We start from the raw sequence: 57,671 nt of genomic DNA on the forward strand, positions 1-57,671 counted from the left end.
TTACCATTGCGTGGGCTGTTGGAGATTCTTCGATTCCGCCCTTAAAGGGCCTGCTTTTGGCTTCGCTGCACTCAGAATGACAGCGCCTTGTCGAACTGACCACCAGTTCTCTGCTGATTTAAACTTGTTGAGCTTTGAGCAAGGCTTTGATTTCATCCAGTTCTTGTTGGATTTCATCCAGTTGCGTCATTTTTTCTTCACTTTGTTCCAATAACATTTGCCTGTCATGGGCCGCGTTTTCTTTTTCCAATACACTGACCACAATGCCAATCACCATGTTCAAGAAAGCAAAAGCAGTGAAGAAAATAAAGGAAAGATAAAATGACCAACTCAAGGGGTATGTTTCCATGGTTTCATACATCACATCAGTCCAGTCTTCAAAAGTCATGACCCTGAATAAAGTCAACATACTGGTGGCAATATCACCCCATAATACAGGGTTGATGTCAGTGAAAAAGAAACTGCCGACAGCACCATATATGTAAAAGATGATGAACATCAACAACATCACATAAGACAGCTGAGGCATGGCTTTGAGTAGGGAGTTTATCAAAATACGTAACTCAGGCACGATTGAAATCATGCGCATGACCCGAAAGACCCTGACCAAACGACCCACCAACGCCATTTCTGAATCTTCAATGGGTATCAAACTGACCACTACGATTAAGGTATCAAAAATGTTCCAACCACTTTTGAAAAAATTCTTTTTGTCATCAGATGCAATGAATCGGATTGAGATTTCCAGTAGAAAAAATACAGTCACTGCAATGTCCATATATGTCAGGATGGAAATTACGGTTGCAGGTAAGTGATAAGTTTTGGCGCCAATCAACAAGGCTGATAGAATAATGACAGTGACCACTGACCATTCAAATATTTTGTTGTCGTGGATTTTTTTCAAGGTCAGTTTCATGGTCAAAAGCTAAGATTTAAAGGCTACATTTATTGGGGCTTTGGTCTCCATTACAAGCCAAAAATGGTCTTTAAAATCAAAAAAGCCAGTCACTTTGGACTGGCTTTTAAATCTGTGGATGGATTTTATTCAATGGGCATGATTGTGTTGTCCCTGGTGGCTGTGGGCTTGTGACAAATCATTGAATAATTGGGTGGTCATGCGTTCAGTGGTGATAAAGCCCCAGTTCCAGTCATCGTGGTATTTCGCCAATGGATTGGCTTCAAGCACAGCTTCTAAGGTCATGCCTTCTTTGATGTGCTTGTTGATGATCGCTTTGGCATCAATCAACATATCAACGGCCGCTTGTAACTCTTGTTTATTAGACAACGGACCGTGACCAGGGATGATGGTGGTTTCATCATTGGACAGGCTGATCATTTTCAATTGAGCATGAATAAAACCATCGACAGACCCTCCAGAGTCAATATCTATATATGGAAACAAGCCATTAAAAAAAGTATCACCGGCATGAATCACATTGGCTTGGCTGAAATGAATGATGGCATCACCATCGGTGTGAGCATTGGGTACATGAATTGCAGTGGCTGGTTGGTCGTTGAAATGAAAACTCATTTCATTTGAAAATGTCAACACAGGCAAAGCGGCTTTAGGAGCCGGAGCCATTCCATCTGACGTTTGTACACCCTTGTTGATCAAATGTTTTCTTAAGTTGTCATGAGCCACTATGTGCGTTCCAGCTTGGCCAAAGGGTTCGTTGTTGCCAGTGTGGTCGCCGTGAACGTGGGTATTGATAAGAAAATCGATGGGTTGGTCTGTCAGGCCTTTGATGGCTTGATTCAATATATCCAGAAAGGGCGGCATCGAATCGTCAATCAACACCACACCCTCAACACCAATCAACAAACCGATGTTGCCACCAGTAAATCCACCTTCACCAGCAAGCATATAAATACCCTTAGCGACTTCTGTGCTTTTATAGCTGACTTTGGGTTCATCTTTGGCGTGGCTGATGCCACTGACTAAAATGGCAGCCGTTAACAAGGTGCTTTTGATCTGCTTTATTTTCATCGATGTGTCCTCTTGTAATAAAATTAATACTATAATCATCATATGTCGTTACCAGATGAAGTTCAATCATGAATGTCAGAAAAGCCCAGTCAAAAGACCTGTCACAGTTGAGTGAATTGTTTGACGGATACCGTCAATTTTATCATCAGCCTGGGGACCTTGTCGCTGCCCGAAAATTTATATCTGACCGCTTGGCGAAAAATGAGTCGGTGATATTTGTGGTTGAAGCCAAAGCTCAGCTATTGGGTTTTACTCAATTGTTTCCGAGTTTTTCTTCGGTCAGCATGCAACGGCTTTGGGTGTTGAATGATTTGTTTGTGGCCGGCCATGCAAGAAAGCAGGGCGTTGCCGGCATGTTGATGGCGGCGGCCAAAAAATTTGCGGTGGAAACCAACAGCAAAGGCTTGATTCTTGAAACTGACCTTGATAATCTTGCCGCACAAAATTTGTATAACAAATTAGGTTACCAGTTACAAACCAGTACCCAACATTATTTTTTGCCCAATACCCATTGAATAAAAGGATCAGAAACCATGAAAAACCAATTGAAACGACTCAAAGATGGCAACCAACGGTTTGTCTCTGGGACCACCATACATGATATTGACTCAATCAGTTCACAACGCATTTCAGTGGTAAAAGCACAGGAACCTTTTGCAGTCATTTTGGGTTGTTCAGATTCTAGGGTGCCGGCAGAATTGGTGTTTGATCAAGGTTTGGGTGATTTGTTTGTTATCCGGGTGGCCGGTAATGTGGTGGCACCTTCTCAAATAGGCAGTGTGGAATTTGCGGTTTCAATGTTTGGCTCGCCATTGGTGGTTGTTTTGGGGCATTCCAATTGCGGCGCCATAGAAGCCACGATTGATGCGATGAAAAATCCAGACGAATCAACATCAATCAACATCCAATCAATCGTAAAAAGAATCAAACCTGCGATTGAACCATTGTTGTTAAACCATACATTGGACCAGGTGCGAACTGAAGATGCCGTCAAAGCCAATGTCCTCAAATCTGTGGCGCAATTAACCAGCTCTTCTGAAATTATTGAATCCAAAGTGGCTGATGGTCAACTGAACGTCATCGGTGCCTGTTATGACCTAAAAACGGGTGTGGTTGATTTTTACGACTGATTGAAAAATTGGTGCAAATGTTCGAAAGGGCCGGTGATTTCATAAGTGATTCCTTTTTTTCCATAATGGCCGGGTCCACGTTGTGAGTTGAAATACATGCGATTACCATCATCGGTGAAACTGACACCAGTGATTTCAGATTTGTCTTGGTTTTCAATTTGTAGCAATGGCACGGCCTGACCGTTTTCACTCAGCATCACGATTTGCATGTTGCCACCATCTTCACAAACATAAATGATGCCATTGTTATCAACCGTGATGTTATCAACACCTGATAGCACGGGGAATTGACTGGTCTTGAAATCATAAATGACTTTTATGATTTGTTGGTCTAAATCCAATGACCAGATGCGGTTATCGCCCTTGGTGGAAAAATAAACAAAACCTGCATAATACCAAATGCCTTCACCGCCATTAAAAATGGTGGATTGTTTGACTTGATAACGGGTTTCTAATTCTGGTTTTTTGGGGTTGGGCTGCGGCACGTCGTGCCAAACCAGTTTGGCTGTACCAGAAAAAACGTCACCTTTAACCTCGGCCACTTGTAATTGTCCTTTTTCATAGCTGGGGTATTTCGGCAAAACTGTGCGATAAAAACGCCCATTTTTTTCATCTTCAGTCAGATAAATGGCGCGGTTGACCGGGTCAACGGCACAAGCTTCATGTTCAAATGAGCCAAGGCAATGAATCGCTTGTGCCAAGTTGTTACCATAAGGGTCACATTCCCACATCAGGCCATAAGGAATTTCTTCACCAGAAATCCAAGTGTTCCAAGGGGTTTTACCTCCGGCACAGTTGTATAAAGTATTGTCCAATATGCGATAAGCATCAATCACCTCACCCTCGGCGTTGAACTTCAAGGCTCCCACACCGCCGGTTTTACTTTCTTCATTACAAGCATAAATCCAACCACCCAGGTTGTCTCGGCTGAAATCTTGGTAAACAGCTCCACCGTCGGGCTTTTCATGCCATCGGTATTTACTTTTGTCTGTCGGTGCGACCCCAGCGACTGCCACCACTCTGGATTTAAAGCCATAGGGTAATCTGATGCCTTGTTGATCGGCTGGCATCAAGTGCATGATTGAGGCTGCTTTGGATTGTGTTTGTCCATACGCTTTGGCCAGGCCAGGCAAAGTGGCTGACAAGGCTGAAATTTTAAGCAACTTGGTAACAAATTTTCTGCGGTCTGACATGGCTTTCTGCGGGTTGTGATGTTGGCAGTATTTTAATGTAAATGTGGGGTTGTTACATCGCTCATTGGTCACAATTAAATAAAATTTTGTAATATTTCATCACTCATTAAAAACCCTTGGTCTGTCAGGATCAATGCATCATCAGACATTTGATACCATTCAGCAGGGACCTGATCAATGAATTTTTGTTTCAGTGCATCGATCGACATGCCAGTTGTGGCTTGATAACGTTGCCAAGTGAGCGGTTGTTTGATGCGCAAGTGATTGAGTAAGAATTCAAACGGAATGGTTTGTTCATCCAGTACCCTGGTTTCCAGCAATCGTTTTTCTGAGGCGGCCGTGTTGAGGTAAATTTGTGGGTGCTTTTGTTTGACCTGTCTTTGGATTTGTCCATTGTGACCCATGGTGATTTTGCTGTGTGCGCCTGCACCAATACCCAAATAATCGCCGAACTGCCAATAGTTGAGGTTGTGCTCGCTTTGTTTGCCTGCTTTGGCATAAGCAGAGACTTCATATTGGGTATAACCATGTTGTTGTAAAATCTCTTGACCTTGCAAGTACATGTCATGCTGTAACTCCATGTCAGGTAAATTTTTCGGTGTTTTGACCGCGAACAAGGTATTGGCTTCAATGGTCAGTTGGTAGTATGAAAGGTGAGTGGGTTCCAGTTCAATCAAGCGCAACAAGTCTTCTTTGGCCGCTTGTAGGCTTTGATTGGGTAGACCAAACATCATGTCTAGATTGAAGTTGTTGTATCCTGATTTTTTTGCCAGTTGTACCGCTTTTATGGCTTGTTGACTGTTGTGGATGCGCTTGAGGCTGTTCAGTTGATGGTCATCCAATGATTGAATGCCAAATGAAAGGCGGTTGATCCCAGCCGCTAAATAACCAGAGAAATGATCAAATTCCTGACTGCCTGGATTCACTTCCATGGTGACTTCAGCATCGGGTCTGAGTGGTAACAAGGCGCGAACTTGTTGCATCAGATCCTGCATGGCTTTGGCGGAAAATAAACTGGGGGTGCCGCCGCCCATAAAAATGGTGTTGACAGTTCGGCCCCAAACTTGTGGTAAGTCTTGCTCCAAATCTGCTCGCAGGGCCGCTATGTATTGCTGTTCATTGAGCGGGTTCTTTAATTCATGTGAATTGAAATCACAGTAGGGGCATTTACTGACACACCAGGGAAAATGAATGTATAAACTGAGTTTGGGAGGAATGATCATGCTTGTCGATCAATGTTGTATTCATCAGCCAATAAGGGGCGCATGGATTCAATCGCTTTGCCACGGTGAGAGATGGCTTTTTTGACATCTTGTGACAGCTCAGCGGCTGTGCAATGATGTGTCGGCACATAGAAAATGGGGTCGTACCCAAAACCATTTTTACCCGAAGATTCGCTGGCAATGTGACCTTGCCACAAGCCTTTGGCAATGATTGGGTCAGGGTCTTGGTGGTGTCGCATAAACACCAAACAACAATAGAAATGAGCTGATTTGTCATCGGTCTCAAGCATGTTTTTGAGCAATAAATTCAAATTGTCCAGTGAGTCCGCTTGTTCACCCGCATATCGAGCTGAGCGAACCCCAGGTTGTCCATTCAAGGCAGGAACAATCAAACCGGAGTCATCAGCCAAAGCAGGCATGCCACTCAAGTAACTGGCATGACGGGCTTTGATGATGGCATTTTCCACAAAAGTGGTGCCTGTTTCAGCCACTGCGTACTCAGCAGTGTTGGGTTGTGGGATTAACTCAATGTTCAATGTGCTAAAAGCCGCATTGAATTCATGCAGTTTCCCTGCATTACCGCTGGCCAAGATGATCTTTTTGCTGCTCATGTTGTGTTATTCAGCCAGGGCATTGTTCTGAGCTTCAATCAATTCATTGATCCCTTTTTGCGCCAGATCCAATAAACTGTTCAACTCATCTCTACGGAATGCATGGCCTTCAGCAGTGCCTTGGACTTCAATAAAATGACCGCCGTCATTCATCACCACATTCATGTCGGTTTCGGCATTGGAATCTTCAGGATAATCCAAATCAAGCACAGGTTCATTTTTATAGATGCCTACTGAGACAGCAGCCACGGTGCCATGAATCGGGTTGTTTTTGATTTTACCGGCTTTCAACAGTGTGTTGACTGCATCACACATCGCCACATAGGCACCAGTGATGGAAGCCGTTCGGGTGCCGCCATCGGCTTGAATCACATCACAATCAACTGTGATGATGCGCTCTCCCAATGCTTTTAAGTCGACCACTGCGCGCAAAGAGCGAGCGATTAAACGCTGGATTTCAAGCGTGCGACCACCTTGCTTGCCTCTGGAAGCTTCGCGTCCCATGCGGGAATTGGTTGAACGGGGCAGCATGCCATACTCAGCCGTGACCCAGCCTTGGCCTTTGCCTCGCAACCACGCAGGGACTTTTTCCTCAATACTGGCATTACACAAAACCTTGGTGTTACCACAACTGATCAGCACCGAGCCCTCTGCGTGCATGGTGTAATTCCTTTCTATACTGACTGTTCTTAATTGGTCGTTGTTTCTTTTCGATGGTCTCATGAGGTGATTGGTTGTTTAAAAAAGCGTATTTTACCATTTGTGCTCAGCGGCCAGTTTAACAAAGTATTTTATTTATCAGATTAGAGGGCATTGTGCGCTTTGCTGTAACCAAGGCCGAGTCGTTGTCTGTTAAAAATGCCATGGGTTCATTTGGCGGATATCAATTCCCAAACCAAGTCTGAACAAATGCCTTGGTATTTTTGCGAACCCTTACATAATTTGATTCTATTGTGATTTGTTTCGATGCAATTGCCTGCGGCATTTGTTAAGATAATTACTTTATCAATATAAGAGGGTTCGTCATGTCTTGGATATTTTTAATTACGCTGATTACTTTGGGCTTGATTGCCGCTGCACAAAAAATGGGCGAATTGATTCCAGCCAGTAAACAATTAACTGATTTTCTTAAACAATCGGAAGGTTGGGTCGGTTTGGTTTCTATCTTTTTGGGTCTGTACTGGTTGGTCAGAATGTTGTGGTACATCAAGTTAATTAAATACGCCTTTTTGACTTGGTTTATTGCTGTGTTGGGTGCCTTGGTTATGTTGGCATTGGGCTTGGTTTTTGCCAATGCACAACTGCAAGAATGGACTAAATCCAATGAAGCTGTCAGTGGTCACTTGAATAAAATCCACGCCATGTTAGAGCCGAAAAAAGAGATTTTGGGCATAACTGCTTTGATCTTGGCCTTGATTTATTTGGGAAAAATGATCTGATTAACCACTGAATATGTTCAATTTTCAACCCGCCAGAGGTTTCAACTTCTGGCGGGTTTTTTTGTGTGTGAAAGTTAATTACAGGGTATGGAACCCAAGGGCTGGTTGGCATGGAGCCAAACACAAATTTCAAATATTTGTTGATTATAACATCCAATATCAGGCGCTAAAATAATGTGGTAAGCTGAAAGGCCTATGAAATTGAACCAGCAAAATGAGTCAAATTGTCACCATTGAACGGCACATCACAGCAGCAGAACTCAGCAAGGCATTGCAACAAGTTGAGGGTCTGTCTTTGGGTGAAGAGTATAGTTGGGGCATCACCATCGATTGTTCATTTGATTCAAATAGTTTGCTGACGTTCTCGAATGGTCATTTGACAGTCACCTCACCCAGCGATGAACTGTTTTTAAAGTGTGAAGTTTTGGCAAAATTATTAGGCGCTGAAGTGATTTTGGAAGATGAAGTCCCTTCGGTTCAGTTGGCTGATGCTTCACAGCAAGGTGTTGAAATTGTCTTGTTATGGCCGGTCTTGTTTGTGGTGCTGGTGTTGCTGTTGATTTGGAAATGGTGATTTGACCACGCAAAAAATTGGGCCTTTTGTCATCAGTTTAATTCAGTTGTCTCGCACCTAAATGAGCGCTTAGGTGCGAGCTAATAATCAATGGTCATTCACTGCCAATTTTCAATCACCGCCTTAAAGTGGCTTAAAAAATCATTGGTTTGGTAAGCGTCTAATGCCCTGTGGTCTATGGTTAGGCTGACATAACACATCGGTTTAATCACCATCATGTCTTGGCCATTGTGTTCTTCAACCACCACCCGTTTTTCCATTTTACCCAATCCCAAGATGGCTGATTGTGGTTGATTGATGATGATGGGCGTGGCCACCAAGGAACCTGAAACACCATGATTAGAAAGGGTGAAAGTACCGCCTTGGACTTCTTTTTGTGTCAGTTGATTGTTGCGGGCTTTGTCGGTTAATCGTGTGAGCTCTTGGGCAATTTGTATCAAGTTGAGGTTTTGGCATTGTTGAATCACCGGTACAATCAGGCCTTCATCACCCAATGCAGTACCAAATCCCAGGTTGACGTGCTTAAACACTTCTAAACCATGTTCATGGAATTGGCTGTTGATTTTTGGTTGGTGCTTGATGGCTTGAATTGCAGCGGCCATAAAATAGGCAGTGAAGGTCAGTTTGGCACCTTGCTGGGCAAATGCTTGCTTGTTGGATTTGCGGTGTTTGATGATGGCGCTCAAGTCTAAATCAAAGATTGAGGTTACATGCGGCGCAGTTTGTACACTGTGCTGCATGTGATCGGCAATGATTTTACGCATTTGGCTGTGAGGAATGATTTCGCTGCCAGCGGCTGTCGGGCTGATGGCTGCAGCATCGTATGTGGCATTTTGTGCCGCAGATTGATCCATGCTGCCAGATAAATAAGCATTCACGTCACGCGTAGTGATGCGATTGTTTTTGCCGGTACCGGTGATTTGACTGAGGTCGAATTGGTGTTGTTGGCGTAAACGCCGAACTGCTGGGCTTATGAAGGTAGAAGGAGGATCGGGTTGCCCAGCAGCCGGGTTTTTACGAGGTAAATCATTTGAAACATTTTTTGGAGTTTCTTCTGCCCTTATTTCTCGATCATTTTTTTGTTCGTTCGAGGGGTTGGACATTGCGGTTTCTAAAATAGTTCCCAAAATAATATTTTCTTCTGCAGGTTCACCTTCGCGGACAAAAATATCCTCTAAAACACCACTGACCGGCGCAATCACTTCCATCATCACCTTATCGGTTTCTAACTCAATGATGGGTTCGTTGATGGTCACATGTTCTCCTTTTCTTTTTAACCATTGTGCCACTGTGGCTTTGGTGCCTTCGGTTTGGTCTGCGGAGAGTTTGATTTCTACAATTGAGCTCATATTTGATCCAGCTCCATCAATCGTTGGGCGATGCTGTCAGGGTTGGGTAGCGCATGTTCCATTAATTTAGGATCATGCGGGTTACCAATATCGGCAGTGGCCAAGCGTTCAATCGGGGCATCTAAATAAAAGAAAGCCTCTTTGGCCAGTATCGCCGCAATCTCTGCGCCGAAGCCAGCTGACATGTTGTCTTCGTGGACAATCAGGCAGCGACCTGTTTTCTTCACTGACTGTAAAACCATGGCCTTGTCCCAAGGTCTTAAGGTTCGCAAATCGATCAAATCGGCTTGAATGCCCGTTTGTTCTATGGCTGTTTGGCACATATGTACCATGCCGCCCCAGCTGACCACAGTGACTCGATCACCGGAGAGTATTTTATTGCCTTGGCCGAAAGGAATGATGTATTGATCACCAGGATAGGGGCGCCTGGACCAGGCATGGTCGAGCATTTTGCGGTGTTCGAAAAATATAGTGGGGTTGTTGTTTCTTAAGGCATAACGCAACAAACCGACGGCGTCTTCGGCATTCGATGGCATCGCCACCTGCCAACCAATGGCATGGACCCATTTAACTTCAGCACATTGTGAATGCCATGGGTCACCACAACCAAAATAACCACCGGCCATGCGCACCACCATCGGTGCAGCAAATCGGTTGTTGGTGCGCCAACGCATCGAACCCGTTTCATTCAGTTGTTCTTCTGCCGGATCAGCATACTTGCGAAACTGTATTTCAGGAACCGGTAATAAACCTGCCAAAGCCAAGCCAATCGATCGACCAATGATGCCTTCTTCGGACAAACTGGTATCGAATACTTGGGCTTCACCATGTTTTTCTTGTAAGCCCAATGTGACGGCATGTACGCCTCCCTTGGCACCAACGTCTTCACCAAATACCAACATTTTGTTGTTGTGGCTTAATTCATAATCTAAGGTTTTACGAATGGCGGTGACCATATTGATGCGACCGGGTTCTGCAATCACTTCTTGTGAAGCCGGTGGAAAAGTGGGGTGAGCTAAATGAATACCACCTTGTTGCTGTAGAATCGGTGAACCCGTTTCATCAAATTCTTCAAAGGCATGGGTTTCCACTTGTGCGGGATCAGCGAATGGTTGTTGGTCTACCTTTAAATATGCCTGGTAGGCGTCATCCTTGGTTTGGGCTTCCAATTCATCCCATTGACTGGCTTTGATCAAGCCTTGACTCAGCATGAATTTTTTTAATTTGGGTAAAGGGTCGTGTTGTTTTTCAAATTGAATGCGTTCTTCACTTTTATAACTCTGTGTGTCTTGCGCAGAATGACCATTCAGGCGAGGCACAGTCAGGCGCAACAACACGGGGCTTCTTTCGTTGCGCACATGTTCATTGGCTTGACTGATCAACTCAGCCGATTCTTCTGGGTTGGTACCATCACCTGAGAGCAGTTTAATGCCTTTGAATGAAGCCAGGTTTTTAACAATGTTACCACCGGGTGTTTGGAAATGAGAGGGCACAGAAATACCGTAACCATTGTCTTCAATGTAGAACAACATCGGCAGTTGTAAGGTGGTTGCCATGGTCAATGAAGACCAAAAACCATTGGTGGCCACAGAGCCATCGCCACCCAAAACCAAGCCCATGGATTCATCCCAGGCAGAATCTTTTAAATGGGTGCGGTGGTATTCAATCGCTTGGGCCCATCCTGCAACTGGTGTGTATTGTGCACCCACCCCACCTGACATGGGTAACACACAGGCGCCGTCATGATTCGGTTGGTTGAACACCACGCCAATGTCTCTGCCATCTGAAAAGCCACCCTGTTTCATCATGGTGGCTTGTAAAAATTGTTCCAACTCAATCCCCATTGACAACAACAAAGGCCGTGAACGGTAATAGCCAGAAACCGCATCTTTTTGTTTGTTCAATATTTGTCCCAACATGATTTGTGCCATGTCATGTCCTCGTGCCGAGAACTGATACAACACTTTTTTCTGTTTGACCAAGTCAAACTCTTCTAAATCATCCAATGCACGAGAGGTCAAAATGGTTTTGGCAATGTGTTGCCAATCGAACGTGTGGCGCTGTTTTTCTGGATTCTTTATTAATTGCATGACAAAGCTCATTAATTGGGGTCAATTATTATCGACTATTCTGCATGAAAGGTGTTTTCGATATTTGCGGTTATTAGCCTCTTAGAGAATGTATATTTCTTGAAAAGTTATAATAAGTGGTATATGTTGCTGTATATGGATATATTTGATAAGAAGATTCTTAAAGCGTTGCAATCAGATGGACGCATCACCAACAAAGATTTGGCCGAACGGGTGTCCTTGTCTCAAGCACCTTGTTGGCGGCGGGTCGATGCTTTGGAAAAACAGGGTTTAATCAAGGGTTATACAGCCATTGTTGATCAGGAAATGTTGGGTTTAAGTTTGACTGCATTTGCCCAAATCACTCTAGACAACCACCACCAGAGTACGGTAGAAAAATTTGATCATGGTATCCAGCAATGGCCTGAAATTCTAGAATGTCACGCCACCAGTGGTGAATATGATTACTTGCTGAAAATTGTGACTCAGGACATGAACTCATACAACCAGTTGATCTATGAAAAAATATTGCGACTGCCTTCCATTCGATCGGTGAATACCAGTTTTTCCATGCAACAAAAGAAAAGAACTTCGCAATTACCCATCGGTGATTGATTGATATGCTGGTTGAACCAGTCATTTATTTGCCAAATCTGTAAGGTCAGTGGTTTTGCTTGGTCACTTTGAATCATTGGGTCTTATGCAGGCAAATACTGAATGCGTTTAGTTATTGTCATGCGACATTTAGGAGCAAGAGGCAACGATATCAAATGGGTCCCATCGCAGGAGTTTTGATTTCACCTGATTTATGTTTTAACTTAAAGGGTACGGATTTAAGCTTCAAACCATCGTTGACCTGAACCACAAAATGCAAGTGTGGGCCACTGGTGAATCCGGTGTTGCCAGATTGGGCAATTTTTTGCATTGCTTCAACGGCTTGTCCCCTTGCCACAACCACAGATTCGAGTTTTAGGTGGGCATAGACTGCCATGGAACCATCGTCATGCAGGATTCGAATGTAATTGCCTCTTTGTAATTTATTGGCATCGACACCGCCGTCATAAAAATCTTCAGCAATGTCCATCACCACACCACCTCTGGCTGCCAAAACATCACTGCCTACTGGCATCACAATATCAATGGCATGTTGGTTTTGTTCGCCATGGTGGCTGAATTCGCCATTAAAAGCTTGGCTGATGTAATAGTTTTTACTGCCAACAAAAGGCAACTTATAACTGTGACCATCATCATGGATGGCCATTGGATCTCCCAAAGTAGATGACAGGCTGTATTGGAATGACCAGGCCTGGTATTTGTCCAGGGGGGTGATGGTGCTGAGGTAGAGATCGCTGTTGGCGGGTACCACATACCTGGCAGGCCAGGGCGGGGTGGCAACTATGTTTGATTGTTGGGTGAACTTGATGACAAGTTCGACTGGGCCATGGTATGGGTTCACTGCATAATAGATGGGCGCTTGTTTGGTGCCCCGATTGATGACCTTGACTTCGTATTCTGTGTCTTCTGGTCTGACTTGCCAGGTGTCAAACGACACATCATCTTTGGGTGGCTTGTCTGAATAGTGGGTGATGCCATTTTCATCGACATGCTTGTAGTACTTTTTAGCAATGACTGGATCACTGCTGATGAGCAGGATGGTTAAAATCAAACCGGTTAAAAATGTTAACTTCATCACAGGAATTTAGCAAAAACCACAATAATTAGCAAGGCAGCTTAAAAATACTTGGCGGTTTTATAAATTTGTAATAATATGTATTTAATGTGTGCGTAGTGATAACAGTGACAGTAGGTATTTGACTACTGCTTGATATTAGACTTTTTTGATGAGGCACTAAGTACCATGTTTGAACATTCTATCGCTAAGCAATCCATAGACAGCATCCGCAACGATAAACTGAAACTACACCCCAATACAGAATTGACCGAAAGAATCAAGTTGTTGCAACGAGAAATGGTCAAACTGTCCTTTCAAAATGGTCGCAAAGACGACATCAATTTGATTGTTGATGAAATCAGCCGATTAAGGGGTATATTAAAAAAAGTGAAATAAGCCAAACTGAGACAACTGGATGCGCTTGTATTGAAAGCATCAGAAATATGGTGCCCAGGAGAGGACTTTTGAATATTGGTAAGATACTGATATGTAAGGGTAATGGTGAAGATTTTAGGATATGTGCCATCAAATATTCCAACATTGTCATTTCTAGATTTAAAAAAAATTGTGTTAAATTAAAAAAATACTAATACTAATACTATAACTAGTGAAATGATGAATGAAACAAATCAGATTGATTTAACAGAAAATTTTATGAAAAGTGATTCATGGGATGATTTTTTTGGTGAAATTAAAGATCAATATATTGGCTATAATGAAATATTAATTAAAGGTGTTAAGTTAGGTGATCCCCTGAGAATAAATGGAAAGTTGCTAACTGGGAAACAGATCAATGTTAGGTTTAGTGACTGTCACTTTAAATCAACAGTGAATTCAACAGAGAATAAAACATTAAATCTTATATTTGATAATGGTTGCACTTTTAAAGATGAGGTCGCAATTCTTACTAGAAATCAAGCTGGCATAAGTATCCAAGATTGTGAATTTTTTAAAAAGTTAAGCATTCATTCGCTTTCATCCACAGGTGATAGAAATCTTAATGATATTTTGCTCAAAGATTCAAAATTTCATGCAGGTATAATATTTGGTGACGGTGAGTATGATGGATTCATTATTTTAGAAAATTCAAAATTTTACCAAAAGTTGCCGGATTTTAGGTACTCTAGATTTTCAAGGAACTTGAATTTAAACAGCTTCTATTGTGATGAAAAGACAATAATAAATAAATTTTTGGAATCGCCTGATTACGATACGCCAGAGTTGGCTAGAGATTTGAAACTAAGGTGTGCTCAATCCAATGATCATGATAGAGAGCTCGATTTTTTTGCAATAGAGTCACGAACAAGAGCGGTTTTAAAAAAAGGCTATTACAAATTTGTTTCTGATTTATACAGTTTATTTTCAGATTATGGAAGGAGTATTTCAAAACCTTTGATTGGTATTTTAATTATATTTGGACTACTTCTTGTGATTAATTGTGGAACAGCACTATCAACTAAACAGCCAAAAGGTAAATACGTTGGCCATGCTTTTTTTGTTTCTGTAAATGACAGTTTACCATTTCCACTTGCGTTTAATAAAGATTCTATAAAGGCTTCGAATCAGGTTATATTTGAAAATGAGTATCCGCCTATGTCTTACCAATACGTTCGCCTATTTTTAGTTTCGATAAATTTGGTGCTATGGTTTTGTTTTTTGTTATCAATTCGAAATTTTTTAAAACTAAAGTAATTAAATATTAAGATGGCAAACATAATTATAGTATTAGACTGTTTGAAGGTGAAAATGTGATAAATCTATATGAAGATGTTGAGTTTAAACGAACAACAATTATTAAAGAGACATTAAAGTTACTAGATGATAGTGATAAAAGAAAGTTTATTGTATTAGCGTCGATTCATATTGAGTTGATTAACAAACATGTTGAATTTTTGAACAACAAACCTAGACATAATGACAGTTCACCTCAGAATGAATACAAAAGATATTTCTTTCAAAGAAGTTTTTTAGATTTGCTTAGCATAATTCATGAAGCAATAATATTTTTTGATAAATCTAAACTGAAGGTAAAAGGAAAAACTAACAAAGTTGATAAAGTTTACCAAAATATTAGGAATTGTATTGGATATCACTATCCATACGAGGAGAAAAATGACAAGTTGTTTGCTATTGCTTTTAATGTATATGCTTTGAATAAATCAAATCCATTTACAAATTATCATGCTTCAAACTCAAGTTTGTCAATCTTCACAGACTTTTCAGAAATAAAATGGAGAATTATATATTTGCTAATGAAAAACCCAAATTGGAATAATGAAATACTGAAAAATGGTAGTGTTGAGAATTTTGAAACACAGTTGAAAATGATTGAAGAAAAGCCTGATAGTTTCAACAATTGGTTTTCTCAAGTTTTAGATGATGTAGATAAATCTGCATTAGAGATATTGAAGATTTGTACTGAATCTATTGCTGATTTGCCAGTTAAGTACAAGTTAGAAGCTAGGTGAAAATTAGTTGTGGATTAGCTTAAAGGGGCCAGCCTTCATTGAGATTAATATTCAAATTCCTAGTTTCTTTCTGAGATTTAATTTATAAAACTATATATTTTTGAGTTAAACCCAATACAATATATTATGTAAATAAACTATCACTTTTTTCATCTAATGGAGTATCTTTTCTCATACATATCAAATTGCCCTCATTATCTTTAAAGTATTTCCTGTCCAATTTTGCGAAATTATCACAAATAATACTCACTGGATCTGGTGAACCAAAAAAACCGACTAACCTATACTTATGATTCCATTCTAATGCCCAAGACCATAAATTTTTAGTTTTATATTCCTTGATAGAAGCTTTAAAAAAACCATCTGCTGTAACAGTTAATAGCCTTGGAAGCCATTTGGAAGTTTCATTCATAAAATCTATGAACACGGGATTGCCCCAATCAGTTTTGATTCCTTCAATCAATGGCATAAAAGCTCCTGCACACTGCATACCCTTTTTATCTTTTTTAGTAAAAGTTAATAAATAATAAAAAGCTTTGATATGATACCTAGCAAGTTTATATAGCCTGTCAGTTTCAATCTGAGGAGATGAGGTTAGTTTGAAGTTCATTGTCATGCCAGAGAAGGGGGTGCAATTTATATCCAAAGATTCTTGGCTATATTTTACAAGTTTGTTTGTAAGTTGACTCTTGCAGTTCTCTGCTTTCCTCAGAGACTCTGCCACAAGTATTTCATCATTAACTGCAAACTGCCCTGATACAGTTGGTTGCATTGTAATTGCTGAAATATCGTTCTCGAGTATTGATTTTTCGTTGTTGCAACTTGAGCAAGCGTTAGCTATCAAGTTCCAGCAATTTTCTAATTTTCCTTTTGGTAGAAATTTTCGGCCAATTACATGTTCTTTTGAGGAGCTTTTTCTACTTAAATATAAGCCACAGTAAACACAAGTTTTATTTTTTAAAATATGGGGTCGATTAGGGTCACAGTCTTCCATTTTTACTATTTATTTAACAATCAAAATTCAATTCTTTGTGCAAGTTATACAGCTTAATACATTTTCATCGGTACTTCTCATATTTGTTTGATTTAGACATTATTGCAGGCACATTAATTTTTTGTCGTGAAGCAAAAGACAGCCATGAAAAGGCACAATAGGAATTAAATTGGCTGATCAAAATACCCGGCGGCACTTCGACGGGCTCAGTGAACTTAGTTGTAAATGTGGTGCCCAGGAGAGGACTTGAACCTCCACGACCTTGCGATCACCAGCACCTGAAGCTGGCGTGTCTACCAATTTCACCACCTGGGCATGTTGCAATGATATTGCAATCAGTTTGCGTATTCTACTTGATAGCTGGTGTGAAAAAAACAGTTTTTTGCTTTGCTTAAAATCAGCGATTTTTATTGGTTTGTTGAAGATTAAAGTCCCATAATTTCATCAAGTTAGCAATCAAGGCTTTGCTGGGTGGAAGCCAGCTCTCACGGATGTCAGTAGGGTAAAACTGAGACAAATCCTGTTGGTGTTCTTGTTCCATGATCAACCAGTCCAATAAGGCGTGGCCTTGCCCTGCAAATTCCCAGTCAATGATCACAGCTTGGTCATTGCCCAGAAGATTGTTTGGGTTTAAATCCGAATGATAGAGTGATTGACATGCAGACCAGAAACCTAATTGTTCCAACTGATCGATTTGATGCATGGTTTCAGCGGCCAAGTCATCAGGTATGTGATTTATTTGTTTGAGGTAGTGGGTGATTCGCTGGTCCAGCCGGCTGGCTGAGTGATGGCAGGGAATTTGATGCAGGGCGTTGAGGCTGTCTGCCAGTTTTGTAAAAGCCCCTACATCGGTGGTATTACTTTGTCGCCATGTGGCGAGGTCACAATAAGCGGTGATCAAGTAGCCAGCAGCCGGGTTGGCATCTATCACTTCGGGCGATAGTTTCAATGGGGCAATCAAGTTCAGAATGTCTTGTTCCAATTTGCGATTGACGCCCAATTGGGCCTGATTCAATCGCACCACCCAAATGCCTTGATGGGTGGTGACTTTGAAATTCAAATTACTGATGCCACCGGTGATTCTTTCACAACCCAACAACCCAGCTTGTTGAATGGTGGGTATTTGAGTGATTTGTCTAAGCCAATTGGGCTGCATAATGCCTGCGCCAGTTAAAATAACCGACCACGGTTAACACCACGTAAAGGGCAAACATGGCAGCGGTTAAAAATAAGGATTTGCTGGCAAAAAGATAAACTGAAATGATGTTAATAACCAACCAGTAATGCCAATTTTCCAACACTTTGTGGGCAACCATGACAGTAGCCAGCACCGCAAAACAGGTGGTGAATGCATCTAAATAGGGCATGGATGCGCCGTACTGGCTGGCGGCATAACCCAACAAGGGAACTGCCAAGGCGGTGGGAATGATCAGGCTGATGTGTTTTTTTACAGACCAGCTGGTGATCTGGCGATTTTGTTGGTCTTTACCGTGTCGCCACTGGTACCAACCGTAAACGGCCATCAATAAATAATAAACGTTTAACAGCGATTCAGAAAGCAAGGATACGCTGTGGAATAAGTAGATGTATAGACTGGTACTGATGAAGGCAAACAACCAACACCAAATATTTTCCTTGATGGCTAAGATCAAATACATGATCGCTGCCAACACAGCCACCACTTCAAGTGTTGACTGTGCTTGCCAGGCTGTAACGATTTGTTGCCAGATGTCAAACATCATGCCATATTGGGTGACAAGTCGCCATTAAGTACCTTCATCACAAATGCCGCTTTTGGCGTGTGATGGTGCGTGCGTTGCATTTCGCTGTTCAAAATTTCTAATACCTTGGCATATTCACCATACACCTGAGTACTCATGGTGTTTTCAACCACTTTAAGTTCGGTGTAAGTATTCAGGCGATCAATGAATTCTTGAATCGGCGGTATGTAGTTTTGATCCAGTGGATACAAACTGATTTCTACAGATACTTGCATGTTGACTCCTAAAATTGAAACTGTGCTGTGAGGCCAAAATGTTTGGGATCGCCCAAATGCTTATACAGTGTATCAGCATAATCAGGCGGTTCAACACCAAAATAGAAACCCCTTACTGCATAAGTCTCATCCAGTACATTGCGTCCCCAAGCATAAACAGACCAGCTGTCGGATTGGTAGCCCACTTTTAAATGCAAAATTTCTCGGGCTTCGGCTCGTTGTTGATGTGAATCTGAAAAATAGAACCCATCTGACCCATTCAAATCAGCACGTGCAAACCATCCACTGTCAGCTGAATAATTCATCCCCAGATTGAAGGTATAATCGGGCGCATGGGCTTGTTTTCTGCCATTGAAATTATCATCCACTGTCACATAATCATCGAAGGTGGCGTTCAATAAGCCCAAGGAGCCATGGAAACTTAAGTTGCGGTTGATTTGATACAGCCAATCCGCTTCTAAGCCGTAGTTTTTGCCGGTGGCCGCATTGCCGGTAAAGAAGGTGTAAGTCAGTGGATCGGTCGGGTCATCTTGGGTTGAGGTACTGACTTGCATGTCTTGGCGTTTGGCATAGAAAGCACTGAGGTTTAAACTCAAACGGTAATCCAGCAGCAAGGCCTTGATACCGACTTCCAAGTTCAATAAAAACTCAGGATCATAGGCACGACGGTCTTCAGTCAAAGTAGCGCTTAAGTTAAAGCCACCGGCTTTATAGCCACGAGACAAGGTGGCATAAATATTTTTCCCTGGTTGCCATTCATGGTTGATGGAAATTTGACCGCCGAACATGTCATCATCAGGAGATAAATCCAAGCCACTGTTGTCATTGTAGTCAGCAGTTCTGCGTTCAAACCGCAGTCCTGTGGTCAACACAGTTGTTTCATTTATGTGGGTATCAAATTGACCAAATAAGGCGATGTTCATGGCCGAAAATCGACTGTCAAAAGCACGGCTGACATCACCATTGTAGAAGTCATTGATGACATTGTCTTCATCGAGTTGTGCCAAATACAAACCAGTCAACCAATCAGTAGACGAATTGAAGACTCGGGCATCTGGTTTGGAAACCAGTCGAAACTCCTGCGTGAAGTTTTTTCGTTCTCGGTCATTGTTTGAGGTGAAATCATAGGGTGCAAATTCACCCCAATATTCATCATTGCCCCAGTCACCATCGAAGAAATATTGTATGTCAGAGTCGGTGTAACTGGTGATGCTGATGAAATCAAAGTTGTTGGCAGCAGCAAGGGTGTTTCGGACACTGAAACCCATCGAGCGCTGGTCATCTATGCCCAAGTCATCGGAGTGGGTGGTCAAGGTGTTTTCTGGATTCCATTTATCAAAGCCATTGTTGATATCAACCAACAACAAGGTTAAATCAGCCTGCCAGTCAGGGTTGACGGTCCAATTGACTTTGCCACGCAGCATCATTTCATCCAAGGAATCGGTGTCGTCAGCATGGAAAAAGTCATTGCGACGAAATCCATCGCTGTTGAATTGGTGGGCAGCCAAGCGGTAGGCCGCACGATCAGAAGTTCCTAGGCTACCAGTGGCGCTAAACCCTGCCGCATACCGACCATAATCACCCACGGTTGTTTCAAGGGTAAAGCCCTCATCAAAGCTGGGGTCTTGGCTTTGTACATAGATCAGGCCTGCCAAGGCATTGGCACCATAACGTGTTCCTTGTGGACCACGCAAAACATCAACCTGTTGTAAATCAAACAAAGTGGCTGCGCCACCGATACCCGTGAAATCGATGTCATCAATGATGAAACCGACCGAGGGATTGGGAGCGCCTTCATATTGTGAGCGTTCGCCAATGCCACGAATTTGAAAGTATCGTGGTCGGCTGGTAGAGCCTGACCAGTTTAAATTAGGCACCAAGCCCATAACATCTTGAAAATGTTGGGTGCCTGCTTGTGACAAGGTGTCCTGGTCTAAAACCGAGACGCTGGTGGCAACCTCTCGCGTGGTGGTGTCTTCTCGCAGATCAGCCGAAACAGTCAAGTCTGAAAGTTGTTCAGGCTTGTTGCTGTCATCTGATTTTTGCGCAATTGTTGTGTATGGCAAGGCAGCCAATAACAGCGCCAACATCTTCATCAACGATGTGGCAGAACGGTGTTTAGTAAATTTCATTGGATCTCTCATTAAATAATTAATAAATTGAGACCCGGTTTTGGCGTGTTGAAGTCAAATACCCATTCCTACGCCGGTATTAACCGGATCAGGTTCAAAGGGTTTGTCATGATGGTGACATCTCAGGTTTAAAATACAACCACCCCTCGGATGCCGCGCATTCTATCACATTGCATGAATGGGTCAAATACCAGGATGAAAAATGGATGCTTAGATTATTCTCATTGAATCAACAGCTTTGGTTTCGATTTTCCAGATTTTGTGAATCAGTTCACTTAAACTGAATGGTGTTACAAAAAATAAAAAAATATAAGGCAGCAAATGGCAGTGCAAAGTATTATATAGAGGGAAAGGGCATCTTGCCTTTATTCAATCCTGGAGTGATTGAATGGTGAGATTGTTAGATTTAACGTCTGTTTTTGGCAGTTGGTTGTCAGTGAAAATGACCTGTGTTTTAAGCGGACTCAGAAGAGGTGAATGGGGATTAAAATGAAATACAAACAAATTTGGCTGTTGCTGTTAATTTTTAGCACTGGCTATGCTCAACAAAGAACCAACGACACGCTAGAATTAGAAACTTGGAAGGATCTACTGGCAGAAAACAGAATAACGCAATTGGAATACAACCAGCAAGAAGCCAGGGTTAAATACCAGCAACGACAAAAAGAAATGCTGGTTCAAAATCAAAACAATACTGCTGTCATCAATGGAGGCGGTACCGCTTCAATAAGTGGTACAGTGAATGCAGTTGATCCAGAAAACATATTAATCAGCCTTTGTACGGGAAATGTGTACAACTGTGTGGGTACAACCACCGACCAATTTGGTGCTTACACTTTTACCAATCTGGCGGTGAACAGCTATTTGGTGGTAGCGAACGATAATTACGATGATTACCTCAATGCCATTTGGGCCATAACAGGAACGGAGCCTTGTTTTAACAATTGTCCAACCGATGCAGACAATCAAATTGTTTTGGCGGATGGTGAAGCCAGGGTAGGGGTAGATTTAGACTTAACCGTGGGTGCATCTATTTCAGGAACAGTGCTTTCAGGTGCCACACCAGTTGAAGGCAATTATGTTTCCTTAAGAAACACGCCGGGCCAACAATATTTAGGAAACGCCTACACCGATGCATCAGGTAACTACAGCTTCAAAGGAATACCTGATGATGATTACTATTTGCTGCTTCAAAGTCCAGATGATATTTACATTGATGCCATGTGGTCCAGTACCGGCACCGTTCAATGTTATGACTGTAATCCAGATGTCGACAGCACCATCAGTTTGGCGCCGGCTGAGATCAGGTCAGGTGTGGATTTTAATTTGACCATTGGTGCCACCCTTACAGGTCAATTAACCGATCAAGACACTTTGGCTGGGGTGGAGACGCTGTCAGTTCAGTTATATGACACCGCAGAGCTTCCTTCTTATTGGTATTTTTATACTCAGTTTGATGGTTCGGGTAATTATACCGTCAGCGGCATTCCAACCGGCAGCTACAAAGCATATTTAGAACCTCAGTATGATTCGGGTAATGTGTACATTCCTGAAGTTTATAACAACATCCAATGTAATGCTTGTACCACCTTAGTCTACAACGGCGCAGGAGATACATTGAATTTAGTCAATGGTGCAACTATGCCGAACATTGATTTTGCCCTTGAAGTGGGTGCCAGTATTTCTGGTTTTATAGTTGATAACAACAATATATTTCTGCCATTGACACAATATGGCAGAATCATGTTATTCAATGATTCCAATCGATTTTTAGCCAGTGAAATTGTCTACGGTACAGATTTTGATCCGGCTGCCACTGGAGAATATAAAGTAGGTGGATTGATTCCAGGGATGTATTTTGTGCAAGGCGGCGATGTTGGTAGACAATTCTATCAACGAGAACTGTTCGAAAACATTGCATGTCCATGGAGCGGTTGTGACCGTGGCGGCGGCGGTGACCCAGTGGTATTGGGCGATGGTGAACAAAGACTCGGCGTTAATTTCTTATTGAATTATGGTGGAAAAATCACTGGAACGGTAACAGATGCTTTGACCGGATTACCGGCTGATGACACCTATTCTGAATATGTTCAATTTTATGACAGCAATGGAGCGGTCGCTGGCGGCGGCGTCATTGAAGAAGATGGTAGTTACATTTCTGCCCGTGCCTTGCCTCCTGGCGATTATTCAGTGAGAACCGGCAGCATGTTCAATGGGGTGTTTATTTCACCTTATGTGATGGAAAAATACGATCCAGCCGGCAACATTGATTGTCCCGGTGTGAGCTGTGATTTAACAGCAGGAAACGTTACTGTGACAGCTTACGATCCCTTGGATCCAACTCCTGAAGATTCAGCCACGGTGACGGGCATTGATTTTGCTTTGTCGACTGGATTCAGTTTCTCCGGAACCATCACTGAACTGGGTTCAGCCGATCCGATTGCTGATGTGCATGTGTTGGTGTACAACGACATGGGTCAATTTGCCAATTGGGCAACCACCGATGCCGCTGGGGCATTCACTGTTCATGGATTACCTGCTGGCACTTATTATGCCTTGACGAACAACGGATCAAATTTGCCTTTCATGGGCTTGAACCAAACGGCTGCTGGTGGATGGATTGATATTTTATTCAATGGCATTCCTTGTCCAGGTTCGGCTTGTGATGTCACCACCGGCGATGCCATCGTATTGGGGGCAGCCAACAGAGGAACAACGGTGCCTGTATTTGATTTTACCATGGTGGCAGGTGGTACCATCGCCGGTCAAGTGCGTAATTTTGACAGTCAGTTACCAGCCAGTGGTGTTGAAGTGAATGTGTATAATTCCAGTGGTGATTCTTATGGCAGTTATGTGTCTGATTCCAATGGTTACTTTTTAACAGTGGGATTCCCAGAAGGGACTTACTACCTAACCACTGCGAACAATGGTGCCTTGTTAGATGGCATGTATGGTGGTGGCTATTGTATTAATCAAAATTGTAACCCACTGGATGCCAGTCCCATTGTGATAGTTGGCGATCAATCGGTAGTTGGTGCTGATTTTGAGTTGCGTCCTGATTACATTTTCCGGGCCGGCTTGGAATGATCGATTAACCCTTAGAATCAAAAAAGGCCGCTGTTCAGCGGCCTTTTTTATGGACAGTCAATTTTTAAAACTAGGATGGCTGATTGTTGTCACGAAATTGAATCAGTTGAGCCGCTATGCTGATGGCAATTTCAGCCGGGATGTCTTGTCCCAATGGCAAGCCAATGGGGCAGTGGATTTTGGCGGTCATTTGACTGGACACACCTGCGGCAAGTAACTCTTTTTTCAATAGAACTGATTTGGAATCACTGCCAATGATACCGATATATGGCGGTGTTCGGTCAGCCAAAATATGCTGGATGATTTTGACATCTTCACAATGCCCTTGGGTCACAGAAATGATGTAACTGTTTTTGGGTAATCGTTTGACGACCTGTGTCATGTCATTGTGAGTAATGGTGGTCAATGCCGGGTGCTTGGGAAGTTTGTTGGTCCATGCTTCGCGGTTGTCTATACATTGGACTTGACAGCTTAAGGTCAGCAACAAGGGAATCAGTGCTTGGGCCACATGCCCAGCGCCGAACACGGCAATGTTCCACTGGTCGTGGCGGTACACTTCGAAAAACAGTTGAACCACTCCACCGCAGGTCATGCCGATATCAGATTGTAAATTTAAATCAAGGGTTTGTGTGTTGCTGGCATGGTTTTCAGCCAACAATTTTTTGGCATGTGTGATGGCAAACAACTCGAGTCTCCCACCACCAATGGTTCCTTCATAGGGGCTGTCTGTACTGTCAGCAATGACCAACATTTTGGCCCCTGGTTCTTGCGGTGCACTGCCTTGCATTTGGGTGATGACCACCGAAACAAAATTAACATGTTGAGATATCAATTGTTGGATGCTTTGGTGGTGCAGTAAATACCGGCTCATAAGACCTGTTCAGGCATTTGGCCGGATAGATTCATTAGAATGGTTTCACTGGTGGCAGGAATACACAAACCTGCCGTGTCACTCAAACCGGCATTGCGTAAAGCATCTTTGATGGCACACCAAACGCTTAAGCCCAGCAGTAAAGGTGGTTCACCGACTGCTTTGCTGCCACGAATGTTCATCACATTGCTGTGGTTTTCAATAAAATCGATGTTAAAAATACGTGGTGTGTCATGAATGCTGGGAATTTTATAGGTGGTGGGAGAGTGTGACAGTAACTTCCCTTGGTCACTGTAATATAAATTTTCAGTGGTCACCCAGCCAGCACCTTGGACGAACCCGCCTGCCACTTGGCCATGATCAATGCCATCATTAATCATTCGGCCCAAATCCATTAATAGGTCTGTGCGCAAAATTTTGACTTCCCCGGTGTAACTGTCGATGCTGACTTCTGAGGCAGCCACCCCGTTGGTGAAATACAAAAAGGGGCGCCCTTTGCCTTTGGCTTTGTCGTAATAGATTTCGGGCGTTTTGTAGTGGCCATAATCACTGAGACTGATGCGATTCAAATAAGCGATACCGACCAATTCATTGAATTTAAAGGTTTGTGAGGGTTGTTTTAGGTTGATGACTTGGCCGCCTTTGAATTCAATGTGATCGGTTGCTCTGCCATCAAGTAAACACAGTTCATGTTCATCGCTGGGCACAAAACCAGCCCACAACTGTGAGGCTATATTGGCCAACCTGGCGGTGATTTTATGACAGGCATTGGCCGCCGCCGCACAATTGATGTCGGAACCACTGGAAGCGGCTGTGGCTGAGGTGTTGGCATTTTTTTCAGTCGAGGTAGGCATCAAGCGCACATCGGTTTCAGCCACCCCCAAAGCCTCACTGACCACTTTGCGAATTTTGCTGTTAACCCCTTGACCCATTTCGGTGGCGCCGGTAGAAACTTGCACGGTTCCATCGACATGCACGTTGACCAGGGCATTGCCCTGATTCAAAAAGCGAGTGGTGAACGAAATGCCAAATTTAACAGCACTTAGGGCCAGGCCTTTTATCAGACCAGTTGATTGTTGGTTGAATTGCTTGATGGACTTCCTACGAGCGCGGTAATCGGCTGTGCGTTCAATTTGTTCAAACAATTCGGGCAGTACATTGTGATCGACGGTTTGTCCATAATGTGTTTGTTGTTCATTCCCTTGGTAACAATTAATTTTTCGGACATCCAAAGCATCGATATCAAGGTGTAGCGCAATCTCTTCCATGATGTGTTCAATCACCGCTGCGCCTTGCGGCCCACCAAATCCCCTGAAGGCAGTGTGCGGGTGGGTGTGGGTTTGACAAATGGTGCCGGTGATCCTAGCGTGCGGTAAATAATAGGCATTGTCGACATGGAACATGGCCCGCTGCAAGATGGCTGGGGTTAAATCAATGTAGGCGCCACCATCGGTGTAAAAATCAACATTCAAGGCTTGGAGCTTACCTTGGTGATCAAAAGCCACTTGGTAGTCATTACAGAAAGGGTGGCGCTTGCCGGTCACGATCATGTCATCGTCTTTGCTGAGTACCAAACGCGCTGGCTTTTTGGTTTTGTGAGCCACCAAGGCTGCCAAGGCTGCATAGTGTGCTGATTGAGATTCTTTACCTCCAAAACCACCACCCATGCGTTTGACTGTGGCGACCACTTGGTGTTGTTTCAAGCCCAAGGCACTGGCCACCACATGTTGTACTTCGGTGGGGTGTTGCGCTGAAACATGTACATGTAAACAATTGTTCTCTTCTGGATAGACAATCGAGGCCTGGGATTCCAAGTAAAATTGTTCTTGTCCTCCATTGATGAATTGTCCAGTGAGAAGGTGCTCGGCTTGGGCAAATTCAGCGGCAGAGTCACCGGTTTCAATGCAATATGTTTCGCCCATGAATCGCCTTTGAGCGCGGGCTTGTTTTAAATTCAACACCGGCTGCTTGGCTGTGATGTCAATTTTTACCACGGCTTTGGCCGCCAAGGCCGTTGGTTTGTCAACAGCCGCAATCACCAATATCGGCTCGCCGATATAATGAACTGTTTTTTCGGCCAGTAAAGGTTGGTCTTTGACGATAGAGCCCCAACGGTTGCTGGCCAAGTCTAGATATGAATAAATGCTCTTCACACCCTCAATGGCAATCGCTGCTTTGGTATCAATATGGGTTATGTCACCGTGAGCGACAGTTGAATAAACCACTTCAACCCAGAGCTCTCCAGCTTGTTTAGGGCGGTCATCAATGAATTCAGATGTACCGCTGACATGGCTGACCGCTGAATCATGAGGCAAGTCCTTGAACTTCATGCTTTGACCTCGTGTGAGGCTTGTAGCTCAGCCATGAATTTTTTATACAGATTGGCGACCAATAATTTGCGATAGGCTTCGCTGCCCCGCACATCTGACATCGGTGTCACTTGATTGGCAATCATCTCAGCCGTGGCTTTAATGTGTTCGGGTTGTAGTAAATCTCCCATATGTTGACCAAGCAGACTTTGTTCTGCGGTTTTAAGGCGAACGGCTGTGGCCGCAACACCACCCAATGCAATGGCGACAGCTTGCAATTGATTGTGTTGATCAAACCGCATCATCAAAGCCGAAGAGACACAGCTGATATCAAGGTCTCTGCGTTGCGAGACTTTATACAGTTTTAAAAAACAGTCATCGGCCTTGTTTGGAATTTCTACATGGGTAATCAATTCATCTGCAGCCAAGTCCATTTGTCGATATGCTTGGTAAAAATCATTGAGGTTAACCGTTCGGCCAGTGGTGGGACCTTGGATGTTGAGACGGGCATCCATTGCCAACAAAAATGGCAGGTTATCACCGATCGGTGAGCCATTGGCGATGTTGCCAATCAAGGTGCCATTGTTCTTAATTTGCGGCGAGGCAAAAATGTGCATGAATGCTACCCATTCAGGATGCACATCACACAGTGCTTTTTCCAACTGAGACAAGGTGACTCTGGCACCTATGCGGGCGCAATCATCTTTGAGTTCACAATGATGTAATTCTTCAATCAAATTCAAACTGACCACGCGTTGTTTTTGCCAATGACCTTTGTTGAATTGCACACCTAAATCAGTCGACGCAGCGAAAATTTTATGTTCAGTTGACGTCAAAGCTTGAGCGGCTGAAATGCTGTCCAGAGGAGCGTCAAAACTGTTGTTCTGATGTTGTATCCGCACGGCGGTTTGGCTGTGAGTCAGTAAATCTTGGTGCAACTGTGGGTTGTGGTAACAGTCTTTGATGCTTGAATGGTTTTCATGCTTGATGTCAAGCATGGCATTGATGATCGACTGATAGCCAGTACATCGGCATAAATTACCGGTTAAAAAATTTCGGGCGTGTTGTTTTTTGATTTTGTTTTTGACTTCCATCATGCCGGCCGCTGCCATCACAAAGCCAGGGGTACAAAAACCACATTGGGTGGCTTGGGCTTGCACCATGGCTTGTTGAACAGGATGCAATTGATTGCCTTGTTTATCAGGGGATTGTTCAGGCAGGCCTTCTATGGTGATGACATGACAACAATCCAAACCATGCATGAATTGTATACAGGCATTGATGGATTGGTATTGAATTTCGGTGGTTGTTGATCCCGGTTTGACAGCAGCCATCAAAACAGTACATGCCCCACAATCACCCTCGGCACACACCACTTTGGTTCCAGTCAGTTGTTTTTCATGTCGCAAGTAGTCAGACAACGTCATGAAGGCTTGTTCGCCACGAATTTCATGGCGCTCGCCATTGATATAAATGACCAAGTAATCACGAAGTTGATCACTGTTGTTATACCATTTTGGATTCAGGTCGCTGGTCATGCTTGTTGTTCGGTTCTGTTTTTAACGATTTTCACAAATGATTTACAGCGCACTTCGGCCAATGATAAGCCGGTTATTTCAATTTCATCTTCAGTGATGGCCCCACAATTCAGGGCGCGAAGGAAGTAATTCAACAAGCCTTGACCGGTGGCGGCATCATCAAAAACATCACCAACCAAAGTGGCTTGTGCGGCTTTATCAATGAAGTTTTTTAAGCGGATGGAGGCCTGCTCTAAACTGGCCAAGAAAAATGCATAATTGGCTGCATAGCGGATGGGGATTTGTGCCGGATGTAAATCCCAACCTTGGTAGTACCCCATTTCCAATGAATGGGTGATGTGGTCGAAACTGAGTTTCCAGGCTGCATGAACGGTTGCTTCATCACCAACAGGCATGATGCTGGTGGCACCATTGGACAACCAGACACCCGTTCCCGCAAATGCCAATTTCATCATTTGTAAGGCAAAATCACAGCTGGGATGGTCCATGGTTTGTAACGCTGCCGTGATGTCAAAGCTGGCGGTGTAATCATAAGTACCAAAATGGGCACCGCGACAACGTCCGGCAGTTGCTTGGTAAATCAACGGTAAATGACAAACACCATCTTGTGACAGCAAAGCCTGGGTGTTTTCGACCATGATTTCAATCTGAATGGAACCATTGTTTAAACCCAACTGAATTTCTAAATGATCCAATACACGAATAAAAGCAGTGACTTGTTGTGGAATCAGTACTTTGGGTAAAGTAACAATGAAGTTTTCAGGTAGCTTACCGCCATTGGCATTGACCAAGGTGCTGATAAAAATATCCAGTGTGCGCGCACTGCGATGCTTCAACTCTTCATTAAAGGGTTTTATTCTGATGCCCATAAAGGGTGCAGCCATGCCTTGTTGGATGGCTTTGGCCAATTCTTTGGCTGCAAATTCGGCAGTGGCATCTTCTTCAGCATCCGGTCGGTTGCCATAACCGTCTTCAAAATCAATTCTGAAATCTTCCACTGCGCAACGGGCCAATCGTTGATTCACGCGGTCATAAATTTGTTGCCATAATTTTTTATCACCTGGTAATCCCAAAGCCTGAGCAAATGCGCTGGCATCCGGTGCGTATTGCGCCAAAGATTGACGCGATAGCTCACCAATTTTTTGTGTGGTGGTCGATTTATACAGTTGTGCACCACCATACAATGTATGTGTGGGTTGCAAAGCTTCACGATCACCTGGATAGTGTTCTGCATACCGGTGATTGGCGGCCGCCAAAGGTTCAAATATTTTTTCTAAAATGATGGGGTCAATTGAAGCTGACATCAGCTACCTCGATAAGTTGAATAACTGAAAGGACTTAACAACAAAGGAACGTGATAATGTTGCTCGGTGTTGTTAACACGAAAGGGGATACAAACCTGCGGAAAAAAGCCGTTGCCTTGATGGTATGAATCGGTGTCAAAGGTCATTTGGTAGGTGCCTGTAGAAAAGTTGCTTTCTAATGAATCAGCGGCCCATTGCATGATTCGACCGTCTTCATCGGTGGTGCCTTCGGCCATAATTAACCAGCCTGTGGCTGTTGATTTCTCTAGTTTAACCTTGATTCCTGCGGCTGGTTGACCTTTGGCGGTGTCAAGTACATGTGTGGTTATTGGGCTCATTTAATGCTTTCTCTGTCGCTACTGATTAATAATTATATCTGATTCAACCCAGCGGTTCAGTCACTTAATAGTTTATCTAAACGCAAGTGGGTGATTTTGTTTTGTTCTGCTGCGGCTATTTTCAATTCTGTTGCTGCATCATTGGGCATCCTCTGGTTCAACAAGGCAAGCATTTCATCCGCACTTTTCCCCGTGGCGCAAACAATGAAAATAAAGCCAAATTTTTTCAAGTAAGCTTCATTGCCCTGTTTAAGCGCCAATAAAGTGGCTTCATTGGCTTGTTGGCTGCCTTGCTGTTCATTGCCAGCCCAATGTGCGGTGCTGGCAAACTTGGCTTTTAAGGCCGCCATGTCACCAATCATGGGGTGATGGGTAAAGGCTTCTAAATAATCTGTATCCGCCAATGCTTCCCACACAAGATCGCTTATTTGATGCAACCATTCGACGGAAGGGAAAGGTTGAAATTGTGCCAAAGTGTGATACCAAGCTTCAGCGCCACAACATTTGGCCAAAGCAGTTTCTAGGTCTTTCCGAGGCAGTTGATTCAGTTCTTGCAAAGTCATCGTGATGGTCAGCTTATTTGGTTTTTTTGGCTTTGATCGTGCCATTTAAGCGCAACCTGGATACACCACCATCAGGGAAAATGTTAAAGCGCACATGGCTGACTCGATCATGATGCCTCAATTGTTGATCAAAATGGTGTTGTTGGTGTGCTGTGAGTTTGGTTTCTGGTATCAGCAATTGCCATTTCAAATGTTCCAAATCATCGTCTTTGGCATCCGGTGCAAAAACCGATTCCAGAGAAAAACGATCGGGGAAGTTGCCTTTGAAATGATGGGTGTCGACTTCAACTTGTTCGATAAACCCAGCATGGCCCAACTTCAAGATTGACCAATCATGGCCCGGTCCACGACGTCGTTTGGTTTCCCAGCCATCACCCATATTGATGCCTCGTCCAGGCATTATGAGGTTGTCCTTTGAGCTGAAAAACATGTCATTACAGCAGATGACGCGACCACCGTTTTCAACAGCCACCAAATCGATGATTTGGTTGTCTGCCACCAAGGTCCAATCGGGTTTGACTTCTCCGTAAACTTTCAACCGTGCCACACCGCCATCTGGATAAATGTGTAAACGCAAGTGGGTCCATTCCTGGTCTGATTCAATGGGGTATAAATTTTGTGACCCAGGTGCCAATGGGGATTTGGGCAATATTTCGTGCCAGTCTGTTTCTAGCGGAGAGTGTTGAACGCAAGCCGCTTCCAGCGAAGCGTGAGGAGGGTGGTTGCCTAAGAAATGGTTGGTGTCAATATCTACGCCATGAATCACACCCCTAAGCCCCAGTTTCAGAGTGCACCAATCATGGCCAGCGGTTCTTTTGCGGCGACTTTCCCAGCCGTCCATCCACTTACCACGGTCGGTGTACTTGTCTTCAATGAAAATGCCGCGACCTGGTTTGATCAAGTTTTCTTTTTCGGCAAAAAAATCATCGCTGGTATCAAGCACAAAACCGCCGACACGTTCAGCGGCCAAATCAATTAACTGGGTAAAGTCTTTCATAACAAGGTTTGTCCCTGTGGTTGGTTATCAATAAGTGCATCAAAATGTTGCTGGTCATTGATGTCGTAGATGGTTTGGCCACGCAAGATGGTTTGTTGTACGGTGCCGAATACTTCAACCTCTTCATAGGCAGACGCTTTGTGTTTGTGGAAGGTTTGTTTGGCATCAATGATTTGTGATTGCTCAGGATTCCAAATCACCAAGTCGGCATCATAACCGGTTTCGATGCGACCCTTTTGATTCGCCAATTGCACCAATTCCGCGGGTTTTTCACACATCCATTTAACCAAATCAGCCACAGTATATCCCCGCTTTTTTATCGCAGTCCAAATCAAACCCAAGCCAAACTGCAAGGATGAGATGCCGCCCCATGCCTCCCATAAATTATGTTCTTCCAATAATTTCAGATGAGGGGTGCAGGGTGAATGGTCAGATACAATGAAATCAATGGTACCCACTTCCAGCCCCTTCCACAGTTGTTCTTGGTTGTGTTGGGGTCTGATCGGTGGACAACATTTAAATCGAGCATCGCCATCTGGAATGGTTTCAGCCGCCAAGGTGAGGTAATGGGGGCAGGTTTCAGCGGTGATTGGGATGCCCTGGTGTTTGGCGTCGGCGATCATATCCAATGCTTGGCAGGAACTCAAATGAACCACATGGACTTTACAGTTGTGTTTGGATGAGAGCTTGATGATGGCAGCGATGGCATCGGTTTCCCAGCTGTCAGGTCTGGAAGCCAAAAAGCTTTGGTAACTGCTCAAGTTGTCTGGGGTTTCAGTGTCAGGAGACAAAGCATGGGGATCCATTTCTGCATGGACCAATAAGGTGGCGCCACCAGCTGCCAAAATTGGCATGGCTTGGTCCAAAGTGGCGATGTCACTGGCTGGAAATTCATCGACACCGGAATCAATCATAAACGCTTTGAAGCTTTTGATACCGGCTTGCATCATGGCAGACAGTTCATTCGAGTTGCCAGGAATCACTCCACCATGAAAACCCACGTCAACCCACAGTTGGTCTTTTAAACTGTCCAGTTTAGCCTGCAATGCAGCCATGTCGGTGGTCACTGGAATACAATTCAATGGCATGTCTATGACGGTGGTTATACCGCCTGCGGCGGCGGCTTGGGTGGCGGTGTTGAAACCTTCCCAGTCAGTTCTACCGGGTTCGTTGATGTGGACATGGCTGTCTACCAGACCTGGCATAATGATGTGATCACCACAGTCTTGGTGTTCACAGTCACTGGGCACATTCAAGTGACCAACCACTGCGGAGATCAGCCCTTGATCAATCAATACAGTGGCCGCTTGTAATGTGCCTTGGTAAAACACTTGGGTGGATGAAAAGGCTTTCATTTATTGTTCACCCTTGAACATGGGTTCACTGTTGGCATTAAGCCATTGGCCCAGTTGTATTCGTTCTTCAGGCGTCATTTGACTGCTGTTGCCCAAAGGCATGATTTGACTTTGTACGGCCTGCGCTTTGATGATGTCGGCATGCTTAATCACCGATGGCAAGTCTTCCAGCATCAAATCTTTCGGTGCAGTAGCAAACAGTTCACTGCTGGGTTGTTGCGCATGACAGCTTTGACAATGGATCTCCATCATCTTCATCACGGCAGCATCGCTGATGACCCCAGCATTGTCATCCAGGCTTACAGGTTTGGTCAGGTATACCAATGCCACCATTCCCATCAATGACAGTGGCAATAACCAATGGTTTTTGATGCCTTTGCCCTTTAAATTAAACCAATGCCTGACTGCCACACCGATCAAGATTAATGCTGCCAATACCAGCCAGCTGTTGGCATGACCAAAAGTGCTTGGAAAATGATTGCTGATCATGATGAACAGCACAGGCAAGGTCAGGTAATTGTTGTGGATGGATCGCATCAGGGCCTTTTCGCCCAAACTGGGGTCGCTGGTTTCGCCATTGATGGCGGCATTGACCATGGTTTTTTGCGAAGGAATGATGACAAAAAACACATTGGCCACCATCAAAGTTCCAATCACCGCACCCACATGAATGTAGGCAGCCCGGGCACTGATCAATTGGGTCAGTCCATAAGCCATGGCCACAATCAAAACAAACCCCAGCAAGGCAAATAATTTCTTTTTGTTGACCAAAGCCGATTTGCACAACAAGTCATAAACCAGCCATGAAACCAACAAAGTACCGATACCCAAACCGATAGATTGTCCTGCACTGATGCTGGAGACACTGGGATTGAGCATGTAAATTTTGGCGTTGTAATAATACACAATGGCCAACAAAGTAAAGCCAGACAACCAGGTAAAATAGGCTTCCCATTTGAACCAATGTAAATGGGCTGGAATGGTTTTTGGTGCGTGTTTGTATTTTTCTAAATAATAAAATCCACCACCATGGATGGCCCATAAGTTGCCAGCCAATTCATCGCGTAAATTTTCAGTTCGATTGAGGTTGTTCTCAAGAAAGACAAAATAAAAGGACGCGCCTATCCATGCGATGCCAGTGATGATGTGAATCCAGCGCACTGATAAATTAAGCCATTCGATGATATGAGCTTCCAATTCAAACTGTCCTTTTTTGTAAGTAAGGGATTAATTATAAAGAGTGTAAAGATTTTTGTATACAGGCAGACCAGCAACTATCGATACATCACGTAACCCAATCAAGCACTGCAGTAAAGTAAAAATAAGGACTGTTTTGTTTGAATTTTACCCCAGAGTCGTTGATTATGGGTTAAACGCCAGTGGTATGCATCCAAAACAACAGCAAAGTGACTCTATAAAGGGAAAGGCAAGATTCGGAAGATCTGTTGTTAAGCTGACTGTAACAACAGCAGTAGGCAGCCAATATGGAATGTAAGTTAATTTTCATGTTTGTGTCAACCTGATACTCAGGTGAAGCGTTGGTAGATTAAACAAGTGGAGATTTGTATGAAAACAGTCCTCTTAATGTGCAACTTGATTTGGCTGCAATCTGCTGCCGCGGTAGAGTTGCACCCTGGTTTGAATGGTCCTTGGCATCAAGCTGAAAACCCTGGCCAAGGATTGGTCTTGCACCTCATACCGGAAAACAATCAAATCTTCATTGCTTGGTTCACCTACTCAGCCAACGGGGGTGAACAAATGTGGTTGACAGCCCATGGTAGTTTGGATAACAACCCGATTCAATTAACCATTTATCAATCAATCAATGGTCGTTTAAACAGCAATCAACAGTTACCGGAACAAATACTGTGGGGTACAGGAAGTATTGATTTTAGCAGTTGTTCGGCTGCTGAATTTAATTACCAAGGTGAGGTTCAAGGGAGCATGGCTTTGAGCAGAATCACGGCGCCAATCAGTTGCAGTGAGGCATCACCATGAAATATGTGAGTTTTATGTTTTATTTACTGTTGTCGCATGTAACCTTGGCTGCCAACCATCAAGTGATCGTCCATGAAAATCGATTTTCACCGGAGGTTGTGAATGTGCAATCAGGTGATACGGTTCAATGGGTGGTGACTGCTGGCAACCACCAAATCAGTGCCAATGCAAATAATCAAGCGGTGGCTTTTACATCACCCATGTTAACGCCGAATTCTCAATTTTCTTTCATTGTGGAAGGCAGTGGCGGTGAAATTTACTACCAAAGTACTGCCGATCCAAACATGCAAGGTGCCATTGTGGTAGCTGCTGAGGCGAATGATTTTGTAATAGACGAACGGATTAACGCCAATTACTTCAATCCTGACACGCCTGGGCAAGGCATGCTGTTTGAGTATGTGCCCAGCAGCCAACTGCTCATTGCATATTGGTTCACTTACAACCAAGCTGGAGATTCACAACAGTGGTTTATCGCCACTGGAAATCCAATGGGCAACCGAGCCACACTGACAGTTGCAGAACCGATGGGCGGTAAGCTCAATGACCCTCAAACCATCCATGTGGCAACTTGGGGCGAGTTGACCCTGGTGTTTGACAATTGTTATCAAGCCACTGCCTATTACAACGCATCAGCTGAGAAACATGCCGGTGAATTTTCGCTGGAAAGGTTGTATCTGGCCCAATCTTGTGAACCGGAGCATTTACCATGATACAAGCCAATCAATACCACCAACAACTGAAGAACATTTCTCAGGTGTTGCTGAACAGTGGCATGGGCAAGCTGCCAGCCATGACAAAAACCAACGGGCAACCCGTTAAGTTAGATGAACAGCCAGACCTTATGGTTCATTTTTTACGCCGCTGCAGTTATGGGTTTTCAACAGCTGAATTGACATTTGCTCAAAGCATTGGCTTAGATGCTTATTTAGAATATCAATTGGCACCTGAAGAGATGAACACCGATGCACTTGAAAATTTATTGAACCAAGTCTTTTCTTCATTGCAAATGTCTTATGCAGAAATCATTGCACGTTCAAGAACTGACAATGATTTCAACCCGGCCTTTGAGTTGATTGCTGCCACTTTAATTCGCGCCGCGTATAACCCTTCGCAATTGTTTGAAATCATGGTTGAATTTTGGTCGAATCATTTCAATGTCAACATATTCGATGGACCGATTCAGGTGTTTAAAGGAGTAGATGACAGAGACAATGTCAGGCCCAATGCATTAGGCAATTTTAGGGATTTGTTGCATGCCAATGCCAAAAGCCCGGCCATGTTGTATTACTTGGATGGATTTTCAAACACTGCCGATGGTCCCAATGAAAATTATGCCCGCGAGTTAATGGAATTACATACATTGGGTGTCAATGGAGGCTATTCAGAAGATGACGTTAAAGAGGTGGCTCGTTGCTTTACAGGATGGACCCTCTCTGAACAAGCCGATGAGTTGTTTGTTTTTTATGCACCAAACCATGACACTGGCAGTAAAACGGTGTTGGGACAATTCATCCCAGCTGGTGGTGGCATCGAAGATGGTGAAGCGGTGTTAGACATCTTGGCCAGTCATCCTTCGACAGCGGCTTTCATTGCTAAGAAATTGTGTCAAAGATTTATCAGTGATACGCCACCTCAAGCGGTTATTGATGCGGTGGCTGCCACTTTTGTACAAACCGATGGAGACATCAAAGCCATTTTGAGGACCTTGTTTACCCATGCAGAGTTTGCTACATCAGCAGGACAAAAATTTAAACGCCCGATTGAGTATGTGTTGTCGATATTTAGATCATTGAGTCCCTTAAGTACAGGGCGTTCATTTGAATTTATCTATCGACAAGTGCGCAATCTTGGGCAAACTCCTTTTTCTTATCCAGCGCCTACTGGTTACAGTGATGAGTCCAGTAGCTGGCTCAATACCAATGCCTTATTGGATCGCTGGAATTTAGGTTTTGCGATTGGCTTTGGCGATTTGGGTTTGGGGCGCAATGTCGATGACGACAATACCGCAGGTTCAGGTCCTCTGGCCGCAGATTTTTTATCCATTCCAGTGCTTACCATGCTGGGTTCGGCTCGCACGGCAGCAGCCATCACTGATCGCATGGTTGAACAAGTATTGCACCATTCGATCAACCAAAATGATCGCGATGCTTTGATCAAATTAGCCGCTGATGGTGAACCAGTGACGGTACCATTGTCATTAGATCAGGCCATGGCCAGTGCTCGTGCTGTGTTGGCTGTTTTATTGGCCTCACGCTATTTCCAACAAAGATAATGGGGAATTGAAAATGAAAAGAAGAGAATTCTTAAAGATATCTGGTTTGGCTGCTGTGCCTTTAATCAGTCCCCGGTTGGTGTTTGCTCAGCAGCAAGGCTCATCTGCCAGTGATGTTTTGGTATGTGTTTACCAACGCGGTGCGGCTGATGGTTTGAATTTAGTGGTCCCCCATGGTGATGCTGATTATTATTTGAAGCGGCCCAATATTGGTATAGCCAAGCCTAATCAGAGCAATGGGGCCATTGATTTGGATGGTTATTTTGGCTTGAATCCGAATATGGCTTCACTGAAACCAATTTATGATGCAGGAGATTTGGCGGTGGTACATGCCGTGGGTTCCCCAGATCCTTCGCGCTCCCATTTTGAAGCGCAGGATTATATGGAATTTGGTACACCTGGGATTAACACCACTGCAGATGGTTGGTTGAATCGGTACTTGTCAACTTTGGCCTCACCTGCCTCAACTTTTCAAGGTGTGGGTTTTGGTCATGTGCAACTGGCTTTGCAAGGTCAGCAGCCGGTGGTTGGAATGAACTCAATTGATGGTTATGACTTGAATACCCATGCCGATGATGAGGATCCATTGCGCACAGCCATCACTGAATTGTTCAACCAATCGGCAGAGATTGATGATGCTTCTCACAACATTCTGGCCTCAGTGGATGAGCTCAAAATGGCTGACCCTGGTTCGATTGAAGTTGAAAATAATGCAGTTTACCCGCCCTCACCATTTGGAAATGACATGAAGCAAGTGGCACAGTTAATCAAGTCAGGGATTGGTTTGCAAGTGGCTTGTGTTGATGTTGGAGGCTGGGATCATCATGATCAGTTGGTTGCGGCGATGAGTCCTTTGGCGGCCGATTTTGCCGATACCCTGGCGGCTTTTTATACTGACTTGGGTGCGAATATGTCCGGGGTTACAGTGGTCACCATGACAGAGTTCGGTCGACGGGTGGCCGAAAATGCATCCTTAGGTACTGACCATGGCCATGGTTCAGTGATGTTTGCCATGGGAGCAGGCACCCATGGTGGCCAAGTGATTACTGATTGGCCCGGCTTGGCAGAGCAAAATTTGTTTCAGGGTGATTTGGCCATCACCACCGACTATCGAACGGTATTGGCTGATGCTTTGATCAACCGACTATCAGCCCAAGACATCAGTACAGTTTTCCCAGGTTTTCAAGGTCCATTAAGTGCCGGCGTGTTTTCTGCCTTATAAGTAAATACAGTCAACGGCCATGAATGCTTGGTTTGTGCTGATTGACTGTATTGATTGGGTGAATAACACATCAAATTAAACATTCTTTAAGAGCCTAAGTACATGCCTTGTTATAAAAATTTGAGAAATAGGGGTCATGGTATTAGATTTTAAATGCAAGTATTTGATGAATCCTGTAGGATGTTGTCGTTGACACAGGGTATTGATTTGCAACATTATCATGTGGCCAATGCATTCCAATCAAACCAAAAAAAGAGGACGTATGAAGAAGACCCCATTAATAATCATTTGTTTATTTTTTGCCGCAACATGCTTTGCTGCTGAAACGAACGACACCGTTGAGAAAGTGGCACAAATAACACCTTTTCATATTTTGTACCAAGGCCAACTTGATGTTGCCAATGATGTCAAAGTCAGACAAGACATCACAGTGACCTATTACCAGCCGAAAACCCAAAAAAAATTATTCACTGAAATACATAAAAACACCAGTATTGATCAAGGTGTATTTAACATCACTTTGGGTCAAGGCCAAGCCAAAAATGGTTGGTTTGCTCCCTATAAATCGATGCATGAAGTGTTTTTAAAAAATGACGTGATTGACCTGTCTTTTAAAGTAGGCGACGTGGTGCAATACCCAATGGTGAGCCTGAAGCCTGCAGGTCATTCGATGGCATCTTCAATGGCCCTCTCTGGGGTGCAAAATAACAACAAATTGCATTCCAAAGGCTATAAGAAAGCCGGTAAAACCAGTGCATACCAAGCAACGGTATTGAGTGCGTCGATGGAAAAAACGGTGCCGGTAGATACCTTTGCCCGTAAAACCAATCCTTTCACAGTTGCTATGAATGGTCCTGTATTAAGCCAGCCTTTGAGAAGTTTGCCGGTCATAGAAAGCACGCCTTTTGTTGATAAAGAAGTGAATTCCATCAGGCATGAAACCCTGTTTGATAAAGACGGCAATCGTTACGGCACCGTTGAAAGCAAACAGTTTGATCCACTGGTGAATGATGCGGCCACCACAGGGCCATCATTACCTACTCCTGATCCCATCATGAATTTTGCTGGCATGGATAACATCAATGGGGTTTTACCTCCAGACATTGAAGGTGCAGTTGGAGAAACGTATTATGTTCAACAAGTAAACCTGTCTACCGCCGTTTACAGCAAAGACACGGGCGCTCTGGTGGCTGGGCCTTTCAATACCAATCAATTGTGGTCTGGCTTTGGCGGTTCTTGTCAATCAGACAACAGCGGTGATGCGATTGCCTTGTATGATGAGCCTGCCAAAAGATGGGTGTTGACGCAATTTGCAGTGACAACGGCCACCTCGGTATGTTTTGCGGTTTCTGTGACCAGCGATCCTACTGGCAATTATTATTTGTATGAATTACCAGCACAACGCTTCCCTGATTATTATAAATTGGGTGTTTGGCCGGCCGCTGATAACAACGCTTATTTCATGACTACCAACTCTGGCCAAGCGGGTGCCTATGATGTTTATGCCATTGATCGTGAGTCATTGTTGAATGGCACCACACCACGTACCGCACAGTTTTTTCAGAGTTATTACAATTTATTGATGCCAGCTGATGTGGACGGCACTTTGCCTGATGATACCACTCCTGGTTATTTGTATACTTTTCGTGCCGGTGGTGAGAGTTATTTCACCGACCCAACAAATGTTGATTCATTGGATATATTTGAGTTTGATGTAGACTGGAATAACCCTGCAAACTCCACTTTAACGCGTGTTCAAGAGATTACCACCAATGATGGTTTGGCTGATTTTAACTGGACGGTCTGTGGCTTTTTTAACAGCGATTGTTTGCCACAACCCGGTGGAGTCAACCTTGACAGTGGCTCATGGTGGCCATTGCAAAGGTTGCAATACCGAAGATTTGCTACCCATGAGACCTTGGTTGGTACCTGGGTGGTTGATGTAGAAGCTGCCGGTGATCGCGCCGCGCCGCGTTGGTTTGAGTTAAACAAACCAGCAAACTCTTGGGTCATCGCACAACAAGGCACCTTCTCACCGGATACTGAACATCGGTTCTTGCCGAGTATCTCAATGGATGCTTCAGGCGGTATAGGCATGGTGTTTTCGAAAGTGTCTTCAAGCACATTTGCTTCCATGTATTACACCTCAAGAGGTAAAAATGACCCACCAGGTGTGATGCGTGATGAAAAATTATTGATCGCTGGAGCCGGTACTCAAACCAGTAGCAGCAATCGATGGGGTGATTACGCATCCATGGATGTGGACCCGGTTGATGGATGTACTTTTTGGATGACCTCCGAACACATTCCCAGCACAGGTGGTGCACCTTGGGCCACACAAATTGGCTCGTTCAGTTTGCCCGAATGTGCTTCTGTATTTACCAGCACACCGTCTGCTGAAGTATGTACCTTGAACAACACCACAACTTCATTTGACCTGACTTTGTCTGAAGGTTTTACAGGAACAACCAATTTATCAGTCAGCGGTTGTCCAACCGGTGCCACCTGTGGATTCAGTTCAAACCCGATTGTCAATCCAAACAACACCAGTACCTTGGATTTGAGTGGCTTGAACAATGCAGGGTCTGGGGATTCAACCTTGGTGGTAACTGCAGCGGACAGTGTTGATTCATCAATCAGCAACGATGTGTTTTTCAATTTAAACTTATTCGACGCGACACCTGGAGCACCTGGTTTGGTTTCGCCAACGACCAATCAAATGACATTGACTTCGGTGCTCTTGGAGTGGGCCAATGCAGGTCAAGCGCAAGAGTATTATGTTGAGTTGGATGATGACCCGGCGTTTGGTTCTATCGATGTGTCAGGTACTGTGTCAGGCAACAGTTTTACTGCCACTGGCTTGAACAATGCGACCTGCTATTTTTGGCGAGTGGCATCATCAAACCTTTGTGGCATTGGTGACAGTTCAACGGTTCGTCAATTTTACACTGGTAACATGGTAACCTTTGCTCCCGAATTGAGTACAGATGTGCCGAAAACCATCACCACAGTCCCTAATGTGGTCACATCTGACTTAGAAATTACGGGCGTCGGTGACATATCTGATGTTAACGTGGTTGATTTAATCGGTACCCATACTTACATGGGAGATTTGACCTTCAGCTTAACTTCGCCAGAAGGAACAACAGTCACTTTAATGGGTGGTGCCTGTGGTACGGATGAGGATTTTGACATCAATTTTGATGATGAAGCCGCTTCAGCCAACTTCCCATGTCCTCCAGTGGACGGTGGAAGCTACATTCCATCCAGCCCATTGTCAGCATTTGACGGCGAAAATGCCGATGGGATTTGGGTGTTGACCGTTACCGATGGTTTCAATGCCGATGGTGGATCGTTGAATTCATGGGGACTCGAGTTTGAAGGTTTGTCTGACCCAGGTGCTTTGACGTGTCCTGATTTGATTTTTGAAAATAATTTCGAGTTGGTTTTACCTTAAATCCAGGTGAATCAATAGATCATTCAATGATCTTAATGACGGTGGCTTTGGTTGGTTTCAATCAAGGCCACAGTTTTTTTTGGGGGGATATATACTTGTTTAAATTGAACAACAGGGTCGATTGTCAGGTGTCCTTCAGTCTTTGGTTTTAAAATACAGAACCCTCAGATTTTTAACAATATTTTAAGCCTTCGTTAACTATACTGAAGTACGAATATGTTCATTTAAAAACCACTTAACAGGGACGCTACCATGAAAAAAATTCTAATCATCATCATTTTAATGGCTGTTTTTAATGGTGCCTCAGCAGTAAATACCAACCCAGGTGGGTATGGCGAAGCAGTGATACTGCCTTACTATACAGTCAACAACAACCTCAATACAGTCATGACCATCAACAACTCGACTGAAATGACCAAAGCCATTAAAGTGCATTTCCGTGAAGGCAGGGAAGGCAAAGCGGTACTGACATTTAATGTGTACTTGGGCCCCAATGACATTTGGGCCGCCGCATTGGTTCCGGCCGTTTCAACCGTTTTTGGTCACGAAGGGGAGGATTCCGTCCGCTTGTTTTTTGTTGATAATTCCTGTGCCCCATTTCTTTTTTCGGGGCAGGAGTTTTTACCTTTTGAGGTTGATGCTGAATCAGATGATACCGACATGTTGCGCAGCAGAGAAGGATTTATTGAAGTGATAGAGATGGGTGAGTTGGATCCGGTCAGCGGATTGGGTTTTGATGCAAGACCCACTGCCAATGGCGACAACAATTGTGCCAATCTCGAAGCAGCCCTTGCGGGTGGGATTTGGGATGAAGACAATGGCGGAGATTTAACGGCACAGCTGCTACCAGTTAATGGGGGCATAACGGCCAATCTTGGCATCATTGATGTGGCCGAAGGGGTGATGTTTTCGGTTGATGGTGTGGCCTTAGAAAACTTTTTCCCAGCTGACAGCCTGTTCCACACCACCACAGGCGAAACACGCATTCCCTCACTGAACCATGCAGACACCACCAGTGTGGTCATCAACGATGATGGTGAACCGATCAGTACTCAATGGGAACATGGCTACCAAGCCGTCAGTGCGGTGTTGATGAAATACCAGCTTGAAAGTTTTTATGATGTTGAACCCAATATAGCAGCCAAAACCGAAGTGGTGCTGACCATGCCCACCAAAAGATTTTATCTGGGTTCAAATCTAATGGTAGAACAGCCGTTTACCCATCTGCAGACCGAACAATACTATTCATGCGCAAGGTATGACACCATTGTTAGCGATCGCGATGCTACCAATAGTCATTGCAGCACCGGTCCCTATGGTCCAGGCTGTTATAACAACCCTGAAATTTCCACAGTTAAATTAACGCCGATTCCACCGCCGGTTGAAATGCATTTGTGTTATGACGTCAGTGTGTTGCAATTACTTGGCGAAGACAGCGTCCCTGGTTTTGAGGGCACACAAGTTTTGGGTTCACCTTACTTTGATTATCGAGACGTTTACAGTTTTCAAGCAGGTAAATTGCGCCTGGACTTGGGTCAAATGGTCACATCACCCAGCGGCGAACAATACCATGGACTTCCAGTGTTGGCCTCAACTTTCACAAAATACACCAACGCCAATGCTGCCCCCGGTTTGATGGCCCAATATGGTGGGGTGCATGAGGTGTTTTACAAAACTCGGGTCGACCCGCCAGCGCAATAAAAATCAGAAAAATTGTTGTACCCAAGGGAGTCGTCAACTGCATTATCAGGGTGGCAGTGGACTCCCTTAATCACTGTTAAGCTCGCTACATCAAAGTGCGGTATGCTTGTCTATATCCTTCGATTTATCTATACAAACAAGTGACAACGTAGTTGTGCTAAAATCATTGTGTTTTATACAAGAAGGAGAGAACAATGAATTTAGCAAAAACAGTTTCGGCTGGGGTGGTAGCCACTGCAGTCATGTCATTGATTGGCTTCTATTTGGCACCAATGATGGGTCTACCAAAAATGGATTTTGGACAAATGTTGGGCAGCAATAACCCGATGATGGCCATGCCATATTGGGCCGGCTGGGCCATTCATTTCATGATGGGCATCATCTTTGCCATCGTATTTGTCAAAGTGGTGGCGCCAGTATTGAAAGGCAGTTACCTGATCCGGGGCTTGGTGTTCGGTATGTTGCTGTTTGTATTGGCACAATTGCTGGTTATGCCAATGATGGGTGCAGGCGTCTTTGCCGGTGGCCACATGCCAACCATCGTGGGCAGTTTGTTAGGCCATTTGGTCTTTGGTGCCATACTGGGATTGATGTCCAAATAAAGTCAGTCTGGAATATACAAAAGCCTGTCATGCAGGCTTTTGTTCAGGACTTAATGACCATAAAGTCAAACTGCTGAAAACAGATTCGAGGGCATCCTGTTGCCATTTAAAGCCAGCCATAGTTTGGTGGTGATTAAAACTCGAACTAATCATTACTTATCTGCATCAGTTGACCTGGTTTCAATTCTTTTTTTGAAGGCGACCAGATCTTCCTTCCTTTCGGAATAACGATCGACCAAGTGGTCCTTGATGTCACGGGTCAACAGAGTGAACTTCACCAATTCTTCCATCACATCGACAATGCGATCATACAAAGAAGAGGGTTTCATGCGGTCATCATCATCGAACTCCAACCAAGCTTTGGGCATTGAAGATTGATTCGGAATGGTCAATAAACGCATCCAACGACCCAGTACCCGCAGTTGATTCACTGTATTGAATGACTGTGATCCGCCATTGACCTGCATCACCGCCAAGGTCTTACCTTGGGTCGGCCTGACTGCACCGATGGACAAAGGCACCCAATCGATCTGCGATTTCATGATGCCGGTCATCGAGCCATGTCGCTCTGGCGAACACCAGACCATACCTTCAGACCAATTAACCAATTCATGTAATTCTTGCACCTTCGGATGCGAACCATCATTGGTATCTGGTTGCGGTAAACCAGTGGGATTAAAAGTCTTGGTCTCAGCCCCAAAATAGCGCAAAATCCTTGCCGCTTCTTCCGTCGCCAGCCGACTGAAAGACCGTTCACGCAATGAACCATACAGCAATAAAATTCGCGGTGCATGAGTGGATTGCTGGTTATTGAACAAAGTATCTTGATCAATTGGCTTGATGCTTTCCACATCGATGTTAGGTAATTCTGTATTCATGGAAAAATCCTAAAAAGTTACGTAACCTGTCAGACTCAAGCCGGCTGAGCCTGTCGAAGCTCCCATCCGAACTGAAACAAACTCAGTAATCTGAACACACTTCGACAAGCTCAGTGACCTACAAAATATGAGTTCACTTAGCATCAAACCAATGCCTGGTCCGATTGGCAAAAGCCACCAACGACAACATCACCGGCACTTCAACCAACACACCAACCACCGTAGCCAAAGCCGCGCCTGAATTCAAACCAAACAAAGAAATCGCCACCGCCACCGCCAACTCAAAAAAGTTAGAGGTCCCAATCATACAAGCCGGTGCCGCGATGTCATGGGTCAGGCGCATGCGCTTGGCGATGAAATAGGCAATAAAGAAAATGCCATAAGTTTGGATCATCAACGGAATCGCAATCAACACAATCGCTGTGGGTTGATCAATGATCTTCTCCGCTTGAAAACCAAACAACAAAACCACGGTTGCCAATAAACCGATGATCGACCAAGGCTTTAAAGTGGCCAACAAACCATCGATTCGATTGAGCATCACCTTGCGTGTGATGGCGCCAGCCACCAGTGGCAACAGCACATACAGCACCACCGACAGCACCAAAGTCTGCCAAGGGATTTCGATGTCATTGATACCCAGTAAAAAGGCCGCAATTGGCGCGAAAGCGAAGATCATGATCACATCATTGACCGACACTTGTACCAGCGTGTAATTGGGGTTGCCCTTGGTCAATTGTGACCACACAAATACCATCGCCGTACACGGCGCTACGCCCAACAGAATCATGCCTGCAATATACTCATTGGCCGTTTGTGGATCGACCCAAGCTGCAAAGAAGACTTTAAAAAACAAATACCCCAAACCAGCCATGGTAAAAGGCTTGATCAACCAATTGATCACCAGGGTCAAAATCAGTCCCTTGGGATTCTTACCCGAATCCTTAACCGCAGTGAAATCCACCTGTACCATCATCGGATAAATCATCACCCAAATCAGCACCGCCACCACCAGATTCACATGCGCATATTCCAAAGCCGCAATCTGCTGAAACACCCCCGGAAAGAAGTTGCCCAACACCACACCAGCTAGAATACACAAGCCCACCCAAACCGATAAATACCTTTCAAATAATCCCATAACTCAATTTCCCGTCATTCCCGCGCAGGCGAAAATCTTCTTAAATAACCAGTAATCCCTACATCTCGTCATTCCCGCGCAGGCGGAAATCTTCTTAAATAACCAGTAATCCCTACATCTCGTCATTCCCGCGCAGGCGGGAATCTTCTTAAATATCACGCAATCTAATATAAAAATGCTGACTGAGCACTTCGACAAGCTCAGCGACCTAAGACTTCAGCTGACTGAGCTCGTCGAAGTCTCTATCAGTACGGAATGCACTTTCAGTAAACCGAAGACATTTCGCTTAAGGCGCCTACTTCTGGCGACCAGCTCAACACATCACAGTGACCTTAAACTTCAATGCACTGAATACAGTCCGAAAACCATTTATTGGGTTGTCGACTTCAGTCGACCCTTTAATCTCAAGCCGCCTCAGCAGTTGGCTTAAACAACTCAGCGCCTAAGCAACCTAACAAGCAAAATCCCCACGTAACCCAAAGCCGCAAACAGCGCCCACAAAGGCCACATCCAACTACTGAAGGTTTCCCAAAGCATCAACCAATTGGTACCAGCATCCGATCTGAATAAACCACTGAAATTTTTCCACAAGTCCAACCACGCAGCAAAAGTCGCCAGCAGCAGTGCCATAAGAAAACTGATACCACTTAACCACCAGAACTGTTTGGCTTTCAACCTAAACTTATTCATGAGTATTCGCCATAACCTAAATTAAAATCACAAGTCGGCAGACCTCGTACTTCCCCTGCCATAAGGGACCTACCGTTGCCTCGAGAGGGGATTAAGGGGTGTGTAAAATCCTTCAGCCAACCCATAAATGTCAGTAAACTATTCAAAACCCAACACGCCTTCAATCCCAAGCACAAAATCCCGAATCTCATCCCGCACCTGGCGGTAACAATCCAACTGTTGTTGCTCATCATCGAAAGCCAAAGCCATCTTCGGCGGATCAGCAAAACCCACATGAATAACTTTCGGAGCTTGGCCATTGTTACCACCCATAAACACCGGACAACGCTCATGCGCATGACCACACACCGTAATCACAAAATTCAATGACTGATTATCAAATTCACTCAACAACTGTGACCGCTGCCCTGAGATATCCACGCCAGCTTCCGCCATTACCTTGACCGCATTAGGATTCAAACCATGGGTCTCAATCCCCGCAGAAAACACATGAAACAAATCACCCTTCAAATGCCTGAGCCAACCCTCGGCCATCTGTGACCGACAAGAGTTACCCGTACATAAAAACAGAATGTTCTTTTTCATATTCTAATATTACCCAGTTCCGTCATTCCCGCGTAGGCGGGAATCTTCTTAATTTCTGGTACACAGCCCATAAACGCATTGTCCATCAACAACACCCATCCCATCCGTCATTCGAGCCAAGACCGTAGGCGAGAGCAGGAAACCAGGCACGTAATCTATCAGAGTCAAGCCGGTTGAGCACTTCGACAAGCTCAGCATGCCACCTGTCCGACTCCAGCCGACTGAGCACTTCGACAAGCTCAGCATGCCACCTGTCGAAGTCTCTCTCAAACCTGAATGATCTAACAGTAATCCGATCACACTTCGACAGGCTCAGTGAACTAGAAACCATCAACAACACCCCCGCTCCAAATAAACCTTCAACCTTGCCAAATCATCAACAAACGGCTGCTGCCCCCGAATGTGATTCATGTTCTGCTTCAACATATCTCGCCACTGGGGCGCCAACTCAGGGTTAATCCGATAATGCACCCACTGATCCTTACGCTCATCGGTCACCAACCCCGCATCACGCAAATACTTAAAGTGCCGCGAAATCCGCGACTGTGGCGCATCCAAAATTTCCATAAAATCACAAACACACAAGCTCTTACACTGCGACAACAAGAACAAACAGCGCAAACGCGTCGCATCACTCAAGGTTTTAAAGAATTCGGTAGGACTCATCATGGCTGTAATTGTATATACGTTTATGCGAATATGCAAACTAAAGTCAATAATTTTGCACTTTCTATAACTCTCTACATTTGAAATAGATTTCTCGGTCCTTCAAAAATCTCGTGATGAACAGGACTTTTACAGTTTAAACAAACAGATCGTCATAGCGAGGAGCCACAGCGACGTGGCAATCTCATAAATCTGCAGTGGTGGTTTGGAATACACAGGCTTTAAGAGATTGCTGCAATCATCTCTCGGCTCCTGCGTTGCTCTAACAACCTACCACCATGAAACTTAAAGGCAAACTTAAAGGTGTCGGTACCCTTTATTAACATTAAACGTTTAACCCCGTGAATAGAGATTAAAGGGTACTGACCCCTTTGATCTCATTGATTTCAGTGCGCTGATTATCTGCAAACCAGTTTTCAAGAAACTCTATGCACTGAACAAGTTTTGCCGGTACCAGATGTCGAGCAGGATATAAAGCATAGAGTGTTAAGCTGGTTTTTTTCGAATCCGGTAGCACTTCAATCACTTCGCCGTTCAACAGCGCTTCTCGACAGACAAAGTCCGGGATAAAGCCAATACCCAGGCCTTTTTTAATTGCCTCCATCATAAAAATCGTGCTATTAACACGCAGTGTCCCTTGAATAGGTATGCCATCTTCTATCGGCCAAACGTTTTTACCCTGAAAATAACTATACACAAAGCAATTATGATCCTTCAAATCTCGCGGTAGGTTAATGGCGGGGTGCGTTTCAAGATACTGGGGTGAAGCCAAAACTCGGTAGTTGAAATCGACCAGTGGTCTGCCAACATAGATTGAATCAATCAAACGACTCGAAGCGCGGAAGCCTAAATCGAAACCCTCTTTCACCAGATCAACGTTTTCATCACTGAGGTGAATATCCAATTCAATGTCGGGATAAACCTGCATGAAATCAGCAAATAAAGATGACAGGTGAGTAATACCTAGCGCCATGGGTGCGTTGATCTTTAGTTTGCCGCGAGGGTGCTGTTGGATACTTTCTACAAAATTGTCAGCATCATCAAGCTTTGCCAATATTTCCCTGGCCCGTTGTAAATAACCTTCGCCAACATGGGTCAGCTGGACATTGCGAGTTGAGCGATGCAGTAAGCGCGCGCCCAGTTCGTCCTCAAGACGGCTGATCTCTTTGCTTACCATGGATTTGGATGCATTGATTTGCTCGGCCACTCGGGTAAAGCTTCCCAGGTCTGCCAGCCTGACAAACAAGCGAATCGCTCGCAGCTTATCCATCAATAGTGCCTTTGCCGGAATGACACGCTGAGTGAAGGGTGTGTGAGACAAACATAATGTTTCCAAAAATAGAACGGTTAGTTTTCATTATAACTATATATGTAGACAATAAAAAGGCCTAAAGTACACTCTATCGCTGCCAGCAAGACAAGTGGTCCTGCGTGAGTTGGATCAGCACGTCAAACTTGTCGACATACAGCAATTTAATAATTAAAAATATAAGGGGTAATATATAAGGGGTAATATATAAGGGGTAATATATAAGGGGTAATATATAAGGGGTAATATATAAGGGGTCAGACCCCTTTTAGTTATTAACCAACATTTAAAAGCCACTTAATAGACCGTTATGCCTCAAGGAGAGTTGATTTGTCATCTGGAAGTTTGTTAGCGCTTTTTGGAGCTATGTTAATCGTCGCACTTGTACCTGGCCCTGCTGTTCTTGCTGTGATAGCTCGTACGTTTTCATCTGGATTTAGCCGAGGGTTAATGATGATTATAGGCATAACTTTAGGTGATTTTATATTTATACTTCTTGCTTTGTTTGGCTTGTCTATAATTTCTGAAATTTTGGGAACGACTTTTCTTATAATTAAATACGCCAGTGCAGCGTACCTCATTTGGTTGGGTATTAGTTTATTCAAATCTAAATCAAGCGCTGAAGATATTAAAGTATCAAAAGAGTCTTCTTTGCTTGCAAACCTAATCACAGGGTTAATGATTAATTTAGGTAATCCTAAAGCAATTGTCTTTTATATAGGTTTGTTTCCTGCTTTTATAGATGTTAACCAAGTCGTTACAGTCGATGTAATGACAATAATGGGTATTGCTACAATCGCTTTTGGTAGTGTTAATATTTGCTACGCTCTGTTAGCTTTAAGGGCTAAGAAAATGTTAAACAATCCTGATGCATCATCGTTAATAAATAAAACAGCAGGCACTATTATGGTTTCAACTGGGGCGTTAGTCGCAATTAAGGCATAACAAGCCATTCAAGCAGGACTTTTAACAGTTGGTTAGGTTCCGCTTCGCTACATATTTTAACCAACAATTAAAAGCTACATAATGGAGCGTTAGGTTTTGAAAGTCAGAGGTTAGTACAGGTATCATAGTATGGGGTCTCTAAAATTAGCGAGTTACCCATTGGATAGAGGTCTGAGGCCAATTTTAAATTAAGGAGTATAATAATGAATAATATAGTGAAGTATGTATTGGTTTACATGCTATTTAGTACTTCAAATGTACTGGCAGGAAGTTTTTCTTTTAACTCTGATGGTGTCAACATTCATTACAATGAAGTAGGTGATGGCGTACCCGTTATTTTGATTCATGGATATACCATGAATAGTGGTATGTGGAATGATACCATTCTGTATAAAACGCTATCAAAGAAACATAGGATTATCACTTTAGATCTCCGAGGTCACGGATTGAGTGATAAGCCATTGAAGCCAAGAGAATACGGCCCTAAAGTTGGTGAGGACGTCATTAAGTTAATGGAGCATCTGAAAATAAAGAAAGCACATCTGGTAGGTTATTCAATGGGGGCGTATGTTGTAGGAAGACTTGCTGTAACTCATCCAGAGCGTATTTTATCGGCCACACTGGTCTCTGGCTTTTTTCCATTCTCAGACACTGATGAGGATGAATATTCAGAGCAAACTGCTCGCCATATGGAAGCGGAAGCTGGTGTCGAAGGCAGCGAAGATAAAGAAAGTATCTATGCATTGGCAGCTGTAGCACGTGGCTGGAAGTATGATGCCGTTACGGATGAACAAGTAGCGAAAGTTAATCTTCCTATGCAGGCCATATTTGGGAGCCAAGAACAGAATGACATGTTCAAATCCCAAAAATACCGGTTTAGCTTGCCATCACCCAGTGTGACTTTAGTTGTCATAGAGGGTGCGGACCATGACAGCAATAATGCAGCAGTTCTCAGTAAAAAATTCACAAAGTCAGTTGAAGAATTAATTCTAAAGTCAGCTTTATGAGGCTGGTTTGCTTAACAATTAGACACCTGACATACATTGCTACGCTCGCTTTGTATAAGTCGCGTAGCTCCAAAATGGCAAGGCCTTACCAATTAGGCAGAATAATGATTTATATGAAGAATAAAACGTACATAAATACACCCTTAAATAGTTGTTATGCGCCACACCCGCAACAAGGAAGTTTATGCCATCTAAATTAAACCAAGCTTTTTTAATACTAATTGTTTTTTTAGTTTTTATTTCACCTGCTAATGCAGATGAGGTCAATGAAAAAACAGTTGAGGTTGAGAACATAAAAATTAAATATCACTTTTTAGACCAGATCTCAATAAAAAAAGAGCCTGAGATAACTGAGCTAGTATTTAAGGCTTTTACGGCATATACGCAATTATTTGGTGGCTTGCCAAGAGACCTGTCTGGAAACGAGTATTCTGAGATTTCTATCAAAGTTAAACAGGGCAAGTATTTAGGAGGTGAAGCAGATCCCCAATTAATTATTTTAACCTGGGCAAATGAAGATATGTTTGGCTATGCTGACTGGAAAACTACTTTGCTTCACGAAGTTTATCATTTGTGGAGTGCAGAATCTATAAGGTACAAAGATGGACGTGAACACTGGTTTAATGAAGGCTTTGCAGAGTATTATGCATTTAAAACAGCTGTTCAAATTGGATTGATCTCTGCTGAAAATGCGCTCTCAATAGCTGCTTTTCCTATTGGGTATTACTCAGCCTCACAAGGATTAGGCCAAATTTCAATGCGTGACGCTGGAAAAAATAACAAAACTAAATTTGATAATTACTTTCTTATTTATCATGGCGGATGGGTTGTGGCTATGATCTTAGATCAAGAGATTCGTTCTAAAACGGATGGTAAAAAGAGTCTCGATGATATAATGGCGTATATGCATAAGTTTTATCCTAGAGATAAAAAGCTCTATGAAATTGACGATATATTAAAGAGCATAAAAAAAGCTACTGGCGTTAATTTCTCTGAATTTTTAGATAAATATGTGACTGGGGTGCAAACAATACCTATTTCCAATTATTTACATTTGAGTGATGCACTTTGGAGTTATAAATTCAATACACGTAATAAATCAAAATATAAGTACCTATATCAGACTCTAGGTATAAAAAAGTTTGAGTAATAGTCGACACAGCGCATAACAAGCTTTTTAAAAAGGACAAACAACAGTTGACTATTTGCTCCTTAGTCGCATATTTTTGCCAAACTATTATTTGCCTCTTAATGGGGTGTTAAAACCAAATTCGAGAGAGGGAAATATGTCAGAGATTGAAGGGTATGTTTTAGCTCATTCAAAGAATGAGAAAACATTTGAAGATATGGTTAGTTAGTTTAAGAAAGATAAAATTCTTGAGCTGAATGGTGACGAATATCAAGTATGCGATGTTAAGTCTGATAACATTATCAATCTGTATTTCTACACTAGCGAGTACGCAGACACTGCATTACTAGGTAAATATATTTTAGGTAAATACTGTACCACTACAGGTATGCTTTTAGTGATAAGCTTGGCTTCGATATAATAGAGCTTATAAATATTCTTGCTAAGTACAGAGCTGATTTCAACGCTAAAAACTGGGAAGGGAAAACACCTATAATATCAATGTTTAATGCAATTGAAGATAAACTTAACGATCATCATGAAAAAATTATAGAGATCCTTAATCTTTTTATAAAACACGGTGCTTCAGTTGATATTTTTGATAAATCAGGTGCGGGTCTGTTAAGGTATTTCTCTGGCTATGATGATATCCAAGCCATCTTCTTAAAAGAAAATCCAAGTTTGGAATATTAAACTGATAATTTTGGTAAAAATTCTTTTTTTACAGACAGAGGAAGTCAAAACTCGGTAGTAGAAATCGACCAGTGGTCTGCTAACATAGATCGAATCAATCAGACGGCTCGATGCGCGAAAGCCTATATCAAAACCTTCTTGCACCAGATGATCACTTTCAAAACTGAGGTGAATATCCAATTCAATGTCGAGCGGGATAAACCTGCATGAAATCTGCAAAGAATGATGATAGGTGAGTAATACCAAGCGCCATGGGTGCGCTGATCTTTAGTTTGCCACGAGGGTGCTGCTGGATACTTTCTACAAAATTGTCAGCATCATCAAGCTTTGCCAATATCTCCCTGGCCCGTTGTAAATAACCTTCGCCAACATGAGTCAGCTGGACATTGCGAGTTGAGCGATGCAGTAAGCGCGCCGCGCCCAGTTCGTCCTCAAGACGGCTGATCTCTTTACTTACCATGGATTTGAATGCATTGATTTGCTTGGCCACTCGGGTAAAGCTTCCCAGGTCTGCCAGCCTGACAAACAAGCGAATCGCTCGCAGCTTATCCATCAATGACGCCTTTGTCGGAAAAACACGCTGAGTGATGGGTGGGTGAGATAATCATAATGTTTCCAATAATAGAACAGTTAGTTTTTATTATAGCTATATATGTAGACAATAAAAGGATATAAAGTACACCCCATCGCTGCCAGTAAGAACAGCAGCAGCGTCTATTTACTAAACACTATGAAACCCTAGGAGAAAAACATGTACACACTTTACAACCTACCAGGCTCCTGTTCGCTAGCAACACAAGTGGTCTTGCGTGAGCTGGATCAGCCTGTAGAGCTTGTCGACATACAACAACTGAGTAATTTCACTGACATCAACCCAGTCGGTAGCGTCCCAGTACTTATTGATGGTGACAGTACTTTACGAGAAGGCGCCGCCATTTTACTGCACCTGTTTAATAAACATGAAAGCCCCATGATGCCCACTGGTGGCGCCAGCCGCACACAAGCCGTCCAAGATATTTTATTTGCCAATGCCACAATGCATCCCGCCTATGGCCGCTTGTTTTTTATCGACCAGCACATTACTGATGCGCACGCCAAACAAACGGCGCTTAATGCCGCGGCCAAAGCGATTAATGCCTTGTGGCAGGTTGTTGATAAACAGCTGGCAGGACAAGTCTTTCTTGGCGGTGAGCGAGCTTCAGCTGCCGATATCATGCTCACAGTCTATTCTCGCTGGGGTGCAAAATACCCGCTCACGATTACGCACGGTAGCAACACATCACGAATGTTAGAAGCAGTACTGGACATGCCCAGTTTTCAGCGTTCTCTTGCAGCCGAACAATCAAAGTCAGCCGCTTGAGGTATGAGTAAACGCATGACTTCTGTCAATGAATTCGAGTTAGTTAACGACATAGTGCAGGCTTATTTTGACGGCCTGCACCATGGTGATGTAGCAAAACTACGCACTATATTTCACCCCGATGTATTCTTAAAGGCACCAGGCTCTCGTCGGAGCCTCGAACAATGGCTGTCGGCGGTTGCCAGTCGCCCAGTCCCTTCACAGCAGGGGAGGTCTTATGATTTCAAGTTGTTATCGATAGAGGTCATCAAAAACCAGGCCATGGTGAAACTGGAGTGTCCATTATTTGAACATCATTACATCGACTTTTTAGGCCTGCTCAAAGAAGATGGACACTGGAAAATCGTCACAAAAATGTACACTGATTTACAAGAGAAGCAACCATGAAAACGCTCAAGATCGAAATGATTCACGACATCGTTTGTTCTTGGTGCCCGCTAGGCTATAGCCATATGATAAATGCACTTCAACGGTTAAATATCACAGCTGACTTTCATTTCTTACCCTATGAACTCAACCCAGATTTGAGTGAAACAGGCGAGGCAATCGATCGCTTTTTTGAGCGTCGGCATCAGTGGGATCAGAGTCAGTTACTCAACTACCAAGAAAATCTTACAGCGGTGGCCTCTGCGGCTGGTGTAACTATCGATTTCACCAAGCGCACCCATTACTACAACAGTGCCAAGGCGCATCAATTAATGCACTGGGCTGAAAGCTATAATCGCCAGCAAGAACTGAATGAACTGTTGATAGACACGAATTTCAAACACGGCTTGGATATCGGTAACCCGTTGATTCTTTTAGATCTTGTTGAGCAACTTGGTCTTGATAGTTCGAAGGCAAAACAAGTGCTGTATTCGGGTGCTGTTGATAAACAGTTACTGCTTAAAAAACAGCGTGTGCAGGAGTTAGCATTACAGAGTATTCCTGCCTTTATTGTTAATGAAGGCACACTGATTTCTGGATCAAATTCGGTTAACTATTTCGAACAGGTTTTACGATCTATAGAGTAATAGCCATACTAATTAAATCACCATTACCATTAAGGAACCAACCATGCCCTATATCAATATTAAAGTAACTGATGAAGGTGTTACCAATGAACAAAAGCAAGCCCTGATCAAAGGAGCCACAGAATTAGTGGTCGATGTGCTCAATAAAAGCCCCCAAACCACCTTTGTGGTTATCGACGAAGTGAACACTGATAATTGGGGTATTGGCTTTGACCAAGTCACTGAGCTGCGCAGACAGGCGTCAACAACGCCAGCAGGAAAAAGTTAAACCCCCTTTTTAGTCACAGTCCAAGAAGAAGGGAAAGCAAATATTTATTGGATGAGCACGAGTGTTATAGAGAACTTCAGACCTAAAATGTAAACCAAAAAAGACATCAGCACAGTTGTAAACAGTGCTTATATTTAACCAAACAATGGAAATACCTATGATATTAAATATAAATCATAAACCTATTGTCGCGATTGCGTTACTGAGCAGCCTCAGCAGTTTTGCTCAACAAAGTAATAACCCTGCAACGGAGGCTACAGCTGACCAAGTCCAGCATGGGTTCTGGAAAAATCCCAATTTGAAATATACCGCAACAGAGTGGCCGGTCGATGATGACGATCTTAAATTTTGGGATGTTCCGAAACTCGAAAAAGCCTTTATAGATACAGCGCTAACGGACAGAAATGACGGGCTTGTCATTGGCAAATTAGGCGTCGATGGCGGCGATAAAGACATGATTGTCAAGCTCGCTCAGGAGATCGCCGACGGCCAGCACGATGAAATCGACAGCTTGTTAATTACCCATAAAGGCAAGCTTGTATTTGAATCCTATTATTCATGGGGTCGTGCCAACTTAACCCATCCGCAAGCATCAGCGACGAAAACCTACACTGGTCTAGCGCTGGGCCGTGCAATCCAACTGGGTTATCTTACCATGGCCGACCTGGACAAACCTGTGGTCAGCTTTCTTAAGGAGCTGGATCCAACAAAACTTGTTGCCGGTGCAGAAAAGATCACCCTGCATAACGCATTGACTAGGCGCACTGGTATTCGCATCAGTGAAGAACAGAGAGAAGAATTCGAAAAAAATCCTGACCAGGTAAAAGGTCAACGCCTGGTTCTAACCATTCTTGGGCAAAGCGAACCAATTACCTCAGAAAATCTGAATTCCTTTTCATATGGAGCCTACAGTACAGAATTGGTGATGCAGGTCATTGACGCCGTTGTGCCAGGCAGCGCCGAAGATTTCATCAAAAATGAACTCTTGGGTAAAATGGGCATAACGACTTATCGCTGGTTGCCTGGACCTAGTGGTCTGCCAGCTGCAGGATGGAAATCGAGCCTAACATCGCGCGCTATGGTCAAATTGGGTACATTGGCCATAAACAAAGGCAAATGGGATGGCGAACAACTGATTCCAGAAGCTTTTATCACCAAATCAACCAACAGGATCATCACCACTGGAGATTACAAAGTCTACGGCGGCGGCAAAGATATCTCTAATCAGGGATATGGTTATTTGTGGTGGACTGCAGATATGAAAGTTGGCGATAAAAGCTATCTTAGCGCATCGGCACAAGGCGGTGGCGGCCAGTTTATCATTCTGATTGAAAAGCTTGACCTTATGGTTGTGGTTACTTCCCATGAAAGGCACCCCTCAACCTTGCAGTTAACGGCAGAAAGGATCTTGCCAGCTTTTATTAAAGATGAATTCCCAGCACTCGAAGGTCCTTATCTCGGACAAAAACCACCAGGTTGAATCCAAGCAGACCCCTTTAAATTAAGAAAAAGCTAGAGAGGTACAGACTCCTGAAA

Annotated in this window: 55 protein-coding genes, 1 tRNA gene and 1 riboswitch; of the genes, 25 read left to right on the top strand and 31 right to left on the bottom strand. The window is 43.7% G+C overall.

The features are described from left to right. Positions 1–118: 118 nt before the first annotated feature. Together CCS90_RS05470 and CCS90_RS05475 are read right to left on the bottom strand one after the other, a co-directional pair. Positions 119–916 carry an ion transporter gene (locus CCS90_RS05470; protein WP_099018470.1) on the bottom strand — a complete coding sequence of 266 codons (798 nt, stop codon included), beginning with the start codon at positions 914–916 and terminating at the stop codon, positions 119–121. Positions 917–1,045: 129 nt separating this feature from the next. Then, positions 1,046–1,987 (bottom strand): MBL fold metallo-hydrolase, encoded by a 942-nt coding sequence (locus tag CCS90_RS05475; RefSeq protein ID WP_162846822.1) that lies wholly within the window; start codon positions 1,985–1,987, stop codon positions 1,046–1,048. A gap of 68 nt (positions 1,988–2,055) precedes the next feature. Between CCS90_RS05475 and CCS90_RS05480 the strand changes: the two genes are divergently transcribed. Further along, on the top strand, positions 2,056–2,502 hold the full coding sequence (locus CCS90_RS05480; RefSeq protein ID WP_099018472.1) for a GNAT family N-acetyltransferase: 447 nt from the start codon (positions 2,056–2,058) through the stop codon (positions 2,500–2,502). Positions 2,503–2,520: 18 nt separating this feature from the next. Further along, positions 2,521–3,117 carry a carbonic anhydrase gene (locus CCS90_RS05485; RefSeq protein ID WP_099018473.1) on the top strand — a complete coding sequence of 199 codons (597 nt, stop codon included), beginning with the start codon at positions 2,521–2,523 and terminating at the stop codon, positions 3,115–3,117. On the opposite strand, the gene CCS90_RS05490 is transcribed toward CCS90_RS05485, so the two are convergent. The 4 genes from CCS90_RS05490 to rph form a co-directional block, all read right to left on the bottom strand. After that, positions 3,108–4,310 (bottom strand): alkaline phosphatase PhoX, encoded by a 1,203-nt coding sequence (locus tag CCS90_RS05490; protein ID WP_099018759.1) that lies wholly within the window; start codon positions 4,308–4,310, stop codon positions 3,108–3,110. The two genes, CCS90_RS05485 and CCS90_RS05490, sit on opposite strands and share 10 nt — an antisense overlap. A 74-nt stretch (positions 4,311–4,384) precedes the next feature. Beyond that, complete coding sequence (gene hemW / locus CCS90_RS05495) at positions 4,385–5,533, bottom strand: radical SAM family heme chaperone HemW (protein ID WP_099018474.1); 1,149 nt, start codon at positions 5,531–5,533, stop codon at positions 4,385–4,387. Next, the gene (rdgB, locus tag CCS90_RS05500) at positions 5,530–6,144 is read right to left on the bottom strand and encodes an RdgB/HAM1 family non-canonical purine NTP pyrophosphatase (protein ID WP_099018475.1); all 615 of its coding nucleotides are present in this window, start codon (positions 6,142–6,144) and stop codon (positions 5,530–5,532) included. Before rdgB ends, hemW begins: the two co-directional genes overlap by 4 nt. Positions 6,145–6,150: 6 nt before the next feature. Beyond that, the gene (rph, locus tag CCS90_RS05505) at positions 6,151–6,867 is read right to left on the bottom strand and encodes a ribonuclease PH (RefSeq protein WP_099018476.1); all 717 of its coding nucleotides are present in this window, start codon (positions 6,865–6,867) and stop codon (positions 6,151–6,153) included. 302 nt (positions 6,868–7,169) lie between these two features. On the opposite strand from rph, the gene CCS90_RS05510 reads away from it, so the two are divergent. After that, entirely contained in the window at positions 7,170–7,583 is a 414-nt protein-coding gene (locus tag CCS90_RS05510) for a hypothetical protein (protein WP_099018477.1), read from the top strand. A 214-nt stretch (positions 7,584–7,797) separates the two neighbouring features. Continuing rightward, the gene (locus CCS90_RS05515) at positions 7,798–8,157 is read left to right on the top strand and encodes a hypothetical protein (protein WP_099018478.1); all 360 of its coding nucleotides are present in this window, start codon (positions 7,798–7,800) and stop codon (positions 8,155–8,157) included. A 98-nt stretch (positions 8,158–8,255) separates the two neighbouring features. Here the strand turns inward: CCS90_RS05515 and CCS90_RS05520 are convergent, their stop codons facing one another. Continuing rightward, complete coding sequence (locus CCS90_RS05520) at positions 8,256–9,506, bottom strand: dihydrolipoamide acetyltransferase family protein (protein ID WP_099018479.1); 1,251 nt, start codon at positions 9,504–9,506, stop codon at positions 8,256–8,258. Next, the gene (locus tag CCS90_RS05525; RefSeq protein WP_246027014.1) at positions 9,503–11,596 is read right to left on the bottom strand and encodes an alpha-ketoacid dehydrogenase subunit alpha/beta; all 2,094 of its coding nucleotides are present in this window, start codon (positions 11,594–11,596) and stop codon (positions 9,503–9,505) included. The genes CCS90_RS05520 and CCS90_RS05525 overlap by 4 nt, the downstream gene beginning before the upstream one ends. Before the next feature lie 99 nt (positions 11,597–11,695). On the opposite strand from CCS90_RS05525, the gene CCS90_RS05530 reads away from it, so the two are divergent. Beyond that, entirely contained in the window at positions 11,696–12,190 is a 495-nt protein-coding gene (locus CCS90_RS05530; protein WP_246027015.1) for an Lrp/AsnC family transcriptional regulator, read from the top strand. A gap of 151 nt (positions 12,191–12,341) precedes the next feature. Here the strand turns inward: CCS90_RS05530 and CCS90_RS05535 are convergent, their stop codons facing one another. Further along, entirely contained in the window at positions 12,342–13,265 is a 924-nt protein-coding gene (locus tag CCS90_RS05535; protein ID WP_099018481.1) for a peptidoglycan DD-metalloendopeptidase family protein, read from the bottom strand. 168 nt (positions 13,266–13,433) lie between these two features. Between CCS90_RS05535 and CCS90_RS05540 the strand changes: the two genes are divergently transcribed. The 3 genes from CCS90_RS05540 to CCS90_RS05550 all read left to right on the top strand — a co-directional run bounded on the left by CCS90_RS05540 (position 13,434) and on the right by CCS90_RS05550 (position 15,715). After that, positions 13,434–13,643, top strand: a complete 210-nt coding sequence (locus CCS90_RS05540) for a hypothetical protein (protein ID WP_099018482.1) — start codon at positions 13,434–13,436, stop codon at positions 13,641–13,643. 219 nt (positions 13,644–13,862) lie between these two features. Further along, a complete protein-coding gene (locus tag CCS90_RS05545; protein WP_099018483.1) occupies positions 13,863–14,939 on the top strand; it encodes a hypothetical protein in 1,077 nt (358 codons plus the stop codon). Between the two features lie 56 nt (positions 14,940–14,995). After that, positions 14,996–15,715, top strand: coding sequence for a hypothetical protein (locus CCS90_RS05550; RefSeq protein ID WP_099018484.1), 720 nt, complete (start codon positions 14,996–14,998; stop codon positions 15,713–15,715). A gap of 124 nt (positions 15,716–15,839) precedes the next feature. Here CCS90_RS05550 and CCS90_RS05555 read toward each other — a convergent pair whose 3' ends face one another. The 6 genes from CCS90_RS05555 to CCS90_RS05580 form a co-directional block, all read right to left on the bottom strand. Further along, positions 15,840–16,709 (bottom strand): HNH endonuclease, encoded by an 870-nt coding sequence (locus tag CCS90_RS05555; protein ID WP_099018485.1) that lies wholly within the window; start codon positions 16,707–16,709, stop codon positions 15,840–15,842. A 228-nt stretch (positions 16,710–16,937) separates the two neighbouring features. Beyond that, positions 16,938–17,024 (bottom strand) — tRNA-Leu (locus CCS90_RS05560). Between the two features lie 82 nt (positions 17,025–17,106). Next, complete coding sequence (locus tag CCS90_RS05565) at positions 17,107–17,865, bottom strand: phosphotransferase (protein WP_099018486.1); 759 nt, start codon at positions 17,863–17,865, stop codon at positions 17,107–17,109. Further along, positions 17,846–18,451 carry a nicotinamide riboside transporter PnuC gene (pnuC, locus tag CCS90_RS05570; protein ID WP_246027016.1) on the bottom strand — a complete coding sequence of 202 codons (606 nt, stop codon included), beginning with the start codon at positions 18,449–18,451 and terminating at the stop codon, positions 17,846–17,848. Before pnuC ends, CCS90_RS05565 begins: the two co-directional genes overlap by 20 nt. Then, on the bottom strand, positions 18,448–18,705 hold the full coding sequence (locus CCS90_RS05575; protein WP_099018487.1) for a YkoF family thiamine/hydroxymethylpyrimidine-binding protein: 258 nt from the start codon (positions 18,703–18,705) through the stop codon (positions 18,448–18,450). The genes pnuC and CCS90_RS05575 overlap by 4 nt, the downstream gene beginning before the upstream one ends. 8 nt (positions 18,706–18,713) lie before the next feature. Next, positions 18,714–20,837 (bottom strand): TonB-dependent receptor, encoded by a 2,124-nt coding sequence (locus CCS90_RS05580; RefSeq protein WP_162846823.1) that lies wholly within the window; start codon positions 20,835–20,837, stop codon positions 18,714–18,716. 48 nt (positions 20,838–20,885) lie between these two features. Then, positions 20,886–20,994, bottom strand: a riboswitch (TPP riboswitch). A gap of 332 nt (positions 20,995–21,326) precedes the next feature. Here CCS90_RS05580 and CCS90_RS05585 point away from each other — a divergent pair. Continuing rightward, positions 21,327–23,924 (top strand): MSCRAMM family protein, encoded by a 2,598-nt coding sequence (locus CCS90_RS05585; RefSeq protein WP_099018489.1) that lies wholly within the window; start codon positions 21,327–21,329, stop codon positions 23,922–23,924. 70 nt (positions 23,925–23,994) lie between these two features. On the opposite strand, the gene xdhC is transcribed toward CCS90_RS05585, so the two are convergent. The 9 genes from xdhC to CCS90_RS05630 are packed head-to-tail and all read right to left on the bottom strand — an operon-like array spanning position 23,995 to position 34,396. Further along, the gene (xdhC, locus tag CCS90_RS05590) at positions 23,995–24,795 is read right to left on the bottom strand and encodes a xanthine dehydrogenase accessory protein XdhC (protein ID WP_099018490.1); all 801 of its coding nucleotides are present in this window, start codon (positions 24,793–24,795) and stop codon (positions 23,995–23,997) included. Further along, positions 24,792–27,125, bottom strand: coding sequence for a xanthine dehydrogenase molybdopterin binding subunit (gene xdhB / locus CCS90_RS05595; RefSeq protein WP_099018491.1), 2,334 nt, complete (start codon positions 27,123–27,125; stop codon positions 24,792–24,794). Before xdhB ends, xdhC begins: the two co-directional genes overlap by 4 nt. Then, positions 27,122–28,642 (bottom strand): xanthine dehydrogenase small subunit, encoded by a 1,521-nt coding sequence (locus CCS90_RS05600; protein WP_099018492.1) that lies wholly within the window; start codon positions 28,640–28,642, stop codon positions 27,122–27,124. Before CCS90_RS05600 ends, xdhB begins: the two co-directional genes overlap by 4 nt. Continuing rightward, positions 28,639–29,946: a DUF6986 family protein gene (locus tag CCS90_RS05605; RefSeq protein ID WP_099018493.1), complete on the bottom strand. Its 1,308-nt coding sequence runs from the start codon at positions 29,944–29,946 to the stop codon at positions 28,639–28,641. Before CCS90_RS05605 ends, CCS90_RS05600 begins: the two co-directional genes overlap by 4 nt. Continuing rightward, positions 29,946–30,284: a hydroxyisourate hydrolase gene (gene uraH / locus CCS90_RS05610; RefSeq protein WP_099018494.1), complete on the bottom strand. Its 339-nt coding sequence runs from the start codon at positions 30,282–30,284 to the stop codon at positions 29,946–29,948. The genes CCS90_RS05605 and uraH overlap by 1 nt, the downstream gene beginning before the upstream one ends. Before the next feature lie 56 nt (positions 30,285–30,340). Further along, positions 30,341–30,847 (bottom strand): 2-oxo-4-hydroxy-4-carboxy-5-ureidoimidazoline decarboxylase, encoded by a 507-nt coding sequence (uraD, locus tag CCS90_RS05615; protein WP_099018762.1) that lies wholly within the window; start codon positions 30,845–30,847, stop codon positions 30,341–30,343. A gap of 13 nt (positions 30,848–30,860) precedes the next feature. Then, positions 30,861–31,844 (bottom strand): allantoicase, encoded by a 984-nt coding sequence (gene alc / locus CCS90_RS05620; RefSeq protein WP_099018495.1) that lies wholly within the window; start codon positions 31,842–31,844, stop codon positions 30,861–30,863. Beyond that, positions 31,841–33,199: an allantoinase AllB gene (allB, locus tag CCS90_RS05625; protein ID WP_099018496.1), complete on the bottom strand. Its 1,359-nt coding sequence runs from the start codon at positions 33,197–33,199 to the stop codon at positions 31,841–31,843. The genes alc and allB overlap by 4 nt, the downstream gene beginning before the upstream one ends. After that, positions 33,200–34,396, bottom strand: a complete 1,197-nt coding sequence (locus tag CCS90_RS05630) for a urate hydroxylase PuuD (protein WP_099018497.1) — start codon at positions 34,394–34,396, stop codon at positions 33,200–33,202. A 369-nt stretch (positions 34,397–34,765) separates the two neighbouring features. Between CCS90_RS05630 and CCS90_RS05635 the strand changes: the two genes are divergently transcribed. The 7 genes from CCS90_RS05635 to CCS90_RS05665 all read left to right on the top strand — a co-directional run bounded on the left by CCS90_RS05635 (position 34,766) and on the right by CCS90_RS05665 (position 44,451). Beyond that, the gene (locus CCS90_RS05635; protein ID WP_133566490.1) at positions 34,766–35,197 is read left to right on the top strand and encodes a hypothetical protein; all 432 of its coding nucleotides are present in this window, start codon (positions 34,766–34,768) and stop codon (positions 35,195–35,197) included. Continuing rightward, positions 35,194–35,907: a cupredoxin domain-containing protein gene (locus CCS90_RS05640; protein ID WP_099018499.1), complete on the top strand. Its 714-nt coding sequence runs from the start codon at positions 35,194–35,196 to the stop codon at positions 35,905–35,907. Before CCS90_RS05635 ends, CCS90_RS05640 begins: the two co-directional genes overlap by 4 nt. Then, complete coding sequence (locus tag CCS90_RS05645; protein WP_099018500.1) at positions 35,904–37,469, top strand: DUF1800 domain-containing protein; 1,566 nt, start codon at positions 35,904–35,906, stop codon at positions 37,467–37,469. The genes CCS90_RS05640 and CCS90_RS05645 overlap by 4 nt, the downstream gene beginning before the upstream one ends. Before the next feature lie 13 nt (positions 37,470–37,482). Next, on the top strand, positions 37,483–38,691 hold the full coding sequence (locus tag CCS90_RS05650; protein ID WP_099018501.1) for a DUF1501 domain-containing protein: 1,209 nt from the start codon (positions 37,483–37,485) through the stop codon (positions 38,689–38,691). A 262-nt stretch (positions 38,692–38,953) separates the two neighbouring features. Further along, positions 38,954–42,148, top strand: a complete 3,195-nt coding sequence (locus CCS90_RS05655) for a proprotein convertase P-domain-containing protein (protein WP_162846824.1) — start codon at positions 38,954–38,956, stop codon at positions 42,146–42,148. A gap of 252 nt (positions 42,149–42,400) precedes the next feature. Next, positions 42,401–43,849 (top strand): hypothetical protein, encoded by a 1,449-nt coding sequence (locus tag CCS90_RS05660; protein WP_099018503.1) that lies wholly within the window; start codon positions 42,401–42,403, stop codon positions 43,847–43,849. A gap of 194 nt (positions 43,850–44,043) precedes the next feature. Then, positions 44,044–44,451 (top strand): DUF6789 family protein, encoded by a 408-nt coding sequence (locus tag CCS90_RS05665; protein WP_099018504.1) that lies wholly within the window; start codon positions 44,044–44,046, stop codon positions 44,449–44,451. Positions 44,452–44,603: 152 nt separating this feature from the next. Here the strand turns inward: CCS90_RS05665 and arsH are convergent, their stop codons facing one another. The 6 genes from arsH to CCS90_RS05700 form a co-directional block, all read right to left on the bottom strand. Next, positions 44,604–45,329 carry an arsenical resistance protein ArsH gene (gene arsH, locus CCS90_RS05670; protein ID WP_099018505.1) on the bottom strand — a complete coding sequence of 242 codons (726 nt, stop codon included), beginning with the start codon at positions 45,327–45,329 and terminating at the stop codon, positions 44,604–44,606. A gap of 133 nt (positions 45,330–45,462) precedes the next feature. Further along, a complete protein-coding gene (arsB, locus tag CCS90_RS05675) occupies positions 45,463–46,470 on the bottom strand; it encodes an ACR3 family arsenite efflux transporter (RefSeq protein ID WP_099018506.1) in 1,008 nt (335 codons plus the stop codon). 435 nt (positions 46,471–46,905) lie between these two features. Continuing rightward, positions 46,906–47,160 (bottom strand): hypothetical protein, encoded by a 255-nt coding sequence (locus CCS90_RS05680; protein ID WP_099018507.1) that lies wholly within the window; start codon positions 47,158–47,160, stop codon positions 46,906–46,908. 138 nt (positions 47,161–47,298) lie between these two features. Then, positions 47,299–47,745, bottom strand: a complete 447-nt coding sequence (locus tag CCS90_RS05685) for an arsenate reductase ArsC (protein WP_099018508.1) — start codon at positions 47,743–47,745, stop codon at positions 47,299–47,301. A gap of 330 nt (positions 47,746–48,075) precedes the next feature. After that, entirely contained in the window at positions 48,076–48,411 is a 336-nt protein-coding gene (locus CCS90_RS05695) for an ArsR/SmtB family transcription factor (RefSeq protein WP_162846825.1), read from the bottom strand. A 352-nt stretch (positions 48,412–48,763) separates the two neighbouring features. Beyond that, entirely contained in the window at positions 48,764–49,681 is a 918-nt protein-coding gene (locus tag CCS90_RS05700; RefSeq protein WP_099018511.1) for a LysR family transcriptional regulator, read from the bottom strand. 369 nt (positions 49,682–50,050) lie between these two features. On the opposite strand from CCS90_RS05700, the gene CCS90_RS05705 reads away from it, so the two are divergent. The 4 genes from CCS90_RS05705 (at position 50,051) to CCS90_RS05720 (ending at position 53,494) form a co-directional block, all read left to right on the top strand. After that, a complete protein-coding gene (locus CCS90_RS05705) occupies positions 50,051–50,665 on the top strand; it encodes a LysE family translocator (RefSeq protein WP_099018512.1) in 615 nt (204 codons plus the stop codon). Between the two features lie 203 nt (positions 50,666–50,868). Beyond that, positions 50,869–51,672, top strand: coding sequence for an alpha/beta fold hydrolase (locus tag CCS90_RS05710; protein WP_099018513.1), 804 nt, complete (start codon positions 50,869–50,871; stop codon positions 51,670–51,672). Positions 51,673–51,856: 184 nt separating this feature from the next. After that, entirely contained in the window at positions 51,857–52,822 is a 966-nt protein-coding gene (locus CCS90_RS05715; protein ID WP_099018514.1) for a M1 family aminopeptidase, read from the top strand. Positions 52,823–53,302: 480 nt separating this feature from the next. Next, positions 53,303–53,494 carry a hypothetical protein gene (locus CCS90_RS05720; protein ID WP_099018515.1) on the top strand — a complete coding sequence of 64 codons (192 nt, stop codon included), beginning with the start codon at positions 53,303–53,305 and terminating at the stop codon, positions 53,492–53,494. 181 nt (positions 53,495–53,675) lie between these two features. Here CCS90_RS05720 and CCS90_RS15100 read toward each other — a convergent pair whose 3' ends face one another. Continuing rightward, positions 53,676–54,047, bottom strand: coding sequence for a LysR family transcriptional regulator (locus CCS90_RS15100; protein ID WP_246027017.1), 372 nt, complete (start codon positions 54,045–54,047; stop codon positions 53,676–53,678). Between the two features lie 198 nt (positions 54,048–54,245). Between CCS90_RS15100 and CCS90_RS05730 the strand changes: the two genes are divergently transcribed. The 5 genes from CCS90_RS05730 to CCS90_RS05750 all read left to right on the top strand — a co-directional run bounded on the left by CCS90_RS05730 (position 54,246) and on the right by CCS90_RS05750 (position 57,615). Beyond that, on the top strand, positions 54,246–54,854 hold the full coding sequence (locus tag CCS90_RS05730) for a glutathione S-transferase family protein (protein ID WP_099018516.1): 609 nt from the start codon (positions 54,246–54,248) through the stop codon (positions 54,852–54,854). A gap of 3 nt (positions 54,855–54,857) precedes the next feature. Beyond that, positions 54,858–55,241, top strand: a complete 384-nt coding sequence (locus tag CCS90_RS05735) for a nuclear transport factor 2 family protein (RefSeq protein WP_099018517.1) — start codon at positions 54,858–54,860, stop codon at positions 55,239–55,241. Next, the gene (locus CCS90_RS05740) at positions 55,238–55,867 is read left to right on the top strand and encodes a DsbA family oxidoreductase (RefSeq protein WP_099018518.1); all 630 of its coding nucleotides are present in this window, start codon (positions 55,238–55,240) and stop codon (positions 55,865–55,867) included. Before CCS90_RS05735 ends, CCS90_RS05740 begins: the two co-directional genes overlap by 4 nt. 43 nt (positions 55,868–55,910) lie before the next feature. Beyond that, positions 55,911–56,135, top strand: a complete 225-nt coding sequence (locus tag CCS90_RS05745) for a tautomerase family protein (RefSeq protein ID WP_099018519.1) — start codon at positions 55,911–55,913, stop codon at positions 56,133–56,135. 157 nt (positions 56,136–56,292) lie between these two features. Continuing rightward, positions 56,293–57,615: a serine hydrolase domain-containing protein gene (locus CCS90_RS05750; protein ID WP_099018520.1), complete on the top strand. Its 1,323-nt coding sequence runs from the start codon at positions 56,293–56,295 to the stop codon at positions 57,613–57,615. Positions 57,616–57,671 lie beyond the last annotated feature (56 nt).

The organism is Marinicella litoralis (assembly GCF_002591915.1).
GTDB lineage: Bacteria > Pseudomonadota > Gammaproteobacteria > Xanthomonadales > Marinicellaceae > Marinicella > Marinicella litoralis.

Coding starts and splice junctions, on each gene's coding strand:
- CCS90_RS05470 (WP_099018470.1), bottom strand. CDS start 916: ATGAAACTGACCTTGAAAAAAATCCACGACAACAAAATATTTGAATGG.
- CCS90_RS05475 (WP_162846822.1), bottom strand. CDS start 1,987: ATGAAAATAAAGCAGATCAAAAGCACCTTGTTAACGGCTGCCATTTTA.
- CCS90_RS05480 (WP_099018472.1), top strand. CDS start 2,056: ATGAATGTCAGAAAAGCCCAGTCAAAAGACCTGTCACAGTTGAGTGAA.
- CCS90_RS05485 (WP_099018473.1), top strand. CDS start 2,521: ATGAAAAACCAATTGAAACGACTCAAAGATGGCAACCAACGGTTTGTC.
- CCS90_RS05490 (WP_099018759.1), bottom strand. CDS start 4,310: ATGTCAGACCGCAGAAAATTTGTTACCAAGTTGCTTAAAATTTCAGCC.
- hemW (WP_099018474.1), bottom strand. CDS start 5,533: ATGATCATTCCTCCCAAACTCAGTTTATACATTCATTTTCCCTGGTGT.
- rdgB (WP_099018475.1), bottom strand. CDS start 6,144: ATGAGCAGCAAAAAGATCATCTTGGCCAGCGGTAATGCAGGGAAACTG.
- rph (WP_099018476.1), bottom strand. CDS start 6,867: ATGAGACCATCGAAAAGAAACAACGACCAATTAAGAACAGTCAGTATA.
- CCS90_RS05510 (WP_099018477.1), top strand. CDS start 7,170: ATGTCTTGGATATTTTTAATTACGCTGATTACTTTGGGCTTGATTGCC.
- CCS90_RS05515 (WP_099018478.1), top strand. CDS start 7,798: ATGAGTCAAATTGTCACCATTGAACGGCACATCACAGCAGCAGAACTC.
- CCS90_RS05520 (WP_099018479.1), bottom strand. CDS start 9,506: ATGAGCTCAATTGTAGAAATCAAACTCTCCGCAGACCAAACCGAAGGC.
- CCS90_RS05525 (WP_246027014.1), bottom strand. CDS start 11,596: ATGCAATTAATAAAGAATCCAGAAAAACAGCGCCACACGTTCGATTGG.
- CCS90_RS05535 (WP_099018481.1), bottom strand. CDS start 13,265: ATGAAGTTAACATTTTTAACCGGTTTGATTTTAACCATCCTGCTCATC.
- CCS90_RS05540 (WP_099018482.1), top strand. CDS start 13,434: ATGTTTGAACATTCTATCGCTAAGCAATCCATAGACAGCATCCGCAAC.
- CCS90_RS05545 (WP_099018483.1), top strand. CDS start 13,863: ATGAATGAAACAAATCAGATTGATTTAACAGAAAATTTTATGAAAAGT.
- CCS90_RS05555 (WP_099018485.1), bottom strand. CDS start 16,709: ATGGAAGACTGTGACCCTAATCGACCCCATATTTTAAAAAATAAAACT.
- CCS90_RS05565 (WP_099018486.1), bottom strand. CDS start 17,865: ATGCAGCCCAATTGGCTTAGACAAATCACTCAAATACCCACCATTCAA.
- pnuC (WP_246027016.1), bottom strand. CDS start 18,451: ATGATGTTTGACATCTGGCAACAAATCGTTACAGCCTGGCAAGCACAG.
- CCS90_RS05575 (WP_099018487.1), bottom strand. CDS start 18,705: ATGCAAGTATCTGTAGAAATCAGTTTGTATCCACTGGATCAAAACTAC.
- CCS90_RS05580 (WP_162846823.1), bottom strand. CDS start 20,837: ATGAAATTTACTAAACACCGTTCTGCCACATCGTTGATGAAGATGTTG.
- CCS90_RS05585 (WP_099018489.1), top strand. CDS start 21,327: ATGAAATACAAACAAATTTGGCTGTTGCTGTTAATTTTTAGCACTGGC.
- xdhC (WP_099018490.1), bottom strand. CDS start 24,795: ATGAGCCGGTATTTACTGCACCACCAAAGCATCCAACAATTGATATCT.
- xdhB (WP_099018491.1), bottom strand. CDS start 27,125: ATGAAGTTCAAGGACTTGCCTCATGATTCAGCGGTCAGCCATGTCAGC.
- CCS90_RS05600 (WP_099018492.1), bottom strand. CDS start 28,642: ATGACCAGCGACCTGAATCCAAAATGGTATAACAACAGTGATCAACTT.
- CCS90_RS05605 (WP_099018493.1), bottom strand. CDS start 29,946: ATGTCAGCTTCAATTGACCCCATCATTTTAGAAAAAATATTTGAACCT.
- uraH (WP_099018494.1), bottom strand. CDS start 30,284: ATGAGCCCAATAACCACACATGTACTTGACACCGCCAAAGGTCAACCA.
- uraD (WP_099018762.1), bottom strand. CDS start 30,847: ATGACTTTGCAAGAACTGAATCAACTGCCTCGGAAAGACCTAGAAACT.
- alc (WP_099018495.1), bottom strand. CDS start 31,844: ATGAAAGACTTTACCCAGTTAATTGATTTGGCCGCTGAACGTGTCGGC.
- allB (WP_099018496.1), bottom strand. CDS start 33,199: ATGAAAGCCTTTTCATCCACCCAAGTGTTTTACCAAGGCACATTACAA.
- CCS90_RS05635 (WP_133566490.1), top strand. CDS start 34,766: ATGAAAACAGTCCTCTTAATGTGCAACTTGATTTGGCTGCAATCTGCT.
- CCS90_RS05640 (WP_099018499.1), top strand. CDS start 35,194: ATGAAATATGTGAGTTTTATGTTTTATTTACTGTTGTCGCATGTAACC.
- CCS90_RS05645 (WP_099018500.1), top strand. CDS start 35,904: ATGATACAAGCCAATCAATACCACCAACAACTGAAGAACATTTCTCAG.
- CCS90_RS05650 (WP_099018501.1), top strand. CDS start 37,483: ATGAAAAGAAGAGAATTCTTAAAGATATCTGGTTTGGCTGCTGTGCCT.
- CCS90_RS05655 (WP_162846824.1), top strand. CDS start 38,954: ATGAAGAAGACCCCATTAATAATCATTTGTTTATTTTTTGCCGCAACA.
- CCS90_RS05660 (WP_099018503.1), top strand. CDS start 42,401: ATGAAAAAAATTCTAATCATCATCATTTTAATGGCTGTTTTTAATGGT.
- CCS90_RS05665 (WP_099018504.1), top strand. CDS start 44,044: ATGAATTTAGCAAAAACAGTTTCGGCTGGGGTGGTAGCCACTGCAGTC.
- arsH (WP_099018505.1), bottom strand. CDS start 45,329: ATGAATACAGAATTACCTAACATCGATGTGGAAAGCATCAAGCCAATT.
- arsB (WP_099018506.1), bottom strand. CDS start 46,470: ATGGGATTATTTGAAAGGTATTTATCGGTTTGGGTGGGCTTGTGTATT.
- CCS90_RS05680 (WP_099018507.1), bottom strand. CDS start 47,160: ATGAATAAGTTTAGGTTGAAAGCCAAACAGTTCTGGTGGTTAAGTGGT.
- CCS90_RS05685 (WP_099018508.1), bottom strand. CDS start 47,745: ATGAAAAAGAACATTCTGTTTTTATGTACGGGTAACTCTTGTCGGTCA.
- CCS90_RS05695 (WP_162846825.1), bottom strand. CDS start 48,411: ATGAGTCCTACCGAATTCTTTAAAACCTTGAGTGATGCGACGCGTTTG.
- CCS90_RS05700 (WP_099018511.1), bottom strand. CDS start 49,681: ATGGATAAGCTGCGAGCGATTCGCTTGTTTGTCAGGCTGGCAGACCTG.
- CCS90_RS05710 (WP_099018513.1), top strand. CDS start 50,869: ATGAATAATATAGTGAAGTATGTATTGGTTTACATGCTATTTAGTACT.
- CCS90_RS05715 (WP_099018514.1), top strand. CDS start 51,857: ATGCCATCTAAATTAAACCAAGCTTTTTTAATACTAATTGTTTTTTTA.
- CCS90_RS05720 (WP_099018515.1), top strand. CDS start 53,303: ATGTTTAATGCAATTGAAGATAAACTTAACGATCATCATGAAAAAATT.
- CCS90_RS15100 (WP_246027017.1), bottom strand. CDS start 54,047: ATGGATAAGCTGCGAGCGATTCGCTTGTTTGTCAGGCTGGCAGACCTG.
- CCS90_RS05730 (WP_099018516.1), top strand. CDS start 54,246: ATGTACACACTTTACAACCTACCAGGCTCCTGTTCGCTAGCAACACAA.
- CCS90_RS05735 (WP_099018517.1), top strand. CDS start 54,858: ATGAGTAAACGCATGACTTCTGTCAATGAATTCGAGTTAGTTAACGAC.
- CCS90_RS05740 (WP_099018518.1), top strand. CDS start 55,238: ATGAAAACGCTCAAGATCGAAATGATTCACGACATCGTTTGTTCTTGG.
- CCS90_RS05745 (WP_099018519.1), top strand. CDS start 55,911: ATGCCCTATATCAATATTAAAGTAACTGATGAAGGTGTTACCAATGAA.
- CCS90_RS05750 (WP_099018520.1), top strand. CDS start 56,293: ATGATATTAAATATAAATCATAAACCTATTGTCGCGATTGCGTTACTG.